The organism is Micromonospora sp. CNZ322, from assembly GCF_007827755.1.
The window spans coordinates 1-57,671 of sequence record NZ_VITD01000001.1 but is presented as its reverse complement, the minus strand read 5'-3'; the positions used below and the strand labels follow the sequence as shown (position 1 = coordinate 57,671).

The 57,671-nt window shown below is 71.9% G+C and carries 51 protein-coding genes (1 of these 51 running past the window's edge); 35 read left to right on the top strand and 16 right to left on the bottom strand.

Annotation, left to right across the window (positions count from 1 at the left end; genetic code table 11):
- On the top strand, positions 1–295 hold the end of the coding sequence (gene ispG / locus FB453_RS00255; protein ID WP_112588507.1) for a flavodoxin-dependent (E)-4-hydroxy-3-methylbut-2-enyl-diphosphate synthase. 878 nt of this gene lie to the left of the window's left edge; 295 of the gene's 1,173 nt are visible here — the last part of the coding sequence; its start codon lies off the left edge, out of view; it ends in the stop codon at positions 293–295.
- Between the two features lie 136 nt (positions 296–431).
- Here ispG and FB453_RS00250 read toward each other — a convergent pair whose 3' ends face one another.
- Complete coding sequence (locus FB453_RS00250) at positions 432–1,019, bottom strand: PadR family transcriptional regulator (protein ID WP_091400331.1); 588 nt, start codon at positions 1,017–1,019, stop codon at positions 432–434.
- A gap of 112 nt (positions 1,020–1,131) precedes the next feature.
- Here FB453_RS00250 and FB453_RS00245 point away from each other — a divergent pair, with 112 nt between their 5' ends.
- The 5 genes from FB453_RS00245 (at position 1,132) to FB453_RS00225 (ending at position 9,148) form a co-directional block, all read left to right on the top strand.
- A complete protein-coding gene (locus FB453_RS00245) occupies positions 1,132–2,472 on the top strand; it encodes an MFS transporter (RefSeq protein WP_145786699.1) in 1,341 nt (446 codons plus the stop codon).
- Positions 2,402–3,241: a GNAT family N-acetyltransferase gene (locus FB453_RS00240; protein WP_091400334.1), complete on the top strand. Its 840-nt coding sequence runs from the start codon at positions 2,402–2,404 to the stop codon at positions 3,239–3,241. The genes FB453_RS00245 and FB453_RS00240 overlap by 71 nt, the downstream gene beginning before the upstream one ends.
- Before the next feature lie 195 nt (positions 3,242–3,436).
- A complete protein-coding gene (locus tag FB453_RS00235; protein WP_145786697.1) occupies positions 3,437–3,838 on the top strand; it encodes a hypothetical protein in 402 nt (133 codons plus the stop codon).
- 257 nt (positions 3,839–4,095) lie between these two features.
- Positions 4,096–5,250 carry a hypothetical protein gene (locus FB453_RS00230; RefSeq protein ID WP_145786695.1) on the top strand — a complete coding sequence of 385 codons (1,155 nt, stop codon included), beginning with the start codon at positions 4,096–4,098 and terminating at the stop codon, positions 5,248–5,250.
- 295 nt (positions 5,251–5,545) lie between these two features.
- Positions 5,546–9,148, top strand: coding sequence for an ATP-binding cassette domain-containing protein (locus FB453_RS00225; RefSeq protein WP_145786693.1), 3,603 nt, complete (start codon positions 5,546–5,548; stop codon positions 9,146–9,148).
- Positions 9,149–9,196: 48 nt separating this feature from the next.
- Here the strand turns inward: FB453_RS00225 and FB453_RS00220 are convergent, their stop codons facing one another.
- From FB453_RS00220 to FB453_RS00205, 4 genes are all read right to left on the bottom strand, one after another.
- Positions 9,197–10,264, bottom strand: a complete 1,068-nt coding sequence (locus tag FB453_RS00220; RefSeq protein WP_145786691.1) for an NADH:flavin oxidoreductase/NADH oxidase — start codon at positions 10,262–10,264, stop codon at positions 9,197–9,199.
- 69 nt (positions 10,265–10,333) lie between these two features.
- Positions 10,334–11,626 carry a dicarboxylate/amino acid:cation symporter gene (locus FB453_RS00215; RefSeq protein WP_186718038.1) on the bottom strand — a complete coding sequence of 431 codons (1,293 nt, stop codon included), beginning with the start codon at positions 11,624–11,626 and terminating at the stop codon, positions 10,334–10,336.
- Between the two features lie 168 nt (positions 11,627–11,794).
- Positions 11,795–12,478, bottom strand: a complete 684-nt coding sequence (locus tag FB453_RS00210) for a DUF998 domain-containing protein (RefSeq protein WP_145786687.1) — start codon at positions 12,476–12,478, stop codon at positions 11,795–11,797.
- Positions 12,471–13,436: a glutathione S-transferase C-terminal domain-containing protein gene (locus FB453_RS00205; protein WP_145786685.1), complete on the bottom strand. Its 966-nt coding sequence runs from the start codon at positions 13,434–13,436 to the stop codon at positions 12,471–12,473. Before FB453_RS00205 ends, FB453_RS00210 begins: the two co-directional genes overlap by 8 nt.
- Before the next feature lie 107 nt (positions 13,437–13,543).
- Between FB453_RS00205 and pcaF the strand changes: the two genes are divergently transcribed.
- From pcaF to FB453_RS00150, 11 genes are all read left to right on the top strand, one after another.
- A complete protein-coding gene (gene pcaF, locus FB453_RS00200) occupies positions 13,544–14,749 on the top strand; it encodes a 3-oxoadipyl-CoA thiolase (protein ID WP_112586512.1) in 1,206 nt (401 codons plus the stop codon).
- 111 nt (positions 14,750–14,860) lie between these two features.
- Positions 14,861–15,673: an SAM-dependent methyltransferase gene (locus FB453_RS00195; protein WP_145786682.1), complete on the top strand. Its 813-nt coding sequence runs from the start codon at positions 14,861–14,863 to the stop codon at positions 15,671–15,673.
- Positions 15,674–15,677: 4 nt separating this feature from the next.
- Positions 15,678–17,867: a putative bifunctional diguanylate cyclase/phosphodiesterase gene (locus tag FB453_RS00190; RefSeq protein ID WP_486480115.1), complete on the top strand. Its 2,190-nt coding sequence runs from the start codon at positions 15,678–15,680 to the stop codon at positions 17,865–17,867.
- Positions 17,868–17,913: 46 nt separating this feature from the next.
- On the top strand, positions 17,914–18,414 hold the full coding sequence (locus tag FB453_RS00185; RefSeq protein WP_091400349.1) for a DUF456 domain-containing protein: 501 nt from the start codon (positions 17,914–17,916) through the stop codon (positions 18,412–18,414).
- A gap of 352 nt (positions 18,415–18,766) precedes the next feature.
- The gene (locus FB453_RS00180; protein WP_145786680.1) at positions 18,767–20,353 is read left to right on the top strand and encodes an amino acid permease; all 1,587 of its coding nucleotides are present in this window, start codon (positions 18,767–18,769) and stop codon (positions 20,351–20,353) included.
- A 126-nt stretch (positions 20,354–20,479) separates the two neighbouring features.
- Positions 20,480–21,844, top strand: a complete 1,365-nt coding sequence (locus FB453_RS00175) for a glutamine synthetase family protein (RefSeq protein ID WP_145786678.1) — start codon at positions 20,480–20,482, stop codon at positions 21,842–21,844.
- Positions 21,845–21,877: 33 nt separating this feature from the next.
- Complete coding sequence (locus FB453_RS00170; RefSeq protein ID WP_373861089.1) at positions 21,878–23,224, top strand: aldehyde dehydrogenase family protein; 1,347 nt, start codon at positions 21,878–21,880, stop codon at positions 23,222–23,224.
- A 5-nt stretch (positions 23,225–23,229) separates the two neighbouring features.
- Positions 23,230–23,997, top strand: coding sequence for a 3-oxoacyl-ACP reductase (locus tag FB453_RS00165; RefSeq protein ID WP_145786676.1), 768 nt, complete (start codon positions 23,230–23,232; stop codon positions 23,995–23,997).
- Positions 23,998–24,050: 53 nt separating this feature from the next.
- The gene (locus tag FB453_RS00160) at positions 24,051–24,746 is read left to right on the top strand and encodes a gamma-glutamyl-gamma-aminobutyrate hydrolase family protein (RefSeq protein WP_112601978.1); all 696 of its coding nucleotides are present in this window, start codon (positions 24,051–24,053) and stop codon (positions 24,744–24,746) included.
- Between the two features lie 47 nt (positions 24,747–24,793).
- On the top strand, positions 24,794–25,345 hold the full coding sequence (locus tag FB453_RS00155; protein WP_112586524.1) for a pyridoxamine 5'-phosphate oxidase family protein: 552 nt from the start codon (positions 24,794–24,796) through the stop codon (positions 25,343–25,345).
- A 193-nt stretch (positions 25,346–25,538) separates the two neighbouring features.
- A complete protein-coding gene (locus FB453_RS00150; RefSeq protein WP_145786675.1) occupies positions 25,539–29,198 on the top strand; it encodes a SpoIIE family protein phosphatase in 3,660 nt (1,219 codons plus the stop codon).
- 26 nt (positions 29,199–29,224) lie between these two features.
- On the opposite strand, the gene FB453_RS00145 is transcribed toward FB453_RS00150, so the two are convergent.
- Positions 29,225–29,539, bottom strand: coding sequence for an STAS domain-containing protein (locus tag FB453_RS00145; RefSeq protein WP_186717967.1), 315 nt, complete (start codon positions 29,537–29,539; stop codon positions 29,225–29,227).
- A 95-nt stretch (positions 29,540–29,634) separates the two neighbouring features.
- On the opposite strand from FB453_RS00145, the gene map reads away from it, so the two are divergent.
- Both map and FB453_RS00135 read left to right on the top strand, forming a co-directional pair.
- The gene (gene map, locus FB453_RS00140; RefSeq protein WP_091400357.1) at positions 29,635–30,492 is read left to right on the top strand and encodes a type I methionyl aminopeptidase; all 858 of its coding nucleotides are present in this window, start codon (positions 29,635–29,637) and stop codon (positions 30,490–30,492) included.
- Complete coding sequence (locus FB453_RS00135; RefSeq protein WP_091400358.1) at positions 30,489–31,202, top strand: VIT1/CCC1 transporter family protein; 714 nt, start codon at positions 30,489–30,491, stop codon at positions 31,200–31,202. The genes map and FB453_RS00135 overlap by 4 nt, the downstream gene beginning before the upstream one ends.
- Positions 31,203–31,208: 6 nt before the next feature.
- On the opposite strand, the gene FB453_RS00130 is transcribed toward FB453_RS00135, so the two are convergent.
- The 7 genes from FB453_RS00130 to FB453_RS00100 all read right to left on the bottom strand — a co-directional run bounded on the left by FB453_RS00130 (position 31,209) and on the right by FB453_RS00100 (position 37,723).
- Positions 31,209–31,937, bottom strand: coding sequence for a nucleotidyltransferase domain-containing protein (locus FB453_RS00130; RefSeq protein WP_112601981.1), 729 nt, complete (start codon positions 31,935–31,937; stop codon positions 31,209–31,211).
- 92 nt (positions 31,938–32,029) lie between these two features.
- Positions 32,030–32,530 carry a nitroreductase/quinone reductase family protein gene (locus tag FB453_RS00125; protein ID WP_112586532.1) on the bottom strand — a complete coding sequence of 167 codons (501 nt, stop codon included), beginning with the start codon at positions 32,528–32,530 and terminating at the stop codon, positions 32,030–32,032.
- Between the two features lie 74 nt (positions 32,531–32,604).
- On the bottom strand, positions 32,605–35,379 hold the full coding sequence (locus tag FB453_RS00120) for an FtsX-like permease family protein (protein WP_145786672.1): 2,775 nt from the start codon (positions 35,377–35,379) through the stop codon (positions 32,605–32,607).
- On the bottom strand, positions 35,376–36,134 hold the full coding sequence (locus tag FB453_RS00115; protein ID WP_112586536.1) for an ABC transporter ATP-binding protein: 759 nt from the start codon (positions 36,132–36,134) through the stop codon (positions 35,376–35,378). The genes FB453_RS00120 and FB453_RS00115 overlap by 4 nt, the downstream gene beginning before the upstream one ends.
- Complete coding sequence (locus tag FB453_RS00110) at positions 36,107–36,709, bottom strand: PadR family transcriptional regulator (RefSeq protein WP_112699916.1); 603 nt, start codon at positions 36,707–36,709, stop codon at positions 36,107–36,109. Before FB453_RS00110 ends, FB453_RS00115 begins: the two co-directional genes overlap by 28 nt.
- A gap of 52 nt (positions 36,710–36,761) precedes the next feature.
- Positions 36,762–37,199: a ferritin-like domain-containing protein gene (locus FB453_RS00105; protein WP_030337610.1), complete on the bottom strand. Its 438-nt coding sequence runs from the start codon at positions 37,197–37,199 to the stop codon at positions 36,762–36,764.
- Positions 37,196–37,723: a hypothetical protein gene (locus tag FB453_RS00100; RefSeq protein WP_486480114.1), complete on the bottom strand. Its 528-nt coding sequence runs from the start codon at positions 37,721–37,723 to the stop codon at positions 37,196–37,198. The genes FB453_RS00105 and FB453_RS00100 overlap by 4 nt, the downstream gene beginning before the upstream one ends.
- 155 nt (positions 37,724–37,878) lie before the next feature.
- Between FB453_RS00100 and rimP the strand changes: the two genes are divergently transcribed.
- The 9 genes from rimP (at position 37,879) to FB453_RS00055 (ending at position 45,854) form a co-directional block, all read left to right on the top strand.
- Positions 37,879–38,571 (top strand): ribosome maturation factor RimP, encoded by a 693-nt coding sequence (gene rimP / locus FB453_RS00095; RefSeq protein ID WP_091400370.1) that lies wholly within the window; start codon positions 37,879–37,881, stop codon positions 38,569–38,571.
- Positions 38,568–39,611, top strand: coding sequence for a transcription termination factor NusA (nusA, locus tag FB453_RS00090; RefSeq protein ID WP_091400372.1), 1,044 nt, complete (start codon positions 38,568–38,570; stop codon positions 39,609–39,611). Before rimP ends, nusA begins: the two co-directional genes overlap by 4 nt.
- A 16-nt stretch (positions 39,612–39,627) precedes the next feature.
- Positions 39,628–39,960 carry a YlxR family protein gene (locus FB453_RS00085; RefSeq protein WP_112586542.1) on the top strand — a complete coding sequence of 111 codons (333 nt, stop codon included), beginning with the start codon at positions 39,628–39,630 and terminating at the stop codon, positions 39,958–39,960.
- A 93-nt stretch (positions 39,961–40,053) separates the two neighbouring features.
- The gene (gene infB, locus FB453_RS00080) at positions 40,054–43,077 is read left to right on the top strand and encodes a translation initiation factor IF-2 (RefSeq protein ID WP_145786669.1); all 3,024 of its coding nucleotides are present in this window, start codon (positions 40,054–40,056) and stop codon (positions 43,075–43,077) included.
- Positions 43,078–43,168: 91 nt separating this feature from the next.
- The gene (locus FB453_RS00075) at positions 43,169–43,465 is read left to right on the top strand and encodes a DUF503 domain-containing protein (protein WP_091400377.1); all 297 of its coding nucleotides are present in this window, start codon (positions 43,169–43,171) and stop codon (positions 43,463–43,465) included.
- 127 nt (positions 43,466–43,592) lie between these two features.
- The gene (rbfA, locus tag FB453_RS00070; protein ID WP_145786667.1) at positions 43,593–44,090 is read left to right on the top strand and encodes a 30S ribosome-binding factor RbfA; all 498 of its coding nucleotides are present in this window, start codon (positions 43,593–43,595) and stop codon (positions 44,088–44,090) included.
- Positions 44,087–45,136: a DHH family phosphoesterase gene (locus FB453_RS00065; RefSeq protein ID WP_145786665.1), complete on the top strand. Its 1,050-nt coding sequence runs from the start codon at positions 44,087–44,089 to the stop codon at positions 45,134–45,136. Before rbfA ends, FB453_RS00065 begins: the two co-directional genes overlap by 4 nt.
- A 101-nt stretch (positions 45,137–45,237) precedes the next feature.
- The gene (locus FB453_RS00060; RefSeq protein ID WP_112586549.1) at positions 45,238–45,645 is read left to right on the top strand and encodes a hypothetical protein; all 408 of its coding nucleotides are present in this window, start codon (positions 45,238–45,240) and stop codon (positions 45,643–45,645) included.
- Positions 45,645–45,854 (top strand): DUF6186 family protein, encoded by a 210-nt coding sequence (locus FB453_RS00055; RefSeq protein WP_181518492.1) that lies wholly within the window; start codon positions 45,645–45,647, stop codon positions 45,852–45,854. The genes FB453_RS00060 and FB453_RS00055 overlap by 1 nt, the downstream gene beginning before the upstream one ends.
- Before the next feature lie 446 nt (positions 45,855–46,300).
- Here the strand turns inward: FB453_RS00055 and FB453_RS00050 are convergent, their stop codons facing one another.
- Entirely contained in the window at positions 46,301–47,140 is an 840-nt protein-coding gene (locus FB453_RS00050; RefSeq protein ID WP_486480113.1) for a hypothetical protein, read from the bottom strand.
- 197 nt (positions 47,141–47,337) lie between these two features.
- Here FB453_RS00050 and FB453_RS00045 point away from each other — a divergent pair, with 197 nt between their 5' ends.
- On the top strand, positions 47,338–48,660 hold the full coding sequence (locus FB453_RS00045; RefSeq protein WP_145786661.1) for an MATE family efflux transporter: 1,323 nt from the start codon (positions 47,338–47,340) through the stop codon (positions 48,658–48,660).
- 21 nt (positions 48,661–48,681) lie between these two features.
- Here the strand turns inward: FB453_RS00045 and FB453_RS00040 are convergent, their stop codons facing one another.
- Together FB453_RS00040 and FB453_RS00035 are read right to left on the bottom strand one after the other, a co-directional pair.
- Complete coding sequence (locus tag FB453_RS00040) at positions 48,682–49,692, bottom strand: hypothetical protein (RefSeq protein WP_145786659.1); 1,011 nt, start codon at positions 49,690–49,692, stop codon at positions 48,682–48,684.
- A gap of 10 nt (positions 49,693–49,702) precedes the next feature.
- Positions 49,703–50,005, bottom strand: coding sequence for a hypothetical protein (locus FB453_RS00035; protein WP_145786657.1), 303 nt, complete (start codon positions 50,003–50,005; stop codon positions 49,703–49,705).
- A gap of 202 nt (positions 50,006–50,207) precedes the next feature.
- Between FB453_RS00035 and truB the strand changes: the two genes are divergently transcribed.
- From truB to dapB, 6 genes are all read left to right on the top strand, one after another.
- Complete coding sequence (gene truB, locus FB453_RS00030; RefSeq protein WP_145786655.1) at positions 50,208–51,092, top strand: tRNA pseudouridine(55) synthase TruB; 885 nt, start codon at positions 50,208–50,210, stop codon at positions 51,090–51,092.
- A gap of 76 nt (positions 51,093–51,168) precedes the next feature.
- Complete coding sequence (locus FB453_RS00025; RefSeq protein ID WP_145786653.1) at positions 51,169–52,098, top strand: bifunctional riboflavin kinase/FAD synthetase; 930 nt, start codon at positions 51,169–51,171, stop codon at positions 52,096–52,098.
- A 199-nt stretch (positions 52,099–52,297) separates the two neighbouring features.
- The gene (gene rpsO / locus FB453_RS00020) at positions 52,298–52,567 is read left to right on the top strand and encodes a 30S ribosomal protein S15 (RefSeq protein WP_030337594.1); all 270 of its coding nucleotides are present in this window, start codon (positions 52,298–52,300) and stop codon (positions 52,565–52,567) included.
- Between the two features lie 227 nt (positions 52,568–52,794).
- Positions 52,795–55,191 carry a polyribonucleotide nucleotidyltransferase gene (locus FB453_RS00015; protein WP_145786651.1) on the top strand — a complete coding sequence of 799 codons (2,397 nt, stop codon included), beginning with the start codon at positions 52,795–52,797 and terminating at the stop codon, positions 55,189–55,191.
- A gap of 47 nt (positions 55,192–55,238) precedes the next feature.
- Positions 55,239–56,636: a M16 family metallopeptidase gene (locus FB453_RS00010; RefSeq protein ID WP_145786649.1), complete on the top strand. Its 1,398-nt coding sequence runs from the start codon at positions 55,239–55,241 to the stop codon at positions 56,634–56,636.
- 107 nt (positions 56,637–56,743) lie between these two features.
- Positions 56,744–57,511, top strand: a complete 768-nt coding sequence (dapB, locus tag FB453_RS00005) for a 4-hydroxy-tetrahydrodipicolinate reductase (RefSeq protein WP_145786647.1) — start codon at positions 56,744–56,746, stop codon at positions 57,509–57,511.
- Positions 57,512–57,671: the final 160 nt, after the last annotated feature.

The window sequence follows — 57,671 nt, the reverse complement described above, 5'->3', positions numbered from 1 at the left end:
GCTCGCCGAGGAGGTCACCGCCGGCCTGGAAGGGCTGCCGGTGCCGCTGCGGGTCGCCGTCATGGGCTGCGTGGTCAACGGTCCGGGCGAGGCCCGGGAAGCCGACCTCGGTGTCGCCTCCGGCAACGGCAAGGGCCAGATCTTCGTCAAGGGGCAGGTCGTCAAGACGGTGCCCGAGGCGCAGATCGTGGAGACGCTGATCGAGGAGGCGCTGCGGATCGCCGACGAGATGGGCGCCGAGCTCCCCGAGGAGCTGCGCGGGCTGGTCACCGGCCCGACCGTCACCGTGCACTGATTTTCCATTTGGAAAAAGCGGCCGTTCCCCGTGCGGGGAACGGCCGCTTTTTTCGTTTGTACTGATCCTGCGCTCTCGCGCTGTGCTGCCCGTGCCGTGATGTGCCGTGCCGTGCCTTGGTGTGCGTGGCGCGGCGTCACTCGGATTCGGCGAGGATCGCGTACAGCTTGCGTCGGGTCTCGTCGAGCACCTGGGCGGCCCGCTCGCGCTGGTCGTCGGTGCCGTTCATCATCACCTGGCGCAGCGCGTTCATCGCCTGCGCGCCGGAGTCACGGATGTCGTGCCAGCTGCTCACCGTGCCCTGGGCGACGTCCGCCCACGGTGGGGTCTGCGCGGCCTCGGTGGCCTCCGCCTGACCGGCCTCGGTGACAGTGAACCGCTTCCGCCCGCCACCGGACTCCTCGGTGCTGGCGACGATCACGCCCTCGTCCTCCAGTAGCTGGAGGGTGGGGTAGATCGAGCCGGGGCTCGGCCGCCACGCACCGCCGGTGCGGGAGTCGATCTCCTGGATCATCTCGTAGCCGTGCATCGGCCGCTCGGTGAGCAGGGCCAACACGGAGGCTCGGACGTTGGGGCGTCGGCCCCGACCCCGTCCACGGCCCCGGCCGCCCCAGGGGCCGCCGTGTCCGTGCTCGTGGCCGTGCGGACCGGGCGGAACCGGCGGGAAGCCGAACCCCCGCATCCGGGCTTCGTGCATCGGGTGGTGCTGTCGGTGGAACCTCATCGGGCTCTTCCTTCCGTAGGACTATCGCTGATGCATCAACGATATATCGGCAATGCATCGTCGACAACCCTCGTCTACCAAACCGTACGTACGTCTTGTTAGGGTGTCGGTCATGCGCCTGCTTCCCCCGCCGGGTCCGGCCCGGGTCCTCACCCTCGGCACGCTGGTCAAGACCGTCGGGCGGGGCCTCTGGCTCGTCGCCAGCGCGCTCTTCCTCACCCGTTCGGTCGGCCTGTCGGCCACCCAGGTGGGCATCGGGCTGACCATCTCTGCCCTGGTCGGTGTCCTGGCCAGTGCCCCGAGCGGCTACCTGGCCGATCGCGTCGGCCCACGCGGTGTGCAGGTCGGCGCGCTGTTCGTCGCCGGCACCCTGACCGTCGGCCTGATCGCCGTCCGGTCGTTCCCCACGTTCGTGCTGGTGGGAGCGGCGACCGCGCTCGCCGACGCGGTCGAGCGCGGTGCCCGCGGCGCGCTGATCGCCGGAGCCGTCCCAGCCGACCAGCGGGTCCGCACCCGCGCCTACCTCCGAGCCACCACCAACGTCGGGATCTCCGTCGGCGCCGTCCTCGGCGGCTTCGCCATCGCCGCCGACACCCGAACCGGCTACGTCGCGCTGATCCTGGCCTCGGCGGCGACATCACTGGCCGCAGCGGTGGTCTTCCTTCGACTGCCCGCCATCGCCCCGGTCGCCGCCCCGACGCACGGCCCTCGGCTGGTCGCCCTACGGGACCGCCCGTTCCTCGCCTTCACACTGGTCGACGGGCTGATGTCGATGCACTTCAGCCTGCTCACCATCGCCCTGCCGCTGTGGATCGCCGGCCACACCCGGGCCCCCGCCTGGATGATCTCCGCGTTGACGCTGGTCAACACAGTGCTGGTCGTGCTCCTTCAGGTACGGGCTGCGGGCACCGCCGCCACCCTGCCCGGAGCCGCCCGGGCCGCCCGCCGAGCGGGCGTGGCCATCGCCCTGGCCTGCGTACTCTTCGCCGCCAGCGGCGCGGTGCCCACCGCCGGCGCAGTGGGCCTGCTCGGCCTCGGGTCACTCGCGCACGTCACCGGGGAGCTGTGGCACTCCGCCGCCGGCTGGGGGATCTCCTTCGGGCTGGCACCAGCGGACGCCCAGGGGCAGTACCAGGGGACTTACGGCATGGGCTACGAACTGGGCAAGATGCTCGCACCGGTGGTGGTGACCAGCCTCGCACTCGGCTGGGGCGTACCTGGCTGGCTCGTACTCGGTGCCCTGTTTCTCCTGCTCGGAGCCCTGGTTCCCCCGGTCGTCCGGTGGGCCGGACGGACCCGGCCGAGCAGTGGGCCCGCAGAACCGGTGCCGGCCTCGTCACTCGACCGGCGGAGCGGGGGGTCGATCTGGCAGGCTGATAGTCGTGCTGACGGTGCCGGTACGCCAACTGGGGGAATCGGAGCGCCGCGCGGTCGAGCGACTGCTCGACCATGACCCGTTCGCGGGCGCGCAGGTCGCCGAGCGGATCGCCGCGCGCGGACTCTCCTGGTGGAGGGCCGAGGGCAGAATCCTGGGGTACGGGGCTCGCCGCAACCTCGAGTCACTCTGCTGGCTCGGCGGCAACCTGACCCCGGTACTGGCCAGTGACGCCGCGGTGGCTGCCTTCGCCGACCTGCTCGCGGGCGAGGAGCGACTCTGCTCCTCCATCGTCGGCCGCGCCGATGCCGTCCTCGGGCTGTGGGACCGCCTGTCCGACACGTGGGGGCCAGCGCGAGACGTTCGCCCCAATCAGCCACTGCTGGTCACCGACACGCTGCCGCCCGTACCGGCCGATCCGGAGGTACGCCAGGTTCGCTCCGGCGAGGTCGACCGGCTCTTCCCGGCGGCGGTCGCCATGTACACCGAAGAGGTCGGCGTCTCCCCGCTGGCCGAGGACGGCGGCCGCAGCTACCGCCGGCGGGTCAACGACCTGGTCCGGACCGGTCGCGCGTACGCCCGCGTCATCGACGGCAAGGTCGTGTTCAAGGCAGAGCTGGCCGTGGTGACCAAGCGGACGGCGCAGATCCAGGGCGTCTGGGTGGCACCGGAGTGGCGAGGCCGGGGGATCGCCACCGCCGCCATGGCAGCCGTGGTCCGCGACGCGCTGCTGCGGGTCGCCCCCACCGTGAGCCTGTACGTCAACGATTTCAACCTCCCGGCCCGCCGCGTCTACGAGCGCTGTGGCTTCCAGCCGATCGGCACCCTGGCCACCGTCCTCTTCTGACCGGTTGCGGGTTGGCTCACGGCCCGTGGAAGTTGCAGGATTAGTTCCCGCCAATTGTTGCCCCGGTTGCCATCGAAGATTATGGCTCGATAACGGGGTGTGATCCTGAGCGGGGGAACGTTCTTGGGGATCACTTGCGAGTCTTGCTGCCCGCTTGGCCGTCATGCCCCTTCGCCTATCGTGGGAGGGAAAAGTATGACCAAGAAACTGTTCGCCACGCTCGCGGTCGCAGCCACCGCCTCGTTCACGCTGGCTGTTCCGGCGGCCGCTCAAGCCGACGGCAACTCGGCGCTGGCCCGATGTAGCTCGGGACGATTCTGCAACTGGACGGGCGCGAACTTCTCCGGTTCCCTGATCCAGAACATCTCGCCCACGGGCACGTCCGTCTGGTGCGTCAACATGCCGACCGGGACGCGATCGATGAGCAGCGGCACCAACCTGACCCTCAGTGCCAACCAGAACCGCTGTGAGAACGCTGGCGGATCGGCGACGGCGGTCAGCCCCGGTCAGGACAGGGGATCGTTCTCCTTCGTGGTCAACTCCGTGTCCTACTGCGGGGTCTGCCGCCAAAACCACGCCGCCACCTCGGCGGGCTAATTAATTCTGACCGGCTGCTTCATTAGCCAATTCGGAGTCGTTCGCTGGCCCTGGCATTCGGTGGCCGGCGAACGACTCCGAGCCGCTCAATCGCGAATGGTGCCTTCAACGTCGCCCCGTGCACGAAGCAGTCCACGACGCCACGACCCGATGCTTTTCACGCCCGCCCAATGGACGTTAAGTAAGAGCATCCGTACTGTGTGAGGGGTGTTGAGTAGACCGCTCGGCAGACTGCAGCACCCGGCAGGAACAGGCGGATGAGCATCCGCTGGTCCACCATCGGTCACACGGTGCGCCTGACCGTCACGGGGGCGCGTCGGTGGCTTGCGCTTCCCGACCGCCGTCCCGTCACTGTGGCTGCCGTGGTGCTCATCGCGCTGCTGGTAGGGGCCTTCGGTGCCGCAGCCGGCTCATGGCTGAGTACGTGTGCCGTGGCCGACCTGCCCAGCGAGGCAACGCAGGCCGACCTCAGTCGGCGGGCCACCGGCGTCGACGAGGCGCCGGTCGTTTCGCGTGAGACGTCCCCTCGGACGGCGGCAAGATTCGCTGCCGACACCACGCTGGCCACCGGTTGGGATTCCGCCCAGGCCCGGCAGCGCTACGCCGCGGCCGGCTGGTCAGTCTCCCCGTTGACGGTCACCGACGACCAGGCGAGCGTGCTGTATCCCGGCGACAAGGCCGTCAGCTACCTTCCAAGCCGATACGCCCGCTTCACCGCCGAGTCGCGCGGGTTGGTCATCGAGGTCAGCGGCGGGTTCGTCGGTGCGGACGGCGTCGTGAGGCTGGCCGGTTGGGCCGCCGATTCGCCAGTGGTGCCGGCCCTGACAATCGCCGGCGCGGCCTTCGGGCTGATCACCGGATGGCTGTTAGCCGTGACGACGATGCGACGAGTCCGCCCAACGCACCCCGCGCACCGGTCCACCGTGAGCGCGTTGACGGCCACCGCCCTGCTCGTGCTGGCGGCACCTGCCATCGCTCTGTACGGCAACCTCGTACGCACGTTACGCCCACACGTCGACACCAGCGGCCCGGCCGCCACCGTGCACAGCGCTCTGACTCCCGACCCCTACTGGTCAGCCGCTCCCGCCTGGCTGCTCCCGGGCCTCACCGTCGCTGGCGGCCTGATCGCCGTCATCACGCTGGTTCTCGCTGCCTCGACACGGCTGAGTCGCGTCTGCACGGTCGACAGCCCGGCTGGTGTCGGCGACTGGGAAGCCGCGGCCAGCACAGTCGAGGCGTCGATCGAGGCGGCACGAGTCGACCGCGACGCGGCGCAGCGGCTGCTGTTCCTCTCCGCATACCCGGACTGGACACCGGGCTCCCTGGACCGGATGCGCGAACGGCTGATCAACGCCGGCGTGCCCGCAGACTTCCTGACGACGTCGAACCAGTCCAGGCCGGATCGGCCCTGACCCGTCGTCGTCGGCGGCGGCGGAGGATCCCTGTGCTGGCCGAACCACTGGCCGGACTGATCCACTCGGCTTCAGTGATATCGCGGTCTCCGGGGCGGTCTGACACCCCCACCTCAGGAAAACCGAGTCGATCATCATCATGCCGCCGAGCCGGGCCGTGCGTCACGTGGTGGTCGACGTAGCCACCGATTGTGGAATGGGCGGACGCCCAGCTCAGAGGCCGGAAAATCGGTTGAGTTGACGGGTTGGTGCCGGCAGGCTGAGGTCTCCGCCACCCACGTCCCGGAGGACTTTCATGCGCCTGCTCCGTGATCTGTGGGGCACTTCGACCCGTCGTGTGACGATCGTGGCCGTCCTGATCGTGCTGGGCGCTGCGGGGCAGGCGGGTGCGTCGGCGCTGGCCGGCGCGGTGCTGGTGCACCGTTCGGCTGGCTTCTTCGCCGTACTGGCCGCGGCCCTGGTTGCCGTGGTCCTCAGCGACCTCGCGGTGAGTCTGCTGATGGCCGGCCTGACCGCGGACTGGTCCGCCGACGTGCGTCGCCGGCTCTGCCGCGTCGCTCTCGGGCAGGACCTGCCCACCCTGGAGACCACTCCGGTGGGCGAGTTGCTGGACCGGATCGACGGGGACGTCTATCAGGTGGCATCGGCAATTCGTAACCAGGGCACCCGGCTCGCCCAGGGCCTCTGCGTAGGTCTGTTGTCGATGGTCGTGGCGGTGTTCGTGTGGTGGCCGGCCGGGATCGCGATGCTGCTGCTCACTGTGGTGCTCGCGGTCGGCCTGCGCCGACCCACGGCGCGGATCGGCCCGGCCCGGATGGCCGAGGAGGAGGCGTGGTCCGACCTGGCCGCCGTGATGGAGGAGGCGGTGCACGGCCAGGACGACGTACGCACCAGTCTGGCGCGGCCGTACGTGCTGCGGTTGTACGCCCGGCGGGCCTCCGCCGTGTTGTCCCGTGGCCTGGTGGTCTGGGTGCTGTCCGCCCGGGTGGCGACGGTGGCCACCGCGACGATCCGGGCAGGCATCGGCGCTGTGGTGCTCGGCGGTGCCTGGGCGTTGGCCACCGGTCGGATCGACGCCGCCCGGCTGACCGCCATCTGGCTGCTCGCCCTGGCCTTCGGGGCGACCGCGGAACACGTCAGCCGGATGGTGCCGGAGATCCAGGAGGCGCTCGGTGCGTGGGCGCGGGTGCAGTTGCTCTACAAGGCCCGGCAGGAGCCGGTCGGCGGGGCCAGCCCGAGCGAGGGTGACCTGCGCATTCGGGACCTGACATTCGGGTACGGGGAGAGTGACCGGGGGGCCGCGCTGCGCGGGCTCAGCCTCACCTTCGCGCGCGGTCGTTCGTACGCGCTGATCGGGCGGACCGGTTCGGGCAAGTCGACGCTGGCGAAGGTGCTCACCCGGGCGGTCGACGTGCCGCCGGGCACTGTCTTCCTCGGCGGCACCGACCTGTGCGACCTCGACGTCGAGCAGCTGCGCCGCTGGGTGGCGTTGGTGCCGCAGCGCACCGAGATCTTGGCCGGCACGCTCGCCGAGAACGTGGCGCTCTTCGACCCGGAGTTGCTCGAGGCGGCGGCTCGGGCGCTCGACGAGCTGGGCCTGGCCGGCTGGATCGCCGAGCTGCCGGACGGGTTGACGACCCGGCTGGGGGAGGGCGGGCACGTGCTCTCCGCCGGTCAGGAGCAGTTGGTGGCGTTCGCCCGGATCCTGGTTCGGGAGCCGCACGTGGTGATCCTCGACGAGGCCACCGCTCGGCTGGACCCGGTCACCGAGGCGCGGGTGCAGCGGGCCACCGAACGCCTGCTGCGCGACCGGATCGGCATCGTCATCGCGCACCGACTCTCCTCGGTGCGCCGCTGTGACGAGGTGGTCGTTTTGGCCGACGGCGCGGTGGTCGAGGCCGGTCCGCTGGAGTCGTCGACCCGCTTCGCGGAACTGTTGGCGACCAGCCACGCTGCCGCGTACGCGACTGTGGCGCCGGCCGGTCGCACCGGCGTCGGCACCGACCTGCTGGTCGGGCCCGGCCCGGACGCGTGGCCGAGCGAGCCGGCGCCCGCGCGGGGCGAGCCGGTCGCGCCGACCGAGCATGCCGCCGCCTGGCCGAGCGAGCCGGCGCCCACGCGGGCCGAGCCGAATGGGCAGACCGTGCGGGCGACACCGCAGGACGGCACGCAGGGCGCGGTCGGGCCGACCCGGGCCGACCCGCCGCCGCTGCCGCCGGTGCCGCCGGCCCGGACGCTGCGGGAGATCTTCCGACTCTGCACCAACGATCCCCGGTACGGTGCGGCCGCGATCGTGCTGTTCCTCGGGCTCAGCCTGCTCGGGCTGGACGGCCCGGTGCTGCCCTGGCTCTGGGCGGACCTGGTCGACGGGACGGGCAACCCGTACCTGCCGGCGGTGGGGATCGTCGCCGGGTTGCTGGTCACCCTGCCGCTGCCGTTCTACACCCACGTCTGGTTCCCGCAGTGGTGGGTGCGGCAGATGCTGCGGATCGGCCTTCGCCTGGTGCACGGCCAGACCGGGCCGCGTCGGGTCAGCTCACACACCCCCGCCGAGGTGGTGGCGCAGGGCGGGGACACCGAACGGGTGGTCCAGCTCGCCGACAACGTGCTGGACCAGACCGTCGCGCTGGTGCTCGTGGTCGCCATGACGGCGGTCACCGGCAGCGTCGTACCCGGGCTGTTCTTCCTCGGCACGATGGTCGTCTCCGGGCTGGCCGCGACGTTGTTCGGGCCGAAGCTGGAGCGTGCGGCCCGGGCGACGGTGGCGGCGCGGGCCTCCTTCGCCACGGCGCTGGTCTCAGCGCTCTCCGCGGCGCGGACGGTGAAGCTCGCCGGCGCGACCACTGCGGTGCTGCGCCACCTGGCGGGCCTGGACGTGCTGCGCAGCGACCGGCAGCGGCGGGAGATCTCGGTGCAGGTGTGGGCGCGCTCCACACCGTCGATGGCCAGTGGGCTGTTGCCGATCGGCGCCTGGGCGCTCTACCTGAACGGCTCCCTCTCCGCCGGGGCGGTGCTGGTGGCCGTCTCCACCCTGGGCGCGGCCCGCTGGTTCGCCTGGACGACGGCGTCGTTGATCTCGCAGCTGCCCTCGGCGCGGGTCTGGACCCGGCGCACGGCGGCGATGACCGGGGTGGGCGCGTACTCCGCGGGGGTGCCGGAGGTCGACCTGACCGCCGGGACGGCGCCCGCGCCGACCATGCCGCCCCGGCATCCGCTGCGCCGGCTGGAGCTGCGCCGCTTCGGGGTGGTGCACTCCGACGGCACGGTGGCCGTCCGGGACGTGGACCTGACCGTGCAGCGGGGGCAGTTGGTGCTGGTCGTCGGGCCGGTGGGGTCGGGCAAGTCCTCGTTGCTGCGCGGGCTGGCCGGGATCGTGCACCACACCGGCGAACTGGCCTGGAACGGTGACCCGGTCACCGAGCCGGAGCTGTTCCTGCGTCCCAACCAGGTCGGCTACGTCGGTCAGTTGCCCCGGGTGCTCTCCGGCACGGTGGCCGACAACATCGCCCTCGGGCACCAGGTGGACGCGGCGGGGGCGGTCAGCACCGCCCAGCTCGACCATGACCTGGCCGCCGCAGGTGGTGGGCTGGGCCTGCTCATCGGGCACAAGGGCACCCGGCTCTCCGGCGGGCAGTTGCAGCGGTTGGCGCTGGCCCGGGCGCTGGCCCCGCGTACCGAACTGCTTGTCGCCGACGACGTGTCGTCGGCGCTGGACGTCACCACCGAGCTGGCGCTGTGGCAGGCGTTGCGCGGCCACGGGGTGACAGTTGTCGGCTCGACCGCGAAGCGCGCCGCGTTGGTCCGGGCCGACCACGTGGTGGTGCTGCTCGGCGGCACGGTGGCCGCCCAGGGCACCTGGCAGGACCTGGAAGGCGACTGGTCGCACCTGGCCGGCTGACCGACGGTCGGGCGGCCACTCACGCGGCGGCCGCCCGACCGGTCGGGATCAGGAGGCGCGGGCGTACTGGGCGGGGCCGGAGTACGCGACGCCGAGCTTCGCTGCGGCCCGGCGCGGCCAGTACGGGTCGCGCAGCAACTCCCGACCCAGCAGCACCAGGTCGGCCTCGCCGCTGGCGACGATCTGCTCGGCGTGCTCAGGCTCCACGATGAGGCCCACCGCGCCGGTCGGCACGCCGGCCTCGCGGCGGATCTGGGCGGCCAGCGGCACCTGGTAACCCGGGCCGAGCGGGATGCGCTGGTCAGTGCTCACCCCACCGGAGGACGCGTCGACCAGGTCGACGCCGACGCCGGCCAGCTCACCGGCGAGCACCACGCTGTCCTCGATCGTCCAGCCGCCCTCGACCCAGTCGGTGGCGGAGATCCGGGTCAGCACCGGCACGTCCTCGCCGACCGCGGCGCGCACCGCGCGGGCCACCTCCAGGGTGAGCCGCATCCGGGCGGGCCGGTCGCCGCCGTAGGAGTCGGTGCGGTGGTTGGTCAGCGGCGAGAGGAACTCGTTGAGCAGGTAACCGTGGGCGGCGTGGATCTCCACGGCGGCGAAGCCGGCGTCCAGGGCGCGTTCGGCTCCGGCCGCGAACGCCTCGACCACACCGGCGATGCCGGCCTCGTCGAGGCTGGTCGGCGTCCGGTAGTCGGCGGTGAACGGCTCCGAGCCGGGGGCGACGGGCGTCCAGCCGCCTTCGGCGTCCGGCACACCACCGCGCTCGGGTGCCCACGGCCGGTAGGTGGAGGCCTTGAAGCCGGCGTGCGCGAGCTGCACTGCCGGCACTGCGCCGTGGGCGGCGACGAACGCGGTCACCGGCTTCCAGGCGTCGACGTGCGCGCCGGACCAGAGGCCGGTGTCCTGCGGGCTGATCCGGCCCTCGGGGAGTACGGCGGTCGCCTCGGTCAGCACCAGGCCGGCACCGCCGACCGCGCGGCTGCCGAGGTGGATCAGGTGCCAGTCGGTGGGCAGGCCGTCGGGGCCGGCGGAGTACTGGCACATGGGTGCCATGGCGATCCGGTTGGGCAGTGTGACCCCGCGCAGGGCCAGGGGAGTGAACAGGGAGCTCATGGGGTCATCCTCTCCGACACGGCGACGGGCCCCCGGGGAGAGGGGCCCGTCGCCGTACTGGTGAATCGGTCAGGCAGGAACAGGGCTGAGCTCGGGCCGGGTGTCGGCGACCGGCTCCGGGTCGGTCAGGTCACGCCGGCCGGCGGACTCGTACGCGACGCGGTCGAGAGTGCCCTCGCGGGCGGCGACCACTGTCGGCACCAGCGCCTGCCCCGCGACGTTGGTGGCGGTGCGGATCATGTCCAGGATCGGGTCGATGGCCAGCAGCAGGCCGGCGCCGGCCAGCGGCAGGCCCAGCGTGCTGAGGGTCAGGGTGAGCATCACGATCGCGCCGGTCAGGCCGGCGGTGGCCGCCGAGCCGACCACCGAGACGAAGGCGATCAGCAGGTAGTCGCCGATGCCGAGGTCAACGCCGAACACCTGGGCCACGAAGATCGCGGCGAGGGCCGGGTAGATGGCGGCGCAACCGTCCATCTTCGTGGTGGCGCCGAAGGGCACAGCGAACGAGGCGTACTCGCGGGGCACACCGAGTCGCTCGACGGAGCGCTGGGTCACCGGCATGGTGCCGACCGAGGAGCGGGACACGAAGCCCAGCTCGATCGCCGGCCAGGCGCCGGCGAAGAAGCGCAGCGGGTTGAGGCGGCCGGCCAGGATCAGCACCAGCGGGTAGACCACGAACAGGACGATGGCGCAGCCGACGTAGACGGCTGTGGTGAACTTCGCCAGGGGGGCCAGCAGGTCCCAGCCGTACGAGGCGACGGCGTTGCCGATCAGGCCGAGGGTGCCGATCGGGGCGAGCCGGATGACCCACCAGAGCGCCTTCTGGACGATCTCCAGCAGGGAGCGGTTCAGCGCCACGAACGGTTCGGCGGCCTCGCCGACCAGCAGGGCCGCGGCACCGATGACGACGGCGAGGAAGACGATCTGGAGGACGTTGCCCTCGACGAACGCGCCGACCGGGTTGGTGGGCACGATGCCGGTGAGGAAGTCGGTCCACGAGCCGGTCTTCTTCGGCGCCGCGGCACCACCCAGGTCGAGGGTCACGCCCTTGCCCGGGTTGGTGAGCAGGCCGAGGCCGATGCCGATGCTCACCGCGATCAGCGCGGTGATGCCGAACCACATCAGGGTCTTGACGGCGAGCCGGGCGGCGTTGGCGACGCCGCGCAGGCTGACCACGCTGACCACGATGGCGGTGAAGACCAGCGGCGGCACGGCCAGCTTGAGCAGTTGGACGAAGAGGCTACCGACGGTGTGCAGGGTGCTGGTCAGCCAGCTCAGGTCGTTGCTGCGGGCAAGGAAGCCCAGCGCGACGCCGAGCACGAGGCCGAGCAGGATCTGCACGGAGAAGGGAATTTTGCGCAGGCTGAAGGGCATGAGGATGTATCCAATTGTCCGGTCCGATCGGGGCAGGCGTAGGAACGCGGCTAGCCCGGACAGATGCCACTGGCCTGCAGTCGGAGATCGACATACAGGCGGACAGTGAGGCCCCAGACATTGGTCATCGCTGGCCGACGATACGCCGATTCCCGCTCATCGGAAGGACCGAACAGCGTGAGGCTCCTTACAGAGGGCCAGCGCGGTGGCGGTACTCACGCCCCACAGCACCGCGAGGGCGAGGATCAGCCGTTCCAGCACCCCCACCACCGGGCCTCGGCCGATCACGAGCATCGCCAGCCCCACAGTGGCGCAGAGCGGCAGGGCCAGCGCGGCGGCCATGCCGGCCAGCCGACGCACCGTCCGGCCGGCCGGCCCGGAGACCGCCAGCGTGATCATGGCGAAGACCACCGCAGCGGTCGCCGCGATGCTCGCGCCGCCGTGCACCAGGTCCGCCGCCGTCGCGCGCTCGAACGGTGGCAACGGGCAGCCGCCGGAGCAGGTCACCGCCCCCGACACGGCGGTGAACACGGCCCCGGTGGCGAGCAGCCCCGGGGCCGCCGCCCACACCCCGGGGGGCAGCGCCGCGCCGATCAGCAGCAACGCGCCGGCAAGGGCAAGGATCCCGATCCGGTACGTCGCGGCGTGGGCGCTGCCGGCGATGCCCGCCTCGCTGACGTACCCGGTGAACCCTGGACCGGGACCGGCGATCACGGCGAGCGTCACCGCCACCGCACCGGCCAGGGTGCAGCCGGCCGCCGCGGACCCGGCGACCCGGCGGGCGACCTCGCCGCGGGCCCTCGACACGGTCGGGGCGGCCGGCCGACCCGGCTCAGCCACGCCCGTGCGGCGTGCTCCAGCCGGACTCGTCCGGCCCGAGTGGCACGATGCCGCTGGGATTGATCTCCCGGTGTGTGCCGTAGTAGTGCCGCTTGATGTGGTCGAAGTCCACCGTCTCGCCGAAACCCGGCGTCTGGAACAGGTCCCGGGCGTACGCCCAGAGCACCGGCATCTCGGTCAGCTTGTTGCGGTTGCACTTGAAGTGCCCGTGGTACGCGGCGTCGAAGCGGACCAGCGTGGTGAACAGCCGCACGTCCGCCTCGGTGATCGCGCCGCCCATCAGGTAGCGCTGCCCGGCCAGCCGATCGGAGAGCGCGTCCAGCCGGGCGAAGAGCGCCCGGAACGCCTCGTCGTACGCCTGCTGGGAGGTGGCGAACCCGCACCGGTAGACGCCGTTGTTCACGTCGGTGTGGATCTCGGCCATCAGCGCGTCCATCTCGGGGCGCAGTTCCACCGGATACAGGTCCGGCGCCCCCGCACGGTGCAGCGACCGCCACTCGGTGGAGAAGTCGAGGGTGAGCTGCGGATAGTCGTTCGTGACCACCCGGCCGGTCAGGGTGTCGACGAGCGCCGGCACTGTCACCCGGCCGGTGTAGTCCTGGTCGGTGGCCAGGTACGCCTCGGACAGGAAGCTCACGCCGAGGACCGGGTCGAAGCCGTCCGGGTCGAGGGCGAACGCCCAGCCCCGCTCGTCCCGGATCGGGTCGACGGTGCCCAGCGAGATTGCGTCGTCCAGCCCGAGCAGGCCACGCACGATCCTCGCCCGGTGCGCCCACGGGCAGGCCCGGCACCAGATCAGCCGGTAACGGCCGGCCTCCAGCGGCCAGCGGTCCTGCTCGTCCGGGCCGCCGCCGGGTGGCGAGGTGGAGTCGGCGGTGACCCGACCGGTGAACCGGTTCGGCTGGCGGACGAACGCTCCGCCGCCGCTGGTCTCTGCGCTGAACTGGGCCCGGGCCATGCCGTCAACCTATCCGTTGCCGACGCGGATATCCTGGCGGCCGGCAGCCCTCGTGACCCCGGTGGGCGTGCCCCACCCCCGCCGTCTGCACCCCCTAAGGACTCGCGATGACCGTGGCATACCTGGTGGCCGGTGTCCGCACCCCGATCGGCCGGTACGCGGGCGCGCTGGCCGGCGTCCGCCCCGACGACCTGGCCGCGCACGTGATCCGGGAACTGGTCGCCCGCCACCCGTCGGTGGACTGGGCGCGGGTCGACGACGTCGTGCTCGGCTGCGCCAACCAGGCCGGCGAGGACAACCGCAACGTGGCCCGGATGGCGGCGCTGCTGGCCGGCCTGCCCGAGGGGGTGCCGGGCAGCACTGTCAACCGGCTCTGCGGCTCGGGCCTGGACGCGCTCGCCACCGCCGCCCGGTCCATCGTCGCCGGGGACGCGGAGCTGGTGATCGCCGGCGGGGTGGAGAGCATGAGCCGGGCGCCGTTTGTCATGCCGAAGGCGACGTCGGCGTACTCCCGCTCGGCCGAGGTGTACGACACGACACTGGGCTGGCGGTTGGTGAACCCGTTGATGCGTGACGGGTGGGGGGTCGACTCGATGCCGGAGACGGCGGAGAACGTTGCCGCCGAGTACGGCGTGAGCCGGGCCGAGCAGGACGCCTTCGCGTACCGGTCGCAGCAGCGTGCGGCCAAGGCGCAGGCCGACGGCCGGTTCGCCGAGGAGATCGTGGCGGTGTCCGTGCCGGCCGGTCGTCGCGAGACCCGGCTGGTCGAGGTCGACGAGCACCCCCGGGAGACCTCGCTTGCGAAGCTGGCGGCGCTGCCCACCCCGTTCCGCGACGGCGGCACGGTGACCGCCGGCAACTCCTCGGGCGTCAACGACGGCGCTGTCGCGTTGCTGGTGGCCAGCGAGGCGGCGGTCGCCCGGTACGGCCTGACCCCGCTGGCCCGGATCGTCGGCGCGGCGGCGGCCGGTGTGCCACCCCGGATCATGGGGATCGGCCCGGTGCCGGCCACCCGCAAGCTGCTCGACCGCGTCGGCGTCGAGGTGGGCGCTGTGGACGTGGTGGAGTTGAACGAGGCGTTCGCCGCGCAGTCCGTGGCGGTGTTGCGTGAGCTGGGGCTGCCCGTGGACGCCGACCACGTCAACCCGAACGGTGGGGCCATCGCGCTGGGGCACCCGCTCGGCGCCAGTGGCGCGCGGCTGGCGCTGACCGCCGCCCTGGAGCTGCGCCGTCGCGGCGGCCGCCGGGCTCTGGCCACCATGTGCATCGGCGTTGGTCAAGGCATCTCGCTGTTGCTGGAGTCAGCCGCCTAGAGTGGTCCACACCACACGACCCGCGGGTCGACCGGTGCCCACGCGTGCCCGCTGCGCGCCCCCGACGCCGGTGCCGTCCCGCGCCGCGGCGATGAACTGGGGAGCACGCTGATGCCGGACGGACTGCCGACCGAGATCGATCTGACCAGGCCGAGCGCGGCCCGGGTGTACGACTACTTTCTGGGCGGAGCGCACAACTTCGAGATCGACAGGCAGTTGGCGGAGCAGATTGCCAGCATGACCCCGAATCTCGCCGCCACCATGCGCTCCGGCCGGGAGTTCCTGCGCCGGGCCGTCCGGGTGCTGCTCGACGCCGGCATCGACCAGTTCCTCGACATCGGCTCCGGAATTCCCACCGTGGGCAACGTGCACGAGGTGGCGCAGGGGGTGAACCCCAAGGCCCGCGTCGTGTACGTCGACATCGACCCGGTGGCTGTCGCGCACAGCCGGGAGTTGCTGGCTGGCAACGAGTTGACCGCTGTCATCCACGCCGACCTGCGTGAGCCGGAGCGGATCCTCACCGAGACCCGACAGCTCGGGCTGATCGACTTCAGTCGTCCGATGGGCATCCTGCTGGCCGGGGTGGTGCATTTCATCCCGGACGCCGACCAGCCCGAGGCGATCCTGGCCACCCTGCGGGCCGCGGCCGCGCCCGGCAGCTTCCTGGTCGTCTCCCACTCCACCTTCGAGGACCAGCCGCAGGAGATGTTGGACGCCCAGCGCCTCTCCGCCCGCACCGCCACCGAGATCACCCTGCGCTCCCGCGCCCAGGTCACCGGCTTCTTCGGCGACTGGACCGTAGTGGAACCGGGCGTGGTGCACATGCCTCTCTGGCGCCCGGACTCACCGTCCGACGTGGACGAGCACCCGGAGCGGTTCGGCGCCTTCGGGGGCGTCGCCCGGTACGACCAGCCCGCCGGCTGATCCCGTGGCCGCCGTCCCGGACCCCGCCGGGGTCGATTCCGGCCGGGACCCCGCCGGGGTCGTCGCCGGTCGGGCGGACGCCCAGGGGTACGCCGCCGACTGGGCCCGCGCGGTGCGCCGGCTCGGTTTCGTGCCGCTCAGCGTGGCCGAGACCGAGCGGCTGCTGCTGGCGCACACGATCCGACTGGCTCAGGCGGTACGGGCGGAGCCGTTCAGCGCCTACCCGGCCGAGGAGGTCGGGCGGGCGCTGGTGGAGGCGCACCTCACTGAGCCGCAGGCCCTGGAGTGGACGCTGCACGCGCTCGGCGCGACCTTCGGGCGTCGGGTGCTGTGCGACGGTGACCGGCCGGCCGACCTCGCCGACCGGATCGCGGCGTTGCAGGGCGGGCTGGCCGCCGGGTTCGCCCGTGCGCTGCGCGACCGCACCTTCAGCCAGCAGGAGCGGATCGCCCGGTCCGCCTGGCAGGCGCGCGACGAGGTCGAGCAGGCGCTACGCGAGAGTGAGGCGCGGTTCCGGGCGGTGTTCACCGGCGCCGCGATCGGGATCGGGATCGCCGGCGTGGACGGTCGGATCATCGACGTCAACCAGGCGTTCGCCGACATGCTCGGCTACTCGATCGAGGAATTGCGCGAGATCAACGTGGCGTCGCTGTTCCACGCCGACGACGCCGCCGGGATGTGGGAGCTCTACCAGGAGCTGATCGAGGGAAAGCACGACGCCGCCCGGGTGGAGAAGCGCTACCACCGTAAGGACGGCACAGTGGTCTGGACGGATCTCGCCGTATCGCTGATCCGGCACGATGGCCGGCCGCGATTCACCGTCGCGATGATCGAGGACATCACCGAGCGGTACGAACTCCAGCAGCGGCTGCGCTTCCAGGCGCTGCACGACCCGCTGACGGGGTTGCCCAACCGGACGCTGTTCTTCGAGACGTTGGGACGGGTGCTCGACACCGCGGGCACCGGGCAGCGGGTCGGGGTGTGCTTCCTCGACCTGGACGGCTTCAAGGCGATCAACGACAGTCTCGGCCACGACCTCGGTGACCGGCTGCTCGTGATGATCGGCCGGCGGCTGGCCGCGTGCGTGGCCGACCACGGCCACCTGGTCGCCCGGATGGGCGGCGACGAGTTCGTGATCCTCGTCGACGGAGGGGACGACACCGACGACCCGGTCGCCGTCGCGCAGGCCGCGCTGGCCGCCGTCGCGGCCCCGGTCCACGTCGGCGAGCACCAGTTGGCCGTCTCGGCCAGTGTGGGCATCGTGCAGTGCCCGGCCTCGGAAACCAGCGCGTCGGAGCTGATGAAGGCCGCGGACACCACGCTCTACTGGGCCAAGGCGGCGGGCCGGGGCCGGTGGGCGGTCTACGACCCCGAGCGCGGCGCCCGGGACATCGCCCGCTCGGCGCTGGTCGCCGGTCTGCCCGCCGCACTGGAGCGGGGCGAGTTCGTGCTGCACTACCAACCGATCGTGTCGCTGCTGGAGGGCACCATGCTCGCGGTGGAGGCGCTGGTCCGTTGGGAGCATCCGGAGCTGGGCCTGATCGGGCCGGACCGGTTCATCGGCCTGGCCGAGGAGACCGGCCTGATCGTCCGGCTCGGCGAGTGGGTGCTGCGGCGGGCCTGCGAGGACGCCGAACGGTGGTGGCGGGAGTTCCCCGACGCCAGGCTGGTGGTCAGCGTCAACCTGGCCGCCCGGCAGGCCGACGAACCGGCCATCGTGGACACCGTCGCCGACGCGTTGCAGACCAGCGGGCTGCCCGCGGAGCTGCTCCAACTGGAGCTGACCGAGAGCGCCGTGATGGGCAGTGCCGGTGAACCCCTGCGCAGCCTGCACCGGCTCGCCGCGCTCGGCGTCCGGCTGGCCGTGGACGACTTCGGCACCGGGTACTCCAACCTGGCGTACCTGCGCCGGTTGCCGATCCACTGCCTGAAGCTCGCCGGTCCGTTCGTCGAGGGCATCCGCGCGGACGGGACCGACGTGGCGGCCGACCACCGCGACGAACGGATCGTCGACGCGTTGGTCCGGTTGGCGCACGCCCTGGAGTTGTGGGTCACGGCCGAGGCGGTGGAGACCGGCGTGCAGGCGGAACGGCTGCGGGCGCTGCGCTGCGACACCGGGCAGGGCCGATACTTCGGTGCGCCCGCCCCGGCCGACGTGATCACGGCCCGGCTGCGCGGCGGAGCGTTGGCGTGAGTGGGGGACCGTTCCGGTCCGGAGGGTGGCGACGGAGGGTGGCGGCGTGGACCTGACGGACTCGCAGACGGCGGTGACAGTGGTGGCCGGCCTGGCCATCCTGGCCGGGTTGGCCGGCGTGGTGGTGCCCGGTCTGCCGGCGCTGCCGCTGTGCTGGGGCGGCGTGCTGCTCTGGGCGGTCTTCGGCGGCGCCGGCCTGGGTGGCTGGGCGGTGTTCGCCGCCGCCACAGTGGTCGCCGGGGGCGGCGCCGTGATCAAGTACGCGTGGCCGGGCCGGAACCTGAAGCGCACCGGTGTCCCGACGTCCACGCTGCTCGCCGGCGGGGTGCTCGGCATCATCGGCTTCTTCGTGGTGCCGGTCGTCGGCCTGGTGCTCGGCTTCGTCGCCGGGGTGTGGGCGGCCGAACGGCTCCGGCTGGGCAGTAACCAGCTCGCGTGGCCCTCCACCGTGCAGGCCCTGAAGGCCGCCGGCCTGTCGATGCTGGTGGAGTTCCTGGCCGGCCTCCTGGTCGCGGCCCTCTGGGTAGCCGGCCTCCTCCTGACCTGACCCACGCCTTTAGCGGGTTGATCAAGAGCTTTCGGTCGGGCACGGCCGGAAATCTGACGCAAACCTCTTGATCACGAGGGGGAGTGGGGCGCGGGGCACTTTTCGGGTACGGCGGAATGGCCGTACGTGAGAGAGAGGCGTGCCCCGCGCCACCGGGTCGGGCGGTCCGAGCGCCCGGGGTGGGCCCTTGTCGGGCCTGGTCACCGGTCCAGGATGCCGGCCGGGGAGGCCGATCGGCAACGCAATTAGCCCGACGGCGGTGAGATTCCCACCGACTACGTATTGACCGCCTTGATCGGCCGGGACGACACTTTGCCCACTCGCACGCGGAACCACCTCAGGGAGGTGTGCAGTGGCCACGACACCCGTGCCGACCGCCGAGCAACCAATGGACGAGGATGCCCGACGGCTCGCCGAACTCGGCTACAAACAGGAGCTGCGCCGCAAGTGGAGTGGCTTCTCCAACTTCGCCATCTCCTTCTCGATCATCTCGATTCTGGCCGGCTGTTTCACCACCTTCGGTCAGGCGTGGAACAACGGCGGGCCGGTCGCCATCTCCTGGGGCTGGCCGCTGATCTCGCTGTTCATCCTGATCATCGGCTTCTGCATGGCGGAGTTGGTGTCGGCGTACCCGACCGCGGGTGGGATCTACTGGTGGGCGGCCACCATGGGCCGCCCGGTGCACGGCTGGTTCACCGGCTGGCTGAACCTGATCGGTCTGGTGGCGGTCACCGCCTCGGTGGACTACGGCTGTGCGACGTTCCTCAACCTCACTCTGTCGGCGCTCTTCGACGGCTGGGCCGGGACGCTGCGTCAGGCGTTCGTTCTCTTCGTGATCATCCTGGTGCTGCACGGGCTGATCAACATCTTCGGGCACCGGATCATCGACGTACTCCAGAACGTCTCGGTCTGGTGGCACGTGGCCGGCGCGGCCGTCGTGGTCGCCATCCTGGTCTTCGTGCCCGACAACCACCAGAGCTTCCAGTTCGTGTTCACCGAGCGGTTCAACAACTCCGGCTTTGGCGACGGGGACATCGGCGGACTGACGTTCTGGTTCTACGTGCTGCCGCTGGGCTTCCTCCTGACCCAGTACACGATCACCGGCTTCGACGCCTGCGCGCACGTCTCCGAGGAGACCCGGGGCGCCTCCCAGGCCGCCGCCCGCGGACTCTGGCAGTCGATCTTCTACTCGGCGGTCGGCGGCTGGATCCTGCTGCTGGCGTTTCTCTTCGCGGCCACCGACGTCGAGGCGGTCAACGCCGCGGGCGGCTTCTCCGGCGCCATCTTCGAGTCCGCGCTGACCCCGGTCTTCTTCAAGATCGTCATCATCATCTCGACCATCGGCCAGTTCTTCTGCGGCATGAGCTGCGTGACCTCGATGAGCCGGATGGCGTACGCGTTCAGCCGGGACCGTGCCGTACCCGGATGGCGGCTGTGGTCGAGGGTCGACCGCAACGGCACCCCGGTCAACGCGATCATCGGCGCCACAGTGGCCGGCCTGGTGCTGACCCTGCCTGCGCTGTACGAGAGCTCCGCCGGTATCCCGATCGCCTTCTACGCGGTCGTCTCCGTCGCGGTGCTCGGGCTCTACCTGTCGTTCCTCATTCCGATCGCGCTTCGACTGCGGATGGGCGACCGGTTCGTCCCGGGGCCGTGGAGGCTGGGCCGCAAGTACAAGCTGCTCGGCTGGATCGCGGTGATCGAGATCGCGATCATCGCCGTCTACTTCGTGCTGCCGATCGTGCCCGCCGGGGTGCCCGGCAACGACGAGTTCACCTGGTCGGCGGTGAACTACGCGCCGCTCGCCGTCGGCGGGGTGCTACTGGTGGTCGCCGTCTGGTGGTACGCCTCGGCCCGCAAGTGGTTCACCGGTCCGGTTCGTACCGTCGAGGAACCCGCTGTGGCGGCCGACCCGGCGCCGGTCGACGGCCCGGTCTGATCGGCACCCGGCGGGACGGGCGGTGCTGCCGTCCCGCCGGCCGGCGGCCGGGTTTGCCGCACGTGCCGCCGGGGGCATTGACGGTGATCCGGTTTGCCAGTAGACCTTGGTGATGGAGGCCCGCGAATGAGGAAAGCTCCGCTCACGCTGGAACAACTGCGGGTCGCCGTCGCCGAGGGTGAGATCGACACCGTGGTGTTGGCCCTCGTCGACATGCAGGGCCGGTTGCAGGGCAAGCGGTTCCACGCGCCCTTCTTCCTCGACCAGGTGGTGACCAACGGCAGCGAGGGCTGCAACTACCTGCTCGCCGTGGACGTCGACATGAACACCGTCGACGGGTACGCGATGTCGAGCTGGGAACGCGGCTACGGCGACTTCGCGATGGTGCCGGACTTCGCCACGTTGCGCCGGGTGCCCTGGCAGCCCGGCTCCGCCCTGCTGCTGGCCGACCTGACCTGGCTCGACGGCTCGGGTGACGTGGTCGCCTCGCCCCGGCAGATCCTGCGCCGGCAGCTGGACCTGCTGGCCGAGCACGGGCTGACCGCGTACGCCGGCACCGAGTTGGAGTTCGTGCTGTTCCGCGACTCGTACGAGGACGCCTGGCAGCGTGGCTACCGCGACCTCACCCCGGCCAACCAGTACAACGTCGACTACTCGCTGCTCGGCACCGCCCGGGTGGAGCCGCTGCTGCGCCGCATCCGCGTCGAGATGGCCGGCGCGGGGCTCACCCCGGAGAGCGCCAAGGGTGAGTGCAACCTCGGGCAACACGAGATCGCCTTCCGGTACGACGAGGCGGTGGCCTGCGCCGACCATCACGTGATCTACAAGAACGGCGCCAAGGAGATCGCCGCCCAGGAGGGGATGTCGATCACCTTCATGGCCAAGCCGAACGAGCGGGAGGGCAACTCCTGCCACATCCACTTCTCACTGCGGGGCCAGTCCGGTTCGTCGGCGATGCTCGGCGACGGACCGGCGCACCTGTCGCAGACCGGGCAGCGGGTGCTCGCCGGGCTGCTGGCCACCATGCGGGAGTTCAGCTTGCTCTTCGCCCCGAACATCAACTCCTACAAGCGCTACCAGCCGGGATCGTTCGCCCCGACCGCGCTGCGCTGGGGTGTCGACAACCGCACCTGCGCACTGCGGGTGGTCGGGCACGGGCAGGGCATGCGCGTGGAGAACCGGGTGCCCGGCGCCGACGTCAACCCGTACCTGGCGATCGCCGGGCTGGTCGCCGGGGCGTTGCACGGCATCGACGGCGAGCTGGGGCTGGGTGCGGAGTGCACCGGCAACGCGTACGACGACCCGGAGGCCGAGCGGGTTCCCGGCACCCTGCGCGACGCCCTCGCCCTCTGGGAAGGTTCCACTGTGGCCCGGGAGGCGTTCGGCGCCGAGGTGGTGGCCCACTACGCCAACCAGGCGAGGGTCGAGCTGGCCGCCTTCGACGCCGCGGTGACGGACTGGGAGCTGACCCGTGGCTTCGAACGCCTCTGACCACGTGAGGATGGAGGTGGCGGTGTGACGGTCCTGGTGGACCCGGCTAGCGGGGTGGGGTTTCGGGAGGTTGCGGCGGCCTCGGTGGACGAGGTTGACGCGGCCATCTCGCGGGCGGCTGCCGCCTTCGAGACCTGGCGTCAGGTGGGTGCGGGTGATCGGGCACGGTTGCTGCGGCGGTTCGCCGCCGTGGTCGACGCGCATCTGGACGAGTTGGCAGTGCTGGAGGTGCGCAACTCCGGGCACACCGTCGGCAACGCCCGGTGGGAGGCGGGCAACGTCCGCGACGTCCTGGACTACTACGCCGGCGCGCCCGAGCGGTTGACCGGGCGGCAGATCCCGGTGCCCGGCGGGTTGGACGTCACCTTCCACGAGCCACTCGGTGTGGTCGGCGTGATCGTGCCCTGGAACTTCCCGATGCCGATCGCCGCCTGGGGGTTCGCCCCGGCGCTCGCCGCCGGCAACACAGTGGTGCTCAAGCCCGCCGAACTGACCCCGCTCACCGCGCTGCGCCTGGCCGAGTTGGCCCGCGAGGCCGGCCTGCCCGACGGCGTCTTCACCGTCATCCCGGGCGAGGGCTCGGTGGTGGGGGAGCGGTTCGTCACCCACCCGGCGGTCCGCAAGATCTGCTTCACCGGCTCCACCGAGGTCGGCACCCGGATCATGGCCGGCTGCGCCGCCCAGGTGAAGCGACTCACCCTGGAGTTGGGTGGCAAGAGCGCGAACATCGTGTTCGCCGACGCCGACCTGGAACGCGCCGCCGCGACCGCACCGGGCGCGGTCTTCGACAACGCCGGCCAGGACTGCTGCGCACGGTCGCGGATCCTGGTCCAGCGTTCGGTGTACGACCGGTTCCTGGAACTGCTCGAACCGGCGGTACGCGCGGTTCGGGTCGAGGACCCGTCCCGCGACACCGCCGAGATGGGCCCGCTGATCTCCGCCGCCCAACGGGACCGGGTAGCCGGTTACCTCGCCGGGGCGACTGTGGCCTTCACCGGCTCCTGCCCCGACGGCCCCGGGTTCTGGCACGCGCCCACAGTGCTGCTGGCCGACTCGCCGGCCGACCGGCACTGGCGGGAGGAGATCTTCGGCCCGGTGGTCTCGGTGCTGCCGTTCGACGACGAGGCGGACGCGGTCCGGCTCGCCAACGACACCGAGTACGGCCTCTCCGGCTCAATCTGGACCCGGGACGTGGGTCGGGCCCTGCGCCTGGCCCGCGCCGTCGACTCGGGCAACCTCAGCGTGAACTCGCACTCCTCGGTGCGCTACTGGACCCCGTTCGGCGGGATGAAGCGCTCCGGGCTCGGCCGCGAACTGGGCCCGGACGCGCTGCACTCCTTCACGGACGTCAAGAACGTGTTCATCGCGACGGAGGAGTGACGCCAGTGCAGGGTCGGTTGCAGGACCGGGTGGCCGTGGTCACCGGAGCGGGCAGTGGCATCGGGTTGGCCACCGTGCGGCGTTTCGCCGCCGAGGGGGCCCGGGTGGTGTGCGTGGACATCGACGCGGCGGCCGGTACGAAGGCCGCCGAGGAGTGCGGCGGAGAGTTCGTGGCCACCGACGTGGCCGACGAGTCGGCGGTACGCGACCTGTTCGACGGGGTGGCCGACCGGCACGGCCGGGTGGACATCGCGTTCAACAACGCCGGCATCTCCCCGCCGGACGACGACTCCATCCTGGACACCGGCCTGGACGCGTGGGAGCGGGTGTTACGGGTCAACACCACGAGCGTCTACCTGTGCTGCAAGTACGCCATTCCACACATGCGTCGGCAGGGCAAGGGCTCGATCATCAACACGGCCTCGTTCGTGGCGTTGATGGGTGCGGCCACGTCGCAGATCGCATACACCGCGAGCAAGGGCGGGGTGCTGGCGATGACCCGGGAGTTGGGTGTGCAGTTCGCCCGTGAGGGCATCCGGATCAACGCCCTCTGTCCCGGCCCGGTGGCCACCCCGTTGCTGCTGGAACTCTTCGCCGCCGACCCGGAGCGGGCCGCCCGTCGGCTGGTGCACGTGCCGATGGGACGCTTCGGGCAACCGGAGGAGATCGCCGCCGCGGTGGCGTTCCTGGCCAGCGACGACGCCTCGTTCATGACCGCCGCGCAGTTCGTGGTCGACGGCGGCATCACTGGCGCCTACGTCACGCCTCTGTGAGCGCGAGGAGTGAGCCGGGTTTGCGAGCCCCGCAGTCGCGAACCGTGCCAGCTATGAGAAGGCCGCTGATCGGGGTCAGCGCGTACGTCGAACCCGCCGACTGGGCGGTCTGGCGGGGTGTGCGGGCGGTGCTGGTGCCCGAGGCGTACCCGCGGGCGGTGGCGGCCGCGGGTGGCCGGGCGGTGGTCCTGCCACCGGACGACGTGGACGCGGACGTGGTGGCAGTCCTCGACGGGTTGCTGTTGGCCGGTGGCGCGGACGTCGGCCCGGGGCGGTACGGCCAGCCGCCCGACCCCCGTACCGAGGATCGGCCGGACCGGGACGCCGGCGAGTTGACAGTGTTGGCCGCCGCGCTCGCCGCCGAGGTGCCGGTGCTGGGCGTGTGTCGGGGGATGCAGTTGCTCGCTGTCGCGTACGGCGGCACCTTGCACCAGCACCTGCCCGACGTGGTGGGTCACGAGGCGCATCGCCCCGCGCCCGGGGTGTACGGGGCGCACGCGGTGCGGTTCGCGCCGGGGAGCCTGGCCGCCTCGGTGCTGGCCGGTGTCGACCAGGTCAACTCGTACCACCACCAGGCGGTCGCCGATCCGGGCCGGCTCACAGTGACCGGTTGGGCGGGGGACGGCGTGGTCGAGGCGGTGGAGGACCCGGCCCTGCCGTTCGTGCTCGGAGTGCAGTGGCATCCGGAGAACGAGTCGGATCCAGCCCCGATCACCGCGTTGGTGCAGGCCGCCGGCCGGCGGGTGTGACTGAGATCGCCCCCGCCCGTCGATGACACCGGTGGAAGGATCGGGGCATGGGCAAGGTTTATCCGGAGATCGACTGTCGACTGCGTGACTTCATCGTGGCGCAGCCGCTCTTCTTCGTGGCGACCGCCCCGTCCGGGGTCGAGGGGCACGTCAACGTGTCTCCGAAGGGCATGCGGGGCACGTTCGTGATCCTCGGCCCGCACCGGGTGGCCTACCTCGACTATCACGGCAGTGGGGCGGAGACCATTGCCCACCTGCGGGACAACGGCCGGATCACGCTGATGTTCTGTGCCTTCGACGGCCCGCCGAAGATCGTCCGGTTGCATGGTCGGGGCAGCAGCGTCGCGGTCACCGAGGACGCCTTCGCCGATCGGCTCGCCGAGTTTCCCGCACCGCCGGACGTGCACGCCGTCCGGGCGGTCATCACGGTCGAGGTGGAGCGGGTCAGTGACTCCTGCGGATACGCGGTGCCACTGATGGACTTCCGCGCCGAACGTGATCTGTTACTCACCTCACACTCTCGCCGCAGCGCCGATGATCTGGTCGCCTACCGGGCCACCAGGAACGCGGCAAGCATCGACGGACTGCCGGTCTTCTGACTCGTCAGAGCGTTCCGCCCGCCGCCGTTCGACGCCGCCGTCCACCCGCACTGTCCGGTGCCCGACGACCCAGGCGTACGTAACCAGCGTCCGTCGCTCGTGATGCGTTACGTTGCTGGTCCGCTGGGGTACAAGTCGAAGCACGGCGGGTGAAGATCAACGGTCGAGGGGTACGGCCGGAGCGGGAGGCTGCATGAGCTCGGCCCAGGGGGGCGCGGACATCGGGCATCCCGCCCTGTCCGGTCGCAAGACCCCGCCGATGCTGGCGGCCGCGTTCGCGGCCGGCGGCGAGATGGGCGAGCGGCTGGCCTCCTTCGACTGGTCCTCCGGTCCGCTGGGCGAGCCCGGTCAGTGGCCTCCGGCGCTCTCCAACGCGGTCGGCATGATGCTCGCCTCCAGCGCGCCGATCGTCATGTTCTGGGGCGACGAGCAGTTGGCCTTCTACAACGACGCCTACCGGCCGACCATCGGCGGCAAACACCCGGACGTGATCGGCCAACCGGCCCGCGCGAACTGGGCGGAGACCTGGCCGGTGCTCGGCCCGCTGCTCGACAGCGTCCGGAGCACCGGCCGCTCCTATCGGGGCGAGGACCATCCCTTTCTGCTGGACCGTTACGGCTTCGTCGAGCAGACCTACTTCAACGTCTCGTACGACCCGATCCGGGGGGACGACGGCTCGGTCAGTGGCGTCTACTGCATTGTCAGCGAGACCACCGGGCGGGTGCTCGGCGAGCGTCGACTGCGAGCGCTGTCCGAGCTGGGTGCCGAGCTGACCGATATCGGCAGCGCCACGGAACTGGGTCGGACCGCCGCCGGGGTGCTCGGCCGGCACCGGGCGGACGTGCCGTTCGCCCTGATCTATCTGGCTGACGACAACGACCAGCTCACCCTGGCCGGTTGCACCGGCACCACCCCGCCCGCCGTCGATGTCACAGCGCAGTTGTTGGCCCGGCTGACCGCCGATGGCGCGCCTGCCACGATCGAGGTGGCCGCTCTGTTCGACGCGTTGCCTGTCGACGCCGCCGACCAGGCCCTCGTGCTGCCGCTCACGGCGACCAACCAGACCGTCGGCGCGCTGGTCGTCGGCGTGGCCCGTCAGCTGCCGCTGAGCGACGACTACCGCGACTTCCTCGGCCTGGTCGCCGCCCAGATCTCCCGGGCGGTCGGCATGCAGCGGGCGTACGAACAGGAACGGGCCCGCGCCGCCGAGCTGGCCGCGCTGGACCGGGCGAAGACCAACTTCTTCGCCAACGTCAGCCACGAGTTCCGCACCCCGCTGACCCTGGTGCTCGGCCCGCTGGAGGACATGCTGGCCGACCCGGAGCTGCCCGCCGCCGAAACCGACCGGCTCACCATGATGCACCGCAACGCGCTGCGCCTGCTCAAGCTGGTCAACACAGTGCTGGACTTCTCCCGACTGGAGTCCGGTCGGCTCGCGGCCCGCTACCAGCCCACCGACCTCGCCGGTTACACCGCCCGGCTGGCCAGTACCTTCCGCTCGGCCATCGACCGGGCCGGGTTGCGACTGGTGGTGGACTGTCCGCCGCTGCCGACACCGGTCTTCGTCGACCGGGACATGTGGGAGAAGATCGTCCTCAACCTGGTGTCGAACGCGGTCAAGTTCACCTTCGACGGCGAGATCCGGGTGCGGATCCGGGCCGTCGAGGGCGCGGCCCGGCTGGAGGTGACGGACACCGGCGTCGGCATCGTGCCGGACGAACTGCCGCACGTCTTCGAACGGTTCCACCGGGTGCCCGGGGTGCGGGCACGCACCCACGAGGGCACCGGCATCGGCCTCGCGCTGGTCCGGGAACTTGTCGAGATGCACGGCGGTGAGGTCGGGTTGACCAGCAAGGTCGACGTGGGCAGCACCTTCACGGTGACCGTTCCGTTCGGCTCGGCGCACCTGCCGGCGGACCGGGTGGCGGCGTTCGACCCGCTGCCCGTGGGTGAGCCCGAGCAGGCCCGGCTCTTCGTGGCGGAGACCGCGCTGTGGGCCGGTGTCGCGTCGGCACCCGAGCTCGACCGGCAGCCGGCGAAGGGCACCTCGGCTGGCCGGATCCTGGTCGTCGACGACAACGCCGACCTGCAGGAACACGTCAGCCGGCTGCTCTCCCCGACCTGGGACGTGGTCACCGCGAACGACGGGCTCGATGCCCTGCCGCTGGCCCGCGAGGGCGGGTTCGACCTGGTGCTCACCGACGTGATGATGCCCCGGTTGGACGGGTTCGGGCTGGTGAGCGCGTTGCGCTCGGACCCGCGTACCCGGCATGTGCCGATCGTGCTGCTCTCCGCCCGTGCCGGCTCCGCAGAGGCTGTCGCCGGTCTCGCCGTCGGCGCCGACGACTACCTCACCAAGCCGTTCTCCGCGCAGGAGCTGATCGCCTGGGTCCGGGCCAACGTCGAGCTGGGCCAGCTGCGCGGGCAGATCATCCGCCGGCTCCGGGCGCTGGCCGACGCGGCGGTGGCGGTGAACACCGCCCGATCCACAGCCGATGTACTCCAGGTCGCCGCCCGGCACGCGTTGAGCCTCGTCGAGGCGGCTCGGGTGGTGGTCACCGCCGCAGAGGCGCGCTTCGAGGCGGACAGCGGCGGCACCACCGCCACCGACCCGTCCTTCGTGACCGAGCTGACCGGCACGACCGGCAAGCAACTCGGTGAGCTGCAGGTCTGGCGGGCAGCCGGCGACGAGGCGCAGGCCGACGACGCCGCGTTGACCCAGCTGGCCCGGCTCGTCGGGGTGCGACTGGAGAACGCCCAGCTCTACGAAGCCGAACACCGCATCGCCACCACCCTGCAGCACAGCCTGCTGCCCCGGTCGCTGCCTCAACTGCCCGGCGCGGTGGTGGCCAGCCGTTATCTGCCCGGCAGCGCCGACGTCGAGGTCGGCGGCGACTGGTACGACGCGATCGCGCTGAACGGCGACGAGCTGGTGCTGGTCATCGGCGACGTGGTCGGTAAGGGCGTCCGGGCCGCCGCAGCGATGGGGCAGCTGCGCAACGCGCTGCGGGCGTACGTGCTGGAGGGCTTCGATCCGGGTGAGTCGCTGACCCGGCTCAACCGGCTGGTCGGCTCCACCGAGGGCCGCTCCTTCGCGACGGTGGTCTGCCTGCTGTTCAACCCCCGCACCGGTCGGCTGCGGTACGCGAGCGCCGGTCATCCGTCCCCACTGTTGATCACCGGAGGCGACGTGGCGTTCCTGCACCATCGGGCGCTCGGTCCACCGGTCGGCGCCCTACCCAACGCGACGTACGAGTCGGTCGAGGGCGAGTTGCCGGCCGGCACTCGACTGCTGCTCTACACCGACGGGCTGATCGAGGACCGTCAGCTCGGCGTCGATGCCTCACTGGCCCAGCTGCGCATCGACGCGGCCAGCCCGAGTGAGCACGTGGTGGACCTGATCGACGCGGTCGTGGAGCGGGTCACCGTACGGCCGCGCCGCGACGACGTGGCGGTTCTCGCCCTGGAGGCGGCGGAGCTGAACCGCTTCGCGCTGCGGCTACCGGCGGACCCGACCCGGCTCAGCGTGCTCCGGAAGCGGCTGGAGGACTTCCTGATCGCGCACTCCGTCGGCGAGACCGACCTGTTCGACCTGACCGTCGCCGTCTCCGAGGCCGCCGCCAACGCCATCGAGCACCCGGTCCACCCCGCCGAGGCCATGATCAGTGTGGAGGTGGCCATCGAGGATCGGACGGTGACGGCCACGGTGCGCGACAGCGGACAGTGGCGGGAGTCGACCGGCTCCGGCTTCCGGGGCCGCGGCCTGGCCCTGATCAGAGCGCTGGGCGAACTGTCGGTACGGCGTACCGCTGAGGGCACCGAGGTGACGCTGCGCAGGCAGTTGCATGACTGACCGCGCGCCCGGCGGTGGCCGGGTGCCTAGGCCGGGTCGAGCCAGCTCTGCTCGCCGAGGCCGGAGATCTCCAGCACCCGACGGACCTGCCGGGAGGGGCGAACGGTGAGCCGGCCCGGCAACTCCTGGGCGAGCCGGACCAGGGCGTGGATGGCGGCCGAGTCGAAAAAGGTGACAGCACTCAGGTCGAGAGTGATCTTCCGGGCGGGCTCGCGCAGCGCCGTCTGGAGCATCGTGTCCGCGGTCGCCATGTCGACCTCGCCGGCCACCACGACGTGGAGGTGGTCACCGTCGATCTCGGCGCTGGCGGAGAAGACGGGCGGTGCTCCCCCTTGATCCACGCTGACACCATGGCACAGCCACCCTGGCAGGGCAACAACCTCCACCGGGCGGCCGTGGCGCGGGTCACCAGCGGCCCCGGCGATAGGCTTGCGGCATGACCGTCCGTCCGCCGCTGACACCAGGCACGCTCTCCCCGATGCGACCGGTGCCACCCCAGATCGCCCGACCCGAGTACGTGGGCAAGGCGCGTCCGCGGGAGTGGCGTGGCTCGCACGTGCAGACGCCGGAGACCATCGAGAAGATGCGGATCGCCAGCCGGCTCGCCGCCCAGGCGACCCAGCTCGCCGGCGAGCACTGCAAGCCCGGCGTGACCACCGACGAGATCGACAAGGTGGTGCACGAGTTCCTCTGCGACCACGGCGCGTACCCGTCGACGCTGGGCTACAAGGGCTTCCCGAAGTCCTGCTGCACCAGCCTCAACGAGGTCATCTGCCATGGCATCCCGGACACCACGGTCCTGACCGACGGCGACATCATCAACGTCGACGTGACCGCGTACATCGGTGGGGTGCACGGTGACACCGACGCCACCTTCTGCGTCGGCGAGGTCAGCGAAGAGGCCCGGCTGCTGGTCGAGCGGACCCACGAGGCGATGATGCGCGGCATCCGCGCCGTCGCCCCGGGGCGCCAGATCAACGTGGTGGGCCGCGTCATCGAGTCGTACGCCAAGCGGTTCGGCTACGGCGTGGTCCGCGACTTCACCGGCCACGGCATCGGCGAGGCCTTCCACAGCGGCCTCTACGTGCCGCACTACGACAGTCCGCGCCCCACTGACATCATGGAACCCGGCATGACGTTCACCATCGAGCCGATGATCACCCTCGGCACCTACCAGTACGACATGTGGGACGACGGGTGGACAGTGGTCACCAAGGACCGGAAGTGGACGGCGCAGTTCGAGCACACCATCGTGGTGACCGACGACGGCCACGAGATTCTGACCCTGCCGTGACCGACACCCCAGCGGCGCTGCGCGAGGCGCACCACGCGGACGTCTCCGGCGGCTGGCTGCGCCCGGCCGTCTTCGGCGCGATGGACGGCCTGGTCACCAACATCGCACTGATCGCCGGCGTCGGCGGCGGCGGGGTCTCGCCCCGCAGCATCGTGCTCACCGGCAGCGCCGGCCTCGTCGCCGGTGCGATCTCCATGGGCCTCGGCGAGTACACCAGCGTGCGCTCCGCCAACGAGCAGGTCGCCGCCGAGGTGGCCAAGGAGCGACGGGAACTGGAACGGCACCCCGAGGCGGAGGCCCGGGAGCTGGCCGACGCGTGGGTGGCCCGGGGCCTGCCCCGGGACCTCGCCACCCAGGTCGCCGAGGCGGTGCGGCGCGACCCGGAGGAGGCGCTGCGGGTGCACGTCCGCGAGGAGTTGGGCGTCGACCCTGACGACCAGCCCAGCCCGTGGGCCGCGGCGATCTCGTCGTTCCTGTTCTTCTCGATCGGCGCGCTGGTCCCGCTGCTGCCGTACCTGCTCGGCGCCACCGAACTGTGGCTGGCGCTCGCCGTCGGCGGGCTCGGGCTGTTCGCCGCCGGTGCCGTGGTGGCCCGCTTCACCCACCGTCCCTGGTGGACCAGTGGGCTGCGCCAGCTGCTGCTGGGTGCCGCGGCGGCCGGGGCCACCTACCTGATCGGCTCGCTGATCGGCGTACCGGGCGGGCTGTGACGCGCCTCAGGTGCTGAGCAGCTCGTCGATCGTGCCGTCGACCGCACGACCACGGGCGGCCAACTCCTCGGCCTGCCGGGCCAGCACCACACCCACCTCGGTCATGTCCGCGCCGGCCAACCCGGTGCGCCGCACCGCGTCCCCCGGGTCGCGGAAGTACGTGCGACTCAGCAGACCGTTCACCGTGGCCGCTGCCAGCCGAGCCTCACCGAGCATCAGCAGAGCCTGATCGGTCTCGTACCACTCGGCGAGCCGGGCCGCCCGGGAGTGCGCCGCGCTGCCCCTGTACCACGCCTGGCGGGCCGCTGTGCTGAACTCCGCCGGCCGGGCCCGAGCCAGCCGGCCGAGGTGCTCGTCGCGCAGCGTCCGCAACCAGCCCGTCGGATCGTGCAACGCCTGCGTGGTGACGTACCGGTCGGCGGTCAGCGGCCAGAGCGGGGAGAGCACTCGGGCCTGGGCCAAATAGTCCTCGGCGGCGGCCACCGTCAGATCGACGAGCACCCCGTCCACCCGCCGGGTTGCCGGCGGCGGGCCCGTCCCGGGCCGATAGGTGACCACCAGCATTCCCGCCTCGCGGTCCCCGCCGCCGTCGTCGTCCCCGTGCGCCAGAGGCCCGTGCACCGCGATCGCGAGCGCATCGGCCGGGAACCGCCGTCGGACCGCCTCGGCGACCCGCTCCGCGACCGTCCACCGTCGATCGTCGACGCCTCGGTCGACACCGGCCAGCTCACTCACCGGGCCAGCTCTGTTCGCGGCTGCGGGGCTCGCAACCCCGGCTCACGCCTCGCGCTCACGGGACCACCTCGCTTTGGCTACCGAGCGTCAGCCTAGCCAGCCGACGGCGGAGCTTCGGGTGCGCCGCGCCCGGTCGGGGCCAGCCGGAAGATGTGGATCTCCCGGCCACCGGCCCGCTGCACGTACGTGTGGTACGCGGGCCACGCGGTGACCAGCAGCTGCCACAACCGGTCCCGTTCGGCGCCGGAGGCCCGCTCGGCCCGCACCGCGACCCGCCGGCCCTTCACGTCCACCTCGGCGGCGGGATCGGCGAGCAGGTTCATCGCCCAGCCGGGGTGGTGGGTCTGCCCCCAGTTGGAGCCGATCACCACGTACGCGTCGCCGTCGGGCACGTAGAGCAGCGGATTGCTGCGGGGCTTGCCGGAGCGGCGGCCCGTTGTGGTGATCAGCAGGGAGGGGAGGAGGCCGAGCGCGACCACCCGGCCCCGGGTGAGTCGACCAACCATCCGATCGGCCGGAACCAGCAGGCGCGCGGTGGCGCCGAACCAGCGTTGATGACCGACTCGACGGACGACATTCCTGAGCACTGACACGCCGATCAGTCTGCCGGCTGCCCGGCCCCGGCGGCACCCCCGCGCGGTCCCCTTTCGGTCGCCCGGCGGATCGGTCAGTCCAGCCGCCGTTCGATCGGCAGTCGGGCCCGGGTGAACAGGCCCGCCCCGAGCATCGCCACCACCGGCACCAGCACCAGGACCCCGAGCGCGGGCCACGGCACCAGAAAGGGGTACGGATCTGATACCGGCCAGTCGCTGGCGTACTGCCGGTTCACCGATGTCAGCACGATCGCGGCGGTGCCGAGACCGGCCACGATGCCGAGCACCGAACCGAGACCGGCGATGACCCCGGCCTGGCAGATCGCCAGCAGCCGGCGTACCGCTGGGGCCGCGCCGACGGCCGCGAGGGTGGTCAGCTCGGCGCGTCCCTCGGCGGCGGCGAGCGCGGTGGCGATCCCGGCTGCCCCCACGGTGATCAGTCCGGCCGCCGCCGCGAGCAGCAGGAGCAACGGTGAGACGTCGCGTGGGGCGCCACCGCTCTCCACGCTCAGCGCGAGCGTCCCGAATGGCCGCAGGACGGCGCCGAACCGTGCCTGTTGCTCCTCGTCGGGCGGGGTCGTGGTGCCGATCACCCAACCGGTCTGGGACCAGCTCAGGTCGAGTTGGCGGGCGGCGGCGGCGGACAGCAGCAGACGGGACTGGCCGGTCGCACGGGGCAGCGCGTACCCCGGAAGATCGTGGACGGTGATCGGCCGGTCCGGCCCGGCCTCCACCTCGCCGACCCGGACGGTCACCAGGCCGTCGTGCAGGTAGCGCGGGTCGGTCACCACCACGCCGCCGGCGCGCAGGACGGCCGTGGCGGCGGCGGTCGTGGCCGGGTCCACGCCGGTGAGCAGGGGCAGTGCGGTCCCGTCGTCGACTCCGGGTTCCACGTACCCGCCGAAGTAGTCCGCCTCGCGGATCTGGCAGCGGGGATCGGCGCGGGCCTGCTGGCGCTGGGCCGCGGGAAGTTGAACGCCGGGCTGCCAGGGGCAGGCCCGGGTCAGCGGGAGCACCGGTGCGATGTCGCAGTAGCCGGTGCGCCCCGCCCCGCAGGTTGGCGTCTGCACCGGGGCGACAGCGCCGACCCCGAGTTGATTCCGGGCCGCGTCGGTGATCTGGGCCAGCGTGGGCTGCCCGGCCGATCCGACCGGGTTGACCATCACATGGCCGGTCGGCAGCGCCGGCCGGTAGGCGCGCGCGTCGCGGGCGTCGTCGCTGGCCAGGTATCCGCCGAGGGCGACGCTGCTCGCGACGGCGGCCATCACGGCGCAGATGGCCGGCGCCGCGGCTGCCCGGTTGCGGCTGGCATCGCGCAGCGCGATCCGTGGTGCCAGCGGCAACACCCGGCCGAGGCGGGCGAGCACCCCGAGCAGCGTGGGCGTGCAGCAGACCAGGCCCAACTCGCCGAGGATCAGCCCGGTGAGAACCACCGCCGGCGAAGTCTTGGTGGCCCCGAACGCCGCCAGCCCCGCCCCGCCGACCACCAGTGCCAGTCCGAGAGCCAACCACCGGCCCGGGGATTTCGCCGGGGTGCGTCGTCCGGCGAGCCCGGCGCTGACGTCCTGCCGGGCGGCGGTCCAGGCCGGTGCCAGCGCGGCGAGCACCCCAGCCAGCACCGCGACGCCACCGAGCAGGACCAGCGCGCTCGGCCAGCAGCGGTAGCCGCCGAAACGGGCGCTGAAGACGTACTGCTCCATCAGCGGGCGACCGGCGAACGCCGCGCCGACGCCGACCAGCAGGCCGGCGGCGGCCCCGAGCACACCCAGCACCACACCGTCGGCCAGCACGACCCGGCGAAGCTGGGCGGCGTCCCCGCCCGCCACCGCGACCAGCGCCAGATCCCGTCGGCGGCGACGGACTCCGACGGCGAAGGCCGGCCCGACCAGCAGGACGACCTCCAGCAGCCCGAGGCCGGCGATCAGGACGACGGTGCCCAGGTCGTTCGGGTTGTCCCCCATGATCGACCCGAGCCATGTCCGGTCCGTACCGGTGGCCGAGCCGAGGTGCCGCGCGGTGACCACCACCCCACGGTCGTTGAGCCGGGACACCAGCGCCGCGTCGACGGTGCCCGGCACGTCCGCCAGCCAGACTCCGTCCGGCTCCGGGCCGGTCGATGGCACGGCCCCCGGGTGCAGCGCCACCACCGGTCCGAGGTCGTCGGGAAACTCGACCACCCCCACCACGGTGTACGCCCTGCTCCCGTCGGCGGCGGCTACGGCGTGGCCGAGGCGCAGGTCCAGGCGACGCAGCGCCACCGGACTGACCGCGACCTCACCGGGCTGCTGCGGCGCTCGGCCGGCCCGGAACCGCACCAGCCCGCGGGCCAGCGGATCGCTGAGGTCCAGCACCCGACCGTTCACGACCTCGTCGCGGTGCGGGCCGCGCAGGTTCAGCGGGACGTGCTGACGCACCTCGGTGACCCGGCTGCCCGGCCCGAGCAGTGCCGTCAGCTGGGCCGCGCTGACCTTCGCTGGGGGCTCGCCGTCGCGGGTGTACCAACCCTCACCCCACTCGTCCTGCCCCACCGGGCCGTTGGCGATCCACTGCAGCTGCGCGTCGGCCACGCCGAGCCGGCGCTCGATGCGTTCCTGTGGGGTCAGCTCGGCCATGTCGTAGCTTGCCGCCAGGAAGGCCAGCGCCGCCACCGGCATGGCGATCATCGCGAGCACCAGGGCGGTCCGCCGCCGGGACCGGCGCGACTCCCGCCGGGCGATCCGCAGCGCTGCCCGCCAGGAGCCGGTCAGCTCGGCGAACCGTCGTCGGCCGACCGGGGCGGGCGGCGCGACCGGCCGCGGCGTCGCGGTGTCGGCCCGACCGGGGACCCGCGTCGAACGGCGAGTGGTCACCGGTCGCTGCCGGACAGCAGCTGCTCGACACTGCCCAGCGGTGCCGTCGTGTCGACCAGCACGCCGTCGCGGAGGAACACCACCCGGTCGGCCCAGCCGGCGTGCCGCGCCTCGTGGGTGACCAGCACTCCGGCGGCTCCGGCGTCGATCCGGCGGCGCAGCAGGTGCAGCACCGCCTCACCGGTCTGGGAATCCAACGCCCCGGTGGGCTCGTCGGCGAGGACCAGCCGGCGTTCGCCCACCAGTGCGCGCGCGATCGCCACCCGCTGCTGCTGCCCTCCGGAGAGCTGGTCCGGGAAACGGTCACCCAACGCGGGCAGACCCACCTCGGTGAGCGCGGCCATGGCCAGTGCGCGGGCCCGACGTCCGCTGGTCCCGTCGAGTTCCAGTGGGAGCGCGACGTTCTCCAGTGCGCTCAGACTGCCCAGCAGATTGAGCTGCTGGAAGATGTAGCCGATCCGACGGCGGCGCAGCTGGGCCAGCCCGCGGCGGTCCAGGGCCCCCAGCGGTTGCCCCTCGACCCGGACCTCGCCGCCGGTCGGACGGTCCAACCCACCGGCGAGAGCCAGCAGGGTCGATTTGCCGGAGCCGGACGGCCCCATCACGGCGACCAGCTCGCCGGGCCGGACGACCAGGCTGACGCCGCGCAGCGCGTGCACCGCCGCCGGCCCGGCGCCGTGGGTGCGGTGGACGGCGCGTAGCTCCAGCACCGCGTCGTCCGATCCGCTCACCGTCTTGCCTCCTCGCCGGCCCATCGAGCCGCGTCCCGCGCGTCGGCGTCATCGGGTCGGGGAACGGGAGGCGCCGGGCCGCTGGGTTGGTGCCGGACCAGACTGGTCTCGCAGTGGTCCAGCCAGCGCACCTCGGCCTCCGCCTGAAACACCATCGAGTCCAGCACGAGGCGCCAGGGAAGGTCCTCCGGCCGGTTGCTGCCGTACTTCAACCGGGTCAACTCCTGAAGGGCCCGCATCGTCGCGCTGCGTTGGGCCTGCACCACCGACCGGACGTCGACCCCGGGGGTGGTCAGCGCCAGCGCCAGCTTGATCGCCAGCTCGTCGCGAGGGCGGTCGGTACGGCTGATCGGGGTGGCGAACCACAGCGCCAGGTCCGCCCGGCCGGCGTCGGTGATCTCGTACGGGCGCTGCCCGGCCTCGCTCTCCGGCAGCGGGCGCACCAGACCGTCCCGTTCCAGCCGGGACAACGTGGTGTAGACCTGCCCGATGTTCAGTGGCCAGGTCGAGCCGGTCGACTCCTCGAACGCGGCGCGCAGCTGGTAGCCGTACATCTGGCCGCGTTCGAGCAGGGCGAGCAACCCGTGACGGATGGACATGGCAACGGAGTATGCATACCTGGTATGCGTACCGCAACCGGAGTGGAGCGGCTCAGGTCGGCCGACCGGGAAACGGGACAGTCAGCGGGGTCAGCCCGGCAGTCTTCCGCCACCGGGTGGCCCGCACGGCGTACTCGACAAGGGCGGCCAGCGCCTGGTCCCGGTCGGCGCCGGTGGTGGACGCCAGGGCGGCCCGCCAGTGCGCGGCCGTGCGCTCCTCCACCTCGGCGGCGAGCCGCAGGGCGCTGGCCCGGTCGGTGACCGGGAACGGCAGGGCGTACCCGGCGCGGTCCGGCGGGACGACGCCGCCGGCCGTGGTGAGCTGCACCACCAGCGCGTCGCGCCGGCGTCGATGCGCGGCCTCCGCCTGGCGTGCCGCGTCCCGCGCCGCTCCGCTGAGGCGGACACCGATCCGTCCGTAGGCGTAGATGGCCGCGTACTCGGCGGACAGGGCGGAGGCGAGTGCCTCTCCGGCGGACGGCTGCCTCACTTCAGTGCCTCCTGGTGAGTTGCCCGGGCGGCGACGATCGACCCGAGCAGCGCCGCCCGTTCCGCGGGCGCCCCGGCGCAGGCGGCGGTGGCGGACTGCTGGGCGGTCTTCTCCAGCGCCCGCAGGGCGGCGCGCGCGCCCTTCGGGTCGGCGGCCGGGGCGGTGGTCGGGGCGGCGGAGGCTGCCGACGGCACTGTCACGCCGATCACCCGGGCCAGCTCGGTGGCGTGCGCGGTGTGCGTCTCGGCGATCGGGTTGAGCCGGTCGGCGAGCTCGGGATGGGCGGTCGCGCTCGCTCGGTACGCGGCGGCCAGCGCGAGTGACTCGTCCACCATCGGCCGCAGCGGGTCGGGCGGCGGGGCTGGTTGGTCGTCGCGGTCGAAAAGATCACAGCCGGTCAGCGGCGTCACGGCGCCGCCGAGCACCAGCAGCGCCCCGGCACTCAGGAGCTTTCGCCGGGAATGTCCGGATGCTTGGTCGCGCTGTGTCGTTCTGCCGATCCCCACCGGCCAAGTCAACACCATCCGTGCCGGTCCGGGGGTCACCGGCGTCGGTGCGCCGCCCGGTCCGCCGCCGGGCAGGCGCGTTACGCTCTGCGCAACCACCGGCGTGTCCACTCCGGTGGCGTGCCGGCATGGCGGGACGACCGGTCCCCGTCGACCAGGGAGAGGGTGCGGAGATGACGCAGCGTGGCCGTGCCACCAGGCCGACGGGTCGACCCCGCGGTGCTGCCGGCCCGCGCGGCGGTGACCTCGCCGCCCGGCGGGACCGACTGCGGGCCGTGATCGAACCGGTGGTCAACGACGCCGGCTACGACCTGGAGGACCTGTCGGTTTCCCGGGCCGGCCGCCGGCACGTGGTGCGGGTGATGGTGGACACCGACGGCGGGATCGACCTGGACGCCGTCGCGGACGTCTCCCGCGCGGTCTCGGCCGCGCTGGACGCCGCGGAGGAGACCGGTGGCGACATCGTCGCCGGCGAGTACCAGCTGGAAGTCAGCTCGCCCGGCGTCGACCGGCCGCTCACCCTGCCCCGCCACTGGCGGCGCAACGTGGGCCGACTGGTCAAGGTCACCGCCCGGGGCGCGGCCGCGCTGCCGGGCCAGCGGGGCGAGCAGCCCGCCGGTGACCGTCAGCTGACCGGCCGGGTGGTCGCGGCCGACGACGAGGGCGTGCACCTGGAGACCGACGACGGCCGCGCCGCCTGGGCGTACGCCCAGCTGGGCCCGGGCCGCGTGCAGGTCGAGTTCACCCGGCTCGCCGAGCTGGGTGAGCCGGACGACGAGTTCGACGACGCGGACGATTCCGACGAGATCGACGACGATTCAGACGACATCGACGACGAAGATGATGTGGAGGACGAGGAGAGGTGAACATCGACCTCGCGGCGCTGCGCGCACTCGAGCGCGAGCGGGAGATCCCGTTCGACACGATTCTCGCGGCGATCGAGACCGCGTTGCTGACCGCCTACCGGCACACCGACGGGGCCGAACCGCACGCCCGGGTGGAGATCGACCGCAGGTCGGGCGCCGCCCTGGTGTACGCGCAGGAGATGGATGCCGACGGCAGCCTGGTGCGGGAGTGGGACGACACCCCGCACGACTTCGGCCGGATCGCCGCCATGACCGCCAAGCAGGTGATCCTCCAGCGGTTGCGGGAGGCCACCGACGAGGTGCACTTCGGTGAGTACGTCGGCCGCGAGGGTGACCTGGTCACCGGCGTGGTGCAGGCGCACGAGACGCGTACCGAGAAGGGCATCGTCAGCGTCGACCTGGGCAAGCTGGAGGGCGTGCTGCCGCAGTCCGAGCAGGTGCCCGGCGAGCGGTACGCGCACGGCGAGCGGGTCCGCTGCGTCGTGGTGCATGTGGCCAAGGGCATGCGCGGGCCGCAGATCACCCTGTCCCGGTCGCACCCGGCTCTGGTCAAGAAGCTCTTCGCGCTGGAGGTGCCGGAGATCGCCGACGGCACCGTCGAGATCGGCGCGATCGCCCGTGAGGCGGGCCATCGCACGAAGATCGCCGTCCGCTCCACCACCCCTGGGGTGAACGCCAAGGGCGCCTGCATCGGCCCGATGGGTCAGCGGGTGCGTGCCGTGATGAGCGAGCTGCACGGTGAGAAGATCGACATCATCGACTGGTCGGACGACCCGGGCACCTTCGTCGGCAACGCGTTGTCGCCGGCCAAGGCGCTGCGGGTCGAGGTGGTCGACCTGGCCAACCGGGCCGCCCGGGTGACCGTTCCCGACTTCCAGCTCTCGCTGGCGATCGGTCGGGAGGGGCAGAATGCCCGACTCGCGGCCCGACTGACCGGTTGGCGGATCGACATTCGTTCCGATGCGGAGCAGGCGGCGCCGGCCGCGCGTGGGGTAACTGATCACGTGCGGGAGCCGGGCGGCGCGATCTCGGGGAGCTAGGGGTAGACTTCCTCCAGTGGTACGACGCGCGCAGCCGGAGCGCACCTGTGTGGGTTGCCGGCAACGTGCGCCGGCCAGCGAATTGCTGCGGGTCGTCGCGGTCAGGGACGAGGCTGGTCACAGTCTCCGGCCTGATCCGCGCCGCAGGCTGCCGGGTCGGGGAGCGAACATGCACCCGGATCCGGCCTGCTTCGCGCTGGCGGTGCGGCGCCGCGCCTTCGGGCGTGCGCTGCGCAGCACCGAGGTCCTCGACCACGGTGCGCTGGCGGAGCACGTCGATGCGCCAACCACTACGTCCGGTCAGCCCGACCGGGCGAGGGTCGCTAGCAGGGTAGGACGACCGACATGAGCACACGATGAAGTCCCTGAAATGACCAGGCTTCAAGTGCACGAGTGAGGTCGCTGCGGGTGCTGCCCGCACGACCTCGGAGTGAGGAGTGCAGTGGCAGGCAAGGCCCGCGTACACGAGCTTGCAAAAGAGCTCGGGGTCGAGAGTAAGACCGTTCTCGCCAAGCTGAAGGAAATGGGCGAGTTCGTGAAGTCCGCGTCCAGCACCGTCGAGGCGCCCGTCGCCCGGCGGCTGCGTAACGCATTCGTCGCGTCCGCCGGAGCCCCGGCTCCGGCCGCCCCGTCGACGCCCGCGTCGACGCCGGCTTCAAGCCCGACCCCGACGCCAACCCCGGCCCCGGGCGCGCCCCGGGTCTCGGCCAAGCCGATGCCGCCTCGGCGGCCGGCCGCGCCGGCACCCGGTCCGAAGCCCAAGGGTCCGGTTCCCGGTGCCCCGCAGACGGCGACCCCGGTCGCCAAGCCGGCGAGTGCCCACGACATCGAGGTGGCGGCCGCGGAGGCGCGTGCCGCCGCGCTGAAGGCTGAGCAGGAGGCCGCGGTCAAGGCCGCGCAGGCCGCCCGCCAGCAGCAGCGGGACAACCCCGTTCGCCGGGAGCCTCCGGCAGACGGCGGTAACCGCCCCGGCCCTCGGCCGGGTCCTGCGGCGATGCCGCCCCGTCCCGGTTCGCCGGCAGCTCGTCCGAGCACGCCGGCTCCCGGTCCGGGTGCCCGTCCGGGCGGTCGTCCGCCGGCGCGCGGTGCCGGTAACAACCCGTTCGGCATCCAGGGTGGCCAGCAGCAGCGGCCCCCGGCCGCCGGTGCGGGTGGCCCTCGGCCCAACAGCCCGGCGGGCATGCCGCCGCGGCCGAGCCCGAACTCCATGCCGCCGCGGCCCAGCCCGGCGTCCATGCCGAGTCAGCGTCCGGCTGCTGGTCGCCCCGGTCCCGGTGGCGCTGGTCGCCCCGGTGGCGGTGGCGCTGGTCGTCCCGGTGGCGGTGGCGGTGGCTTCCGTGGCGGTCCCGGCGGTGGTGCCGGCGGCGGCGGTGGCGGTTACCGAGGTGGCCCTGGTGGCGGCGCGGGTGCCGGCGGTGGCGGTGGCTACCGTGGCGGTCCCGGCGGCGGTGCGGGTGCTCCCGGTGGCGGTTTCCGTCCGGGTGGTCCGGCCGGTGGCGGCGGTCGTCCGGGTGCGGGCGGTCGTGGCCGTGGCGGCGGCGCCGCGGGTGCCTTCGGGCGTCCGGGTGGTCGGCCGACGCGCGGTCGCAAGTCCAAGAAGCAGCGCAGACAGGAGTTCGACAACCTGTCGGCTCCGACCATGAGCTCGGGTGCTCCCCGGGGTCAGGGTCAGATCGTCCGGCTCTCCCGTGGCGCCTCGCTGTCCGACTTCGCGGACAAGATCAACGCCAACCCGGGTTCGCTGGTCCAGGAGATGTTCAACCTGGGCGAGATGGTCACCGCGACCCAGTCCTGTTCTGACGACACCCTGCACCTGCTGGGTGAGCACCTGGGCTTCGACATCCAGATCGTCAGCCCGGAGGACGAGGACCGCGAGCTGCTCGCGCAGTTCAACATCGACCTCGACGCGGAGGTGGCCGAGGAGCGTCTGGTCAGCCGTGCGCCGGTGGTGACCGTCATGGGTCACGTCGACCACGGTAAGACCAAGCTGCTCGACGCCATCCGTAAGGCGAACGTCGTGGCCGGTGAGGCGGGTGGCATCACCCAGCACATCGGTGCCTACCAGGTCCACGTCCCGCATGAGGGCGAGGACCGGGCGGTCACCTTCATCGACACCCCGGGTCACGAGGCGTTCACCGCCATGCGTGCTCGTGGTGCCCAGGTCACGGACATCGTGATCCTGGTCGTCGCGGCCGACGACGGTGTGATGCCGCAGACGATCGAGGCGTTGAACCACGCCAAGGCGGCCGACGTGCCGATCGTGGTCGCGGTCAACAAGGTCGACAAGCCGGACGCCAACCCGGACAAGGTCCGCCAGCAGCTGACCGAGTACGGCCTGGTCGCCGAGGAGTACGGCGGCGAGACCATGTTCGTCAACGTGGCAGCCAAGCCGGGCATCGGCATCGAGGAGCTGCTCGAGGCCGTCCTGCTGACCGCCGACGCGTCGCTGGAGCTGACCGCTCCGATCGACGGGCCGGCTCAGGGTGTGGCCATCGAGGCGCACCTGGACAAGGGTCGCGGTGCGGTGGCGACGGTGCTGGTCCAGAAGGGCACTCTGCGGGCGGGCGACTCGATCGTTGCCGGTGGGGCGCACGGCCGGGTCCGGGCCATGCTCGACGAGAACGGCAACCAGCTCACCGAGGCTGGGCCGGCGCGTCCGGTCATGGTGCTGGGTCTGACCGCGCCGCCCGGCGCGGGAGACACGTTCCTGGCCGCGGCGGACGACCGCACGGTGCGGCAGATCGCCGAGCAGCGGCAGGCACGGCGGCGGGCGGCGTCCTTCGCCAACTCCCGTGGTCGGGCCACCCTTGAGACGCTCATGGAGCAGCTCAAGGAGGGCGAGAAGACCTCGCTCAACCTCATCCTCAAGGGCGATGTCTCCGGTTCGGTGGAGGCTCTCGAGGACGCGCTGTTCAACCTCGACATCCCCGAGGAGGTCCAGCTCAAGGTCCTCGACCGGGGCGTTGGCGCGATCACCGAGAGCAACGTCATGCTCGCGAGCGCCTCGTCCGAGCCGGTCACGATCATCGGCTTCAACGTGCGGGCCTCGAACAAGGTCCGTGAGATGGCCGACCGCGAGGGCGTGGAGATCCGGTACTACACCGTGATCTACCAGGCCATCGAGGAGATCGAGGCAGCGCTCAAGGGCCTGCTCAAGCCGGAGTACGAGGAGGCCGAGCTGGGCAGCGCGGAGATCCGCGATGTCTTCCGCTCGTCCAAGATCGGCAACATCTCCGGTTGCATCGTCCGGTCGGGCATCATCCGACGCAACGCGAAGGCTCGCCTGCTTCGGGACGGGGCGGTCGTGGCGGACAACCTCACGATCACCTCGCTCAAGCGGTTCAAGGACGACGCCACCGAGGTCCGCGAGGGCTTCGAGTGCGGTCTGACCCTGGGTGGTTACAACAACGTCCAGGTCGGCGACGTCATCGAGACCTTCGAGATGCGGGAGAAGGTTCGCGCCTGATCCGGCAGTGACACGCTGATCAAGGGGTTTACGCCGACTCGGCGTAAACCCCTTGATCATGCGGGGCGCGTTGGCGGTATCGTCCGGGGCGATGTTCACCGGAACCGCGGTCTTCGACCTGCTGCTGCCGGGCGACTCACGGTCGCTCAAAGCCAAGAGATCATATGTACGGCCGATCGTGGCGGCGCTGCGCCGCTTCGAGGTGTCGGCCGCCGAGGTGGGTGCGCTCGACCTGCATGGTCGAGCGCAGCTGGCGGTGGCCGTGGTGGCCGCCGAGACGGCGCACGTCCGCGAGGTGCTCGACTCCTGTGAGCGCCTGGTGGCCAATCGCCCCGAGGTCGAGTTGCTGTCGGTTCGACGCCGGCTCTACGGCGTGGACGACGACTGACCATGGTGCCGGGCTGTGCCGGGCGACCGGAGCGGCCCCGAAGGTAATGTTCGAGATGTTGGCCGGTCGGCCGGCGGCCTGCGGGCCGCCGGGTCGGCCGGAAGCAGGACGCCGTGGAGGTGGCGAGATGTCTGATCCGGCCAAGGTACGCCGGCACGCGGAACGGGTGCGTGAGCTGGTCGCGTCGGTGGTGCGGAGCCAGATCAAGGACCCGCGGCTCGGGATGATCACCATCACCGATGCCCGGATTACCGCTGACCTGCGTGACGCGACGGTCTTCTACACAGTGCTCGGTGACTCGGTGGCCCAGGCGGACACCGCGGCGGCGCTGGAGAGCGCCAAGGGGCTGCTGCGCAGCACTGTCGGCAAGGCCCTCGGGCTGCGCCACTCGCCGACCCTCACGTTCGTCCTCGACGACGTGCAGGACCAGGTCAAGCACATCGACGACCTGCTCGCCGCCGCCCGCAACGCCGACGCCGAGGTGCAGCGGCTCGCCGCCCAGGCGAAGTACGCGGGCGAGGCCCAGCCGTACCGGGTGGACGACGAGGATGAGGCGGACGAGACGGACGAGGCCGACGAGGCCACCGACGTCAAGGAGACCCCGCGGGGTGGGGAAACTCCGTGACCAGCACCGCAAGCGCCCCGTCCGCCGGGGCAGCCGGGCTCGGCCCCGCCGAGGCGGACTGGGCCGCGGCCGAGGCGTTGGTGCGGGCTCTCCCGCCGACCGCCCGGGTGCTGCTGATCTGCCACATCAATCCGGACGGCGACGCGCTGGGCAGCATGCTCGGCTTCGGCCTGGGCCTGCGGCAGTTCGGCGTACGCGACGTGCAGGCGACCTTCCCCGGGCCGCCGGAGCTGCCGGAGCCGCTCCGGGGGCTGCCCGGGCTGGACCTGCTGGTGCCGGCGGACGCCGCCGACTCGGCACCCGATCTGGTGATCTGCTTCGACGCGGCGAGCGAGTCGCGTCTCGGCGAGTTGGCCGGGCGGTTGTCGTCGGCGGGTGCGGCGCTGGTGCTCGACCACCATGCCTCCAACCCCGGTTTCGGCACTGTCAACCTGGTCGACGCGGGTGCGGCGGCCACGTCGGTCGTGGCCGAACAACTGTTGGCCCGGCTCGGGGTGGTGGTGGATCCGGCCATCGCCGAGTGCCTCTACGTGGCGCTGACCACTGACACCGGCTCCTTCCGGTTCGAGGCGACCACTCCGGCGGTGCATCAGATGGCCGCGCGATTGCTGGCGACCGGCATCTCGCCGGGTGACATCTCCCGGCGGGTCTTCGACACCCGGCCCTTCGGCGCGGTCCGCCTCTTCGGTGAGGTGCTCGGCCGGGCTCGACTGGAGCCGGCCGCCGCCGGAGGTCGCGGCCTGGTCTGGACCTTCGCCACCCTCGATGACCTGGCCCGGCACGACCAGCGGCCGTACGTGCTGGAGGCGCTGATCGACTCCGTGCGCTGTACCGCCGAGGCGGATGTGAGCTGTGTGGTGAAGCAGACCAGGCCTGCCGAGTGGGCGGTGTCGATGCGCAGCAAGGGTGCGGTGGACGTCAGTCGGGTCGCGGTGGCGCTGGGCGGTGGTGGGCACACGTTCGCGGCCGGGTTCACCGGTCGGGGCACCGCCGAGCAGGTGGTCGAGTCGATCCGCAGTCAGCTGGACGCGGCGCTCATCGGCTGACGCGCCTTCGACCGCCATCGATCCGTCGGTCCGGAAGATCAGGGTCAGCTCCGGGGAGTGTTGGTCTTCCCGCGTTCCGTGATACCGGGAAGAATTGCGGGATGGAGCAGCCGCACGACCTCACCGTGGAGGCCCCCCGCGCCTGGGACCGGCCCGCCGTCTCCGTTCCCGTCCTCGTCTGCCTGTCGCTCGTCGGTGGCCGGTTCGCGTCCTTCTCCACCGAGGCGAATCTGTTCACCCTCGGGACGGGTGGGGTGCTGATCTGGCTCGGTCTGAGCAACCGGGTGCCCCGTCGGCCGGCGCCGCGCCGGCTGGGCACGGGGGCGGTCTGGTGGGCGGTGCCGGTGGTGGTCTTCGGGGTCTTCGAGGGCGTGACCTTCGTGCTGGCTGCCGGCGATGACTTTCCCACCTTCTCCCGGTTGGCCGATCCTCTCCTGGAGGATCAACTGACCCGGTCGGCGGTCTGGTTCGCCTGGTTGGCCGCCTTCTGGGGGCTGGTGCGGCGATGATGCGCGCGCTCGCGATCGGCGGCTTCCTCGCCGCGCTGATCCTCTTCGCGGTGGTCGAGTGGTTGGCCCGGCGGGAGGGGTCACGGATCCCCACCCTGGGCGAGGTCTGTGCCTATGTGATGCGCTACGAGGTCGGTCCGGTGCCGGTGGGCCGGATCGGTCTGTTCGGGTTCTGGTGGTGGCTGGGCTGGCATTTCCTGGCTCGCTGAGCCGGGCTGCCGACCGCCCAAATGGCGGGAACCGTAAGCAGTATGTGGACCTGAACGATAACTTGGGAGAAGGCCGGTGCCGCGTAGCGGTGCAGGTCATGGGCGGTGGTGCCACACCCCGTGCCGCCTCCCTCCAGGGTCGGATCGACCCGGGCTCACGCTGCCCAGTCGGCTGCTCCGGTAACCCCGGACCGCCGTGGGGCGCTCAGCAGGACCGCCCGTGAGGGCCGCCGCGTGTCGGCGGCTCACGCCCTGGGAAGGGGAGCGCCACCATGCCGAACAAGCCCAAGCCCGAGACCACCACCGACGACGCCCGCGAGCAGGCCCGCCGCGCGCTGCAGACGTCGATGGACACCCGTCAGTGACTCGTCTCGACCGGTGGTGACCGCCGCCGACGCGCCGCGCCGACGGCGTGACCGTCCGGCCGCCACTGGGGGTCGAGTCGTTCAGGACAGGAACGTGTCCAGGGCCGCCTCGATGGTGCCGGAGTCCGGCGTCGCGTACGCCCTCATGGTGGTCTTGTCGTACGAGATGAAACTCGGGCACCTGTTCGTCGGGGCGGTCACTGTGCCGCCGTCGCCGATCTTCTCGGCGGTCTTGGCCGCGTAGAAGGTCAGGGTGTAGCGCGACGAGACGTAGTCGATGGTGACCTGCTTCTCCGCCTTGTCCTTGTACTGACACTTCTTCGGGACGCCCTGGCTGCCCTCGTCGAACTTCAGGCAACCGACCACCGACACCTTCTGGTAGTCCGCGCCCTTGGCGTAGTAGGACTTGTCCGAGGGAACGTACGTCGACGACCAGGACGTCGGCCGGTCGGGGTTGTTCGAGAACGTGTACGCCTTGGCGCCGGCCGGGCCGCTGTAGGGCGCCGCGTTCAGGATCGGGCTGCCTTCGCAGACGTTCGCCATGTCGCTGGAGTAACGGGCGGTCATCGCGTTGTTGTTCGGTGGATCCGCCTGCCCCGGCGTGGGGACGGTCCCCGTGCCTGGCGTGCTGCCGGTGCCCGGCGTGGGGGTGGAGGACGTGTCCCGTGCGGGCTCGTCGTCGTCGTAGGCGAGCAGGATGCCGATTCCGGCCCCGCAGATGGCGAGTATGACGACCACCGCGCCGGCGACCAGCCCGATGATCAGGCCCTTGTTCGACTTGTCCGGCGGTGGTGGTGTGCCGTAATACGGCTGGGGTGGTGGCTGTCCGTACGGCGGGTAGCCGCCCTGCTGTGGGGCCGGCGGGCCGCTCCAGGGGGTGATGTTCGGGTCGGGCGGAGGGTAACTGTCGCTCACTGTCATTAGGCCTATCGCTGTCGTGGTGCCCCCGCGTGGGAGCCTCGGACAGGGTAGTGAGCGCCGCAAACCGGGATGCCGGCGACAGGTGGCGCGTCAGGGCCTCGATACTCGGTGGCCTCCGCAGAGCCGGCAGAGAGGTTGGCCCGTAAGTCACCAGTGGCCTTGTGCTCCTTACCGTGGCCATGCCAGGATCGGCGGCGATGAACCACGCCACCACCGCTCACCGACCCGCCTCGCCCCGGCGGATCGCCGCGCTCGCCCTGCCTGCCCTCGTGGTGCTCGCCGCCGAACCGCTCTACGTGCTGGTCGACACCGCAGTGGTCGGTCACCTCGGCCGGGTACCGCTCGCCGCGCTCGCCGTCGGCGGCACGGTCATGACGCTCACCGCCTGGGTGGGCACCGTTGTCGCCTACGGCACCACCGGCCGCGCCGCCCGCCGGTTCGGCGCTGGTGACCGGGCCGCCGCGGTCGCCGAGGGCGTCCAGTCGTCCTGGTTGGCGTTCGGTGTCGGTCTGCTGATCGCGATCGGCATGCAGGTCGGCGGCGGCGCGCTCGCGCGTACCCTCGCCGGTGGTGGTGGCGAAGTCGCCGACGCCGCCGCCCAGTGGTTGCGGATCGCGGCCCTCGGCGCTCCCGGCCTGCTCCTCGCCGCCGCCGGCAACGGCTGGCTGCGCGGCGTGCAGGACACTCGCCGCCCCCTGTACTTCGTGCTCGGCCCCAACCTGCTCTCCGCGCTGCTCTGTCCGCTGCTGGTCTACCCCGGCGGGCTGGGTCTGGTCGGCTCGGCAGTGGCCAACGTCGTCGCGCAGACGCTCTGCGGGGTGCTCTTCGCCGCCGCCCTGGTCGGTGAGCGGCTGTCGCTGCGGCCCCAACCCCGCGTGATCCGCCAACAACTGGTGCTCAGCCGGGACCTGCTGATCCGTGGGCTGGCGTTCCAGGCCAGCTTCCTGTCCGCGACCGCTGTCGCCGCCCGCTTCGGCGCCGCCGCGGTCGGCGCCCACCAGATCGCCCTGCAACTCTGGTTCTTCACCGCGCTGGTGCTCGACGCCCTCGCCATCGCCGCGCAGTCCCTGGTCGGTGCCGCGCTCGGCGCCGGCGACGACGCGGGTGCGCGGGCGCTCGCCCGCCGGGTCGGGCTGCTCGGCGGCGTCTGCGGCGTGGGCTTCGCGCTGCTCGTCGCCGCCGGCGCGGGCGTGGTGCCGTCGTGGTTCAGCTCCGATCAGGGGGTACGCGAGCAGGCCATGGTGGCCTGGCCGTGGTTCGTCGTCATGCTGCCGCTGGCCGGGGTGGTGTTCGCCCTCGACGGCGTGCTGATCGGCGCCGGCGACGTGCGTTACCTGCGTAACCTCACCATCGTGGCGGCGCTCGGCGGTTTCCTGCCGGCCATCTGGCTGGCGTACGCGTTCAACCTCGGGCTGGGCGGCATCTGGGCCGGGCTCACGGTGTTCGTGGTGATCCGGCTGGTGGCCCTGCTGCTGCGACTGCGCAACGGCAGGTGGGCGGTGACCGGGGCGGTCCGCTGACCGGGTCGCCGGGGCGGCCGGTCAGCAGCGCGTGGTGGTCGGCGCGGGCGCGCCAAGGTCGAAGATGGTGCCCGGGTCGCCGGCGGGTATCCGGTTCCCGTGCAGGTCGGCCACCCAGAACTGCTCCCGCACCCAGCCCTCACGAAGTTGGGCGCAGTCCGCGTTCCAGGTCACGGCCTCCGCCGAGGTGACCCAGAGGCCCCGGGCCGACGCCGGCACGTCGTCCGGGTGCGGCACCTGCCACACCACCTGGTCGCGCAGCGCCACCACCGTCGCGCCGGCGGGCGCCCGCCGGTCCACGTCGAACGGGTACGCCCAGACGAACTCCGTGGAGACCTCCAGCACTCGGATGCCCTCCTGCCTGGTGGCCCGGTAACTGACCCGGCCGTCGGCGCGGACGCCGAACTCCCACTCCGACGGCGACGCCATCCTCGTGGCGTACCGCAGGAAGCTGCCGTTGGTGAAGTCTCCCCGGAGCTGTTCGCGAGCGTCCGGGGCGAGCAGCGCGAGGAACGGCTCCGGATCCCCGGAGAACATCGAGATGTCGACCCGGCTCTCGATCAGTGCCTTGCGCACCGACTCCAGCGCGGTCCGCACCTGGGCCGCTGTGAACGGCCCGGTGCCCTTGGCCGCCGGCATCCGCACGGCCTCCTCGGCAGGCGCGAAGGAGGCCGCCGGCGACCCGGCGAACAGGTCCCGTGGTTCGCCGACCCTGCTCACCGGCGGGGTGAGGCTCGGTGTGGGGCTCGCCGAGGCGGACGTGCGGACACCATCGGCGACCCGACCGAACAACACCACCCCGCCGACGACCATCAGCAGCGCCATCACCAGCCCGAGGCCGAGCAGCAGGGCCCCGTTGTGCCGGGCCGAGAAGAAACGGACCCGGTCCCACCCGGTGGGCTGGTGCTCGGTCTGCGGTGACCGTAGCCAATCCGGTAGCTGCACCGGGTTGACCTGAGCTACCGCGGCGGGCGGCGGTGGCGGGTCGATCGGGTCCGTCGATGCGGGCTCCCTCGGCGGGGTGTTCTCCATGGTTCCTCCGTCAGGATCCGCCGCTGGTGGCCAGCGCGAGCAGATAGTAGGCGCCGGTCACCAGGGCGGCCCCGAGGGCGGCGGCCACGACGAACGACAGCACGGCGACGAGGTGCGAGTGCGACTCGCTCCATCTGGTCCGGCCGCGCCAGTGCCACACCGCTCGGCGGGCGGCCCGGAGCGCCGGCCGGCCCTCGATCAGGTCGTCGACGTAGCGCGCCGGGGTCCGCCGCGTCGGCGTCGGATCCCGCATCCAGTCCGGAAGGTCGACCCGAGCGCGGTGTTCGTGGCCCGGCGGTCGGTCGGTGGTCATCGGCAGGCCTGATCTCTCGGTGATGGCAACGGGCGGATGATCTTTGCATCCGGGGAGGCCGGCCGGCTGTCCTCGCCGGACAAAACGCCGGATGGACGCCCCGTCCCGACGAACCCGGCTCAGCCCTCGGCGCGGAGGCTGGGGTCACGCCGGGCGTGCCCACGCACTGCGGAGTACGTGCCATCTGGCAGGCTTGGCCGACGTGAGCACCGATGGTCTGATCGTGGTCGACAAGCCCGGCGGCATGACGTCGCACGACGTGGTGGCGCGCATCCGCCGATTGGCGAAGACCCGACGGGTCGGGCACGGCGGCACCCTCGACCCGATGGCGACCGGCGTCCTGGTGATCGGTGTCGGTCGGGCCACCCGGCTGCTGACCTACGTGATCGGCGCGGGCAAGAGCTACACCGGCACCATCCGGCTCGGCCAGACCACGGTCACCGACGACGCCGAGGGCGACGTGACCGCCACCGTGCCGGCCGGGCAGGTCACCGACGACGCGATCCGGTCGACGCTGGCCGGGCTCAGCGGCGAGGTCGACCAGGTGCCGAGCGCCGTCAGCGCCATCAAGATCGACGGGCAGCGGGCGTACAAGCGGGTCCGCGACGGGGAGAGCGTGGAACTGCCGGCGCGGCGGGTCACCATCTCCCGGCTGGAGGTGCTGGCGATCCGTCGCACCGAGCCGGACGTGGTGGACGTGGACGTCGACGTGACCTGCTCCTCCGGCACGTACATCAGGGCCATCGCCCGGGACGCCGGCCTGGCGCTCGGCGTCGGCGGGCACCTCACTGCCCTGCGGCGTACCGCTGTGGGTGGCTTCACCCTCGCCGAGGCGGCGACGCTCGACGAGTTGGAGCAGCGCGCCCCGGACGTGGTGAACCTGCCACTGGACGCGGCGGCCGACCGGTTCTTCGCGCGCCGGGAGGCCACGCCGGACGAGGCCCGGGTGCTCGCCCACGGTGGGTCACTGGACCCGGCCGGCCTCACCGGGCCGTACGCCGTCTTCGGGCCGACCGGCGGCCTGATCGCTATCGTCAGCGAGCGGGACGGGCGGGCCCGCGCGGAGATCGTGCTCGCACCGGCCTGACAGCGCAGCGCAGGTCCGCCGGCCCGCAGCCGGCGGTGACGACCCGCCGGCCGGCGGGACAGCAGAGAGGAACGGCATGCAGCGGTGGCGGGGCTACGACGCGGCGCCCGGCGGGTGGGGACGCTCGGTGGTCACCATCGGCGTCTTCGACGGCGTGCACAAAGGGCACCAGGCGACGATCGGGCACGCGGTGGCCCGGGCCCGCGAGTTGGGCGTGCAGTCGGTGGTGGTCACCTTCGACCCGCACCCGGCCGAGGTGGTCCGCCCCGGTTCGCACCCGGCGGTGCTCACCGAGCCGGCCCGTAAGGCCGAGCTGATCGAGGCGCTGGGCGTGGACGTGCTCTGCGTGGTCCCGTTCACCTCGGAGTTCTCCCGGGTGCCGGCCGAGCAGTTCGTGCACGACGTCCTGGTCGAGCACCTGCACGCGGCGTTGGTGGTGGTCGGCAGCAACTTCCGCTTCGGGCACCGGGCCGCTGGCGACGTGGCGTTGTTGGAACGGCTGGGTCAGACGTTCGGCTTCGGCGTGGAGGGCGCCCCGCTGGTCGCCGAGGCCGGCACCGTCTTCTCCTCCACGTACATCCGGTCCTGCGTCGACGCGGGTGACGTGGGCGCCGCGGCCGCCGCGCTGGGCCGCCCACACCGGGTGGAAGGCGTCGTGGTCCGCGGCGACCAGCGGGGCCGGGAACTGGGCTTCCCCACCGCCAACCTGCTCTGCCACCGGTACGCGGCGGTGCCCGCCGACGGCGTCTACGCGGCCCGGCTGATCCGCCGCGGTCAGCACGAGCCGCTGTTGGCGGCGGTGTCGGTGGGCACCAACCCGACCTTCTCCGGCCGGGAGCGGCGGGTCGAGGCGTACGCGCTGGACTTCTCCGGCGACCTGTACGGCGAGCGGCTGGCCCTGGACTTCGTGGCGCACCTGCGTGGTCAGATCCGGTACGACTCGATCGAGCCGTTGATCGCCCAGATGAATCAGGACGTCGAGCGCACCCGGCGCGTACTGGCCTGATCCTGCGGGGGTGCCGGGCCGCCACCGAGGCCCTTCGCCGGGTGTTACCGGCGAGTGCTGGTAGTCTTGCCGGGACGTCGGGTGACCGGCGTGGGGCCTCGCGTGCCTGCTCGACGCCGCGGGTGCGAGGTACCGGTCCGTTCCCGGTCCATCGGGACGACGGACACCCACTTGATCAACCCATCGAAACAGGGAGAACATGGCGCTCGATCAGGAAGCCAAGGCCAGCATCCGCGCGGAGTACGCGACCGCCGAGGGCGACACCGGTTCGCCGGAGGTCCAGGTTGCGGTCCTCACCAAGCGGATCGCCGAGCTGACCGAGCACCTGAAGGTGCACAAGCACGACCACCACAGCCGCCGTGGGCTGCTGCTGCTGGTCGGCCGGCGCCGTCGGTTGCTCAACTACGTCCAGAAGAAGGACATTGCCCGCTACCGGTCGCTCATCGAGCGGCTCGGTCTGCGCCGGTGACGTGACGGGGGAGTGGCCGGACGGCCGCTCCCCCGTACCGCGTCCCACCTGAAGAAACACGGGCCGCGCGACCACCCGAGAGGGAGCCGGTCAGCGTACCGGTCTCCGGTAGTGGCCCCCGGGAACTCCGGCATCATGCCGGCCACCCGGGCGCTTCGATCGAAGACCGGCCGGCTGAGCAGCTCCCCGATGTCGTGGGCCCACGACGCGAAGGAGCACGACAGCACATGACCGAGACCAAACTCGGCACCGAATCCCGCACCGCCGTGATCGACAACGGGTCCTTCGGCACCCGCGAGATCACCTTCTCCACCGGTCGGCTGGCTCGCCAGGCCGCCGGTTCCGTCATCGCCCAGCTGGGCGAGACGGTCGTTCTCTCCGCCACGACCGCCGGTAAGCACCCGAAGGAGCAGTTCGACTTCTTCCCGCTGACCGTCGACGTCGAGGAGCGGATGTACGCCGCGGGCCGCATCCCCGGCTCGTTCTTCCGCCGTGAGGGTCGGCCCAGCGAGGACGCGATCCTCACCTGCCGGCTGATCGACCGGCCGCTGCGCCCGTCCTTCGTCAAGGGCCTGCGCAACGAGGTCCAGGTCGTCGAGACCATCCTCGCGCTCGACCCGCAGCACCCGTACGACGTCGTGGCGATCAACGCCGCCTCGATGTCGACCAAGCTCTCCGGCCTGCCGTTCTCCGGCCCGATCGGGGCGACCCGCGTCGCCCACATCGACGGCCAGTGGGTCGCCTTCCCGACCCTGGAGGAGCTGGCTCGCGCCACCTTCGACATGGTCGTGGCCGGTCGCACGCTCGAGGACGGCGACGTCGCGATCATGATGGTCGAGGCCGAGGCCACCCCGAACGCCGTGGCCCTCATCTCGGCCGGTGCCACCGCCCCGACCGAGGAGGTCGTCGCCAGCGGCCTGGAGGCCGCGAAGCCGGCGATCCGTGAGCTGTGCCGTGCGCAGAGCGAGCTGGCCGAGGTTGCCGCCAAGCCGGTCACCGAGTTCCCGGTCTTCCTGGACTACCAGGACGACGTGTACGACGCCGTCTCCGAGCTGGCCCGCGGCGACGTGGCCGAGGCGATCACCATCGCCGGCAAGGCCGACCGCGAGGAGGCCCTGGACCGGGTCAAGGCCCGGGTCGCCGAGGAGCTGGGCGCACGGTTCGAGGGTCGGGAGAAGGAGCTCAGCGCTGCCTTCCGGTCGCTGACCAAGTCCGAGGTGCGCAACCGCGTGCTGCGCGAGCAGGTCCGCATGGACGGGCGTGGCCCGCGCGACATCCGGGCGCTGACCGCCGAGGTCGGCGTGCTGCCCCGGGTGCACGGTTCGGCGCTGTTCGAGCGGGGCGAGACCCAGATCCTGGGCGTCACCACGCTGAACATGCTCCGCATGGAGCAGATGGTGGACACGCTGTCCCCCGAGAACCGCAAGCGCTACATGCACAACTACAACTTCCCGCCGTACTCGACCGGTGAGACCGGCCGGGTCGGCTCGCCGAAGCGTCGCGAGATCGGCCACGGCGCCCTCGCCGAGCGTGCGCTGATCCCGGTGCTGCCGTCGCGCGAGGAGTTCCCGTACGCCATCCGGCAGGTGTCGGAGGCGCTCGGCTCCAACGGCTCCACCTCGATGGGTTCGGTCTGCGCCTCGACGCTGGGCCTGCTCTCCGCGGGTGTTCCGCTGAAGGCGCCGGTCGCCGGCATCGCGATGGGGCTCATCTCCGACGAGGTGGACGGCAAGACCCAGTACGTGACGCTGACCGACATCCTCGGTGCCGAGGACGCGTTCGGTGACATGGACTTCAAGGTCGCCGGCACGCCGGAGTTCGTCACCGCGCTCCAGCTCGACACCAAGCTCAACGGCATCCCGTCGGACGTGCTGGCCGCCGCGCTGCAGCAGGCGAACGAGGCCCGGCAGATCATCCTCGGGGTCATGAAGGCGGCGATCGAGGCTCCGGCCGAGATGTCCGACTACGCGCCGCGGGTCACCACCGTCAAGATCCCGGTGGACAAGATCGGCATGGTGATCGGCCCGAAGGGGCAGACCATCAACGCGATCCAGGACGAGACCGGCGCCGAGATCTCTATCGAGGACGACGGCACGATCTACGTCGGCGCCACCAACGGCCCGTCGGCCCAGGCGGCCGTCGACCGGATCAACGGCATCGCCAACCCGACGCTGCCGAAGCAGGGCGAGCGGTTCCTCGGCACTGTGGTCAAGACCGCCGCGTTCGGCGCGTTCATCTCGCTCCTGCCGGGCCGTGACGGCCTGCTGCACATCTCCAAGGTGGGCGACGGCAAGCGCGTCGAGCGTGTTGAGGACTTCCTCAACGTCGGTGACCGGGTCGAGGTCGAGATCGCGGACATCGACGCCCGCGGCAAGATCTACCTCGACAAGGTCCGCCCGGAGGGCACCGAGGCTCCGGCCGCCGGTGAGGCCGCCGCTGGCGACCGGCCGGCTGGTCGGGACCGGGGCGACCGAGCTCCGCGTGACCGCGGCGACCGCGAGCGTGGCGGCGACCGTGGCGGGCGTGGCCCGGAGCGCGGCGGCGAGGGCGGCAACGGCAACGGCGGCGGCGGCGAGGGTGGCGAGGGCGGCGAGCGTCCGCGCCGTCGGACCCGGCACAGCTGACCGTCGTACAACGCATCACCCACCCCTCGTCGAACCGGGAGCAAGTCGTGAGTCGGGCCATCAGCGCGCCGTTTCCACCGGATCGACGGGGGGTGGCGCCGTCTCGGGACACCGGGGCGGGCCGCTCCGGCGGCACCGCCCGCGCGGTGACCCGGACGCTCAGCGACGACCCGCTGGGCGGCACGGTACGTCGTACCGTGCTGCCCAGCGGTCTGCGCGTCCTCACCGAGGCGATTCCGGCGATGCGCAGCGTCTCGTTCGGCATCTGGGTGGCGGTCGGCTCGCGTGACGAGACCGGCCCGCAGGCCGGTGCCGCGCACTTCCTCGAGCACCTGCTCTTCAAGGGCACGCACAAGCGCACCGCGCTGGAGATCTCCTCGCAGATCGAGGCGGTGGGTGGCGAGACCAACGCCTTCACCACGAAGGAATACACCTGCTACTACGCCCGCGTGCTGGACGAGGACCTGCCGCTGGCGATCGACGTGATGTGCGACCTGGTCGCCGACTCGCTGTTGGAGCCGGCCGACGTCGAGACCGAGCGTGGCGTGATCCTGGAGGAGATCGCCATGCACGACGACGAGCCGGGTGACGAGGTGCACGACCTCTTCGTCCAGGCCGTCTACGGCGATCACCCGCTGGGCCGGCTGATCTCCGGCACCGCGGAGACCGTCACCCCGATGACCCGGCGGCAGATCCAGAGCTTCTACCGGGGTCGCTACACCGCGCCGCAGATCGTCATCGCCGCCGCCGGCAACCTCGACCACGCGGCGGTGGTCAAGCTGGTCCGTCAGGCCGTGCGTGGCACCCCGCTGGACAGCGACCCGGCCAGCCCGGCGCCGCACCGCGCGGCGACCCCGGCGGTACGCACCAAGCCGGCGACCACAGTCGTGGAGCCGAAGGAGACCGAGCAGGCACACGTCATCCTCGGCTGCCCCGGCATCGACCGGCTCGACGATCGGCGGTTCGCCCTCGGGGTGCTCAACAACGTGCTCGGCGGCGGCATGTCCAGCCGCCTCTTCCAGGAGATCCGCGAGCAGCGCGGCCTCGCGTACTCGGTCTACTCCTACGCCAGCCAGTACGCCGACACCGGCCTGTTCGCCGTCTACGCTGGCTGCGCCCCCGGCAAGGTGGACGAGGTGCTGGCCCTGACCCGCGCCGAGCTGGCCCGGGTGGCCGCTGACGGGTTGACCGAGGCCGAGGTGGCCCGGGGCAAGGGGATGAGCAAGGGCTCGTTCGTGCTCGGCCTGGAGGACACCGGTTCGCGGATGAGCCGGCTGGCCAAGGGTGAGCTGCTCTACGGCGACCTGATGCCGGTCGACGAACTGCTCCGCCGGGTCGACGAGGTCACCGTGGAAGACGTGAACGTCCTCGCCGCCGAGCTGCTCAGCCGGCCGATGTCGCTGGCCGTGGTGGGCCCGTTCGGTGCCGGCGACTTCGCGGTCTGAGGTCTGCCGCCCGGCCCGGTCGAGGCACCCCGATCGGGCGTCCCGGCCGGTGGAGCAGAGCGGATCCGGCCGGAAGGGCCCGTCCCGATTGGGATAGGTTGTGCCCCGTGACTGACGAGCAGGGAAAGACCCCGGCCCAGCAGCTGCGGGTCGGCGTGTTTGGTGCGCGCGGCCGGATGGGCATCGAGGTCTGCAAGGCGGTCGACGCCGCCGACGATCTCGCTCTGACCGCGGCGGTCGACCAGGGCGACAGCCGCTCCTCCGTCTCCGCCGCCGAGGTGATCGTCGACTTCACCACGCCGGACGTCGTCATGGACAACCTCCGGTGGTGCATCGAGCAGGGCATCAGCGCGGTGGTCGGCACGACCGGCTTCACCGAGCAGCGGCTGGAGCAGGTGCGCGGCTGGCTGGCCGACAAGCCCGAGGTGGGCGTGGTCATCGCCCCGAACTTCGGGATCGGCGCGGTGCTGATGATGCAGTTCGCCGTGCGGGCCGCCCGACACTTCGAGTCCGTCGAGATCATCGAGCAGCACCACCCGCGCAAGTTGGACGCACCGAGCGGCACCGCCACCCACACCGCCCGCCAGATCGCCCGGGCCCGCGCCGAGGCGGGCCTCGGCCCGGTCCCGGACGCCACCAAGGACGAGGTGCCGGGTGCGCGCGGCGCCGACATCGAGGGGGTACGCGTCCACGCGGTGCGCGCCACCGGCCTGGTCGCCCACCAGGAGGTGCTGTTCGGCGGCACCGGCGAGACGCTGACCATCCGGCACGACTCGTACGACCGGGTGTCGTTCATGCCGGGTGTGCTGCTGGCCGTCCGCGCGGTGCGCAACCGCCCCGGCCTCACCGTCGGCCTGGACGCCCTGCTCGACTGACCGGGCCGCTCGCCCGCTCCTCCACATCGCGGCACCGTAGATCTTGGACGGTTTTCGTTCCGAGGGCTGACTGTGCTGTCCCGAGACATGTGTCAAGGGGAAGTCCCGATAGATGTGTCAGGTGTTGTTGATCAGGCTGCTCGGGTGAGGCTGATGTAGG

What these genes read in the sequence shown, in the direction of transcription:
- FB453_RS00250 (WP_091400331.1), bottom strand. Translation starts at nt 1,019, where the DNA reads ATGAGGTTCCACCGACAGCACCACCCGATGCACGAAGCCCGGATGCGG.
- FB453_RS00245 (WP_145786699.1), top strand. Translation starts at nt 1,132, where the DNA reads ATGCGCCTGCTTCCCCCGCCGGGTCCGGCCCGGGTCCTCACCCTCGGC.
- FB453_RS00235 (WP_145786697.1), top strand. Translation starts at nt 3,437, where the DNA reads ATGACCAAGAAACTGTTCGCCACGCTCGCGGTCGCAGCCACCGCCTCG.
- FB453_RS00230 (WP_145786695.1), top strand. Translation starts at nt 4,096, where the DNA reads ATGAGCATCCGCTGGTCCACCATCGGTCACACGGTGCGCCTGACCGTC.
- FB453_RS00225 (WP_145786693.1), top strand. Translation starts at nt 5,546, where the DNA reads ATGCGCCTGCTCCGTGATCTGTGGGGCACTTCGACCCGTCGTGTGACG.
- FB453_RS00220 (WP_145786691.1), bottom strand. Translation starts at nt 10,264, where the DNA reads ATGAGCTCCCTGTTCACTCCCCTGGCCCTGCGCGGGGTCACACTGCCC.
- FB453_RS00205 (WP_145786685.1), bottom strand. Translation starts at nt 13,436, where the DNA reads ATGGCCCGGGCCCAGTTCAGCGCAGAGACCAGCGGCGGCGGAGCGTTC.
- pcaF (WP_112586512.1), top strand. Translation starts at nt 13,544, where the DNA reads ATGACCGTGGCATACCTGGTGGCCGGTGTCCGCACCCCGATCGGCCGG.
- FB453_RS00195 (WP_145786682.1), top strand. Translation starts at nt 14,861, where the DNA reads ATGCCGGACGGACTGCCGACCGAGATCGATCTGACCAGGCCGAGCGCG.
- FB453_RS00175 (WP_145786678.1), top strand. Translation starts at nt 20,480, where the DNA reads ATGAGGAAAGCTCCGCTCACGCTGGAACAACTGCGGGTCGCCGTCGCC.
- FB453_RS00160 (WP_112601978.1), top strand. Translation starts at nt 24,051, where the DNA reads ATGAGAAGGCCGCTGATCGGGGTCAGCGCGTACGTCGAACCCGCCGAC.
- FB453_RS00155 (WP_112586524.1), top strand. Translation starts at nt 24,794, where the DNA reads ATGGGCAAGGTTTATCCGGAGATCGACTGTCGACTGCGTGACTTCATC.
- FB453_RS00150 (WP_145786675.1), top strand. Translation starts at nt 25,539, where the DNA reads ATGAGCTCGGCCCAGGGGGGCGCGGACATCGGGCATCCCGCCCTGTCC.
- map (WP_091400357.1), top strand. Translation starts at nt 29,635, where the DNA reads ATGACCGTCCGTCCGCCGCTGACACCAGGCACGCTCTCCCCGATGCGA.
- FB453_RS00115 (WP_112586536.1), bottom strand. Translation starts at nt 36,134, where the DNA reads ATGGGCCGGCGAGGAGGCAAGACGGTGAGCGGATCGGACGACGCGGTG.
- FB453_RS00110 (WP_112699916.1), bottom strand. Translation starts at nt 36,709, where the DNA reads ATGTCCATCCGTCACGGGTTGCTCGCCCTGCTCGAACGCGGCCAGATG.
- FB453_RS00100 (WP_486480114.1), bottom strand. Translation starts at nt 37,723, where the DNA reads ATGGTGTTGACTTGGCCGGTGGGGATCGGCAGAACGACACAGCGCGAC.
- rimP (WP_091400370.1), top strand. Translation starts at nt 37,879, where the DNA reads ATGACGCAGCGTGGCCGTGCCACCAGGCCGACGGGTCGACCCCGCGGT.
- FB453_RS00075 (WP_091400377.1), top strand. Translation starts at nt 43,169, where the DNA reads ATGTTCACCGGAACCGCGGTCTTCGACCTGCTGCTGCCGGGCGACTCA.
- rbfA (WP_145786667.1), top strand. Translation starts at nt 43,593, where the DNA reads ATGTCTGATCCGGCCAAGGTACGCCGGCACGCGGAACGGGTGCGTGAG.
- FB453_RS00060 (WP_112586549.1), top strand. Translation starts at nt 45,238, where the DNA reads ATGGAGCAGCCGCACGACCTCACCGTGGAGGCCCCCCGCGCCTGGGAC.
- FB453_RS00055 (WP_181518492.1), top strand. Translation starts at nt 45,645, where the DNA reads ATGCGCGCGCTCGCGATCGGCGGCTTCCTCGCCGCGCTGATCCTCTTC.
- FB453_RS00050 (WP_486480113.1), bottom strand. Translation starts at nt 47,140, where the DNA reads ATGACAGTGAGCGACAGTTACCCTCCGCCCGACCCGAACATCACCCCC.
- FB453_RS00045 (WP_145786661.1), top strand. Translation starts at nt 47,338, where the DNA reads ATGAACCACGCCACCACCGCTCACCGACCCGCCTCGCCCCGGCGGATC.
- FB453_RS00040 (WP_145786659.1), bottom strand. Translation starts at nt 49,692, where the DNA reads ATGGAGAACACCCCGCCGAGGGAGCCCGCATCGACGGACCCGATCGAC.
- FB453_RS00035 (WP_145786657.1), bottom strand. Translation starts at nt 50,005, where the DNA reads ATGACCACCGACCGACCGCCGGGCCACGAACACCGCGCTCGGGTCGAC.
- FB453_RS00025 (WP_145786653.1), top strand. Translation starts at nt 51,169, where the DNA reads ATGCAGCGGTGGCGGGGCTACGACGCGGCGCCCGGCGGGTGGGGACGC.
- rpsO (WP_030337594.1), top strand. Translation starts at nt 52,298, where the DNA reads ATGGCGCTCGATCAGGAAGCCAAGGCCAGCATCCGCGCGGAGTACGCG.
- FB453_RS00015 (WP_145786651.1), top strand. Translation starts at nt 52,795, where the DNA reads ATGACCGAGACCAAACTCGGCACCGAATCCCGCACCGCCGTGATCGAC.